This is a genomic window from Rhizobium sp. MHM7A, from assembly GCF_005862215.1.
GTDB lineage: Bacteria > Pseudomonadota > Alphaproteobacteria > Rhizobiales > Rhizobiaceae > Rhizobium > Rhizobium bangladeshense.
Genome location: NZ_VCHT01000012.1, coordinates 168,654 through 221,567 on the forward strand (window position 1 = coordinate 168,654; position 52,914 = coordinate 221,567).

At 60.8% G+C, this 52,914-nt stretch carries 52 protein-coding genes and 1 pseudogene (1 of these 53 cut by a window edge); 32 read left to right on the top strand and 21 right to left on the bottom strand.

Going from position 1 to position 52,914, the window contains the following annotated elements:
• The 5 genes from FFR93_RS30305 to FFR93_RS41070 form a co-directional block, all read right to left on the bottom strand.
• A protein-coding gene (locus tag FFR93_RS30305) for an ABC transporter permease (RefSeq protein ID WP_138395884.1) crosses the window boundary here: on the bottom strand, window positions 1-254 show its 5' end (the start). It extends 748 nt beyond the left edge of the window; the window shows 254 of its 1,002 coding nt (coding positions 1-254); it begins with the start codon at window positions 252-254; the stop codon falls past the left edge of the window.
• 2 nt (window positions 255-256) lie between these two features.
• The gene (locus FFR93_RS30310) at window positions 257-1,276 is read right to left on the bottom strand and encodes an ABC transporter permease (RefSeq protein ID WP_138395885.1); all 1,020 of its coding nucleotides are present in this window, start codon (window positions 1,274-1,276) and stop codon (window positions 257-259) included.
• Window positions 1,266-2,816, bottom strand: a complete 1,551-nt coding sequence (locus FFR93_RS30315) for a sugar ABC transporter ATP-binding protein (RefSeq protein ID WP_138395886.1) — start codon at window positions 2,814-2,816, stop codon at window positions 1,266-1,268. The genes FFR93_RS30310 and FFR93_RS30315 overlap by 11 nt, the downstream gene beginning before the upstream one ends.
• Before the next feature lie 67 nt (window positions 2,817-2,883).
• Window positions 2,884-3,894 (bottom strand): sugar ABC transporter substrate-binding protein, encoded by a 1,011-nt coding sequence (locus FFR93_RS30320; RefSeq protein ID WP_138395887.1) that lies wholly within the window; start codon window positions 3,892-3,894, stop codon window positions 2,884-2,886.
• 200 nt (window positions 3,895-4,094) lie between these two features.
• Window positions 4,095-4,271: a hypothetical protein gene (locus FFR93_RS41070; RefSeq protein ID WP_171049278.1), complete on the bottom strand. Its 177-nt coding sequence runs from the start codon at window positions 4,269-4,271 to the stop codon at window positions 4,095-4,097.
• A 43-nt stretch (window positions 4,272-4,314) separates the two neighbouring features.
• Here FFR93_RS41070 and FFR93_RS30325 point away from each other — a divergent pair, with 43 nt between their 5' ends.
• From FFR93_RS30325 to FFR93_RS30355, 7 genes are all read left to right on the top strand, one after another.
• Window positions 4,315-5,178 carry an AraC family transcriptional regulator gene (locus FFR93_RS30325; protein WP_138395888.1) on the top strand — a complete coding sequence of 288 codons (864 nt, stop codon included), beginning with the start codon at window positions 4,315-4,317 and terminating at the stop codon, window positions 5,176-5,178.
• Between the two features lie 107 nt (window positions 5,179-5,285).
• Window positions 5,286-5,723, top strand: a complete 438-nt coding sequence (locus tag FFR93_RS30330; RefSeq protein ID WP_138395889.1) for a VOC family protein — start codon at window positions 5,286-5,288, stop codon at window positions 5,721-5,723.
• 55 nt (window positions 5,724-5,778) lie between these two features.
• Entirely contained in the window at window positions 5,779-6,825 is a 1,047-nt protein-coding gene (locus FFR93_RS30335; protein ID WP_138395890.1) for an ABC transporter substrate-binding protein, read from the top strand.
• An 8-nt stretch (window positions 6,826-6,833) separates the two neighbouring features.
• Window positions 6,834-7,622, top strand: a complete 789-nt coding sequence (locus tag FFR93_RS30340; RefSeq protein WP_138395891.1) for an ABC transporter ATP-binding protein — start codon at window positions 6,834-6,836, stop codon at window positions 7,620-7,622.
• Window positions 7,619-8,389: an ABC transporter permease gene (locus tag FFR93_RS30345; protein ID WP_138395892.1), complete on the top strand. Its 771-nt coding sequence runs from the start codon at window positions 7,619-7,621 to the stop codon at window positions 8,387-8,389. Before FFR93_RS30340 ends, FFR93_RS30345 begins: the two co-directional genes overlap by 4 nt.
• 158 nt (window positions 8,390-8,547) lie before the next feature.
• Window positions 8,548-8,979 carry an antitoxin Xre-like helix-turn-helix domain-containing protein gene (locus FFR93_RS30350; RefSeq protein WP_138395934.1) on the top strand — a complete coding sequence of 144 codons (432 nt, stop codon included), beginning with the start codon at window positions 8,548-8,550 and terminating at the stop codon, window positions 8,977-8,979.
• On the top strand, window positions 8,976-9,458 hold the full coding sequence (locus tag FFR93_RS30355) for an RES family NAD+ phosphorylase (protein WP_138395893.1): 483 nt from the start codon (window positions 8,976-8,978) through the stop codon (window positions 9,456-9,458). Before FFR93_RS30350 ends, FFR93_RS30355 begins: the two co-directional genes overlap by 4 nt.
• Before the next feature lie 46 nt (window positions 9,459-9,504).
• Here the strand turns inward: FFR93_RS30355 and pdxA are convergent, their stop codons facing one another.
• From pdxA to FFR93_RS30375, 4 genes are all read right to left on the bottom strand, one after another.
• Window positions 9,505-10,491 carry a 4-hydroxythreonine-4-phosphate dehydrogenase PdxA gene (pdxA, locus tag FFR93_RS30360; protein ID WP_138395894.1) on the bottom strand — a complete coding sequence of 329 codons (987 nt, stop codon included), beginning with the start codon at window positions 10,489-10,491 and terminating at the stop codon, window positions 9,505-9,507.
• A 27-nt stretch (window positions 10,492-10,518) separates the two neighbouring features.
• Window positions 10,519-11,652, bottom strand: coding sequence for an iron-containing alcohol dehydrogenase (locus FFR93_RS30365; RefSeq protein ID WP_138395895.1), 1,134 nt, complete (start codon window positions 11,650-11,652; stop codon window positions 10,519-10,521).
• 243 nt (window positions 11,653-11,895) lie between these two features.
• Entirely contained in the window at window positions 11,896-13,080 is a 1,185-nt protein-coding gene (locus FFR93_RS30370) for an exo-alpha-sialidase (RefSeq protein WP_138395896.1), read from the bottom strand.
• A gap of 9 nt (window positions 13,081-13,089) precedes the next feature.
• A complete protein-coding gene (locus FFR93_RS30375; protein WP_138395897.1) occupies window positions 13,090-13,995 on the bottom strand; it encodes a dihydrodipicolinate synthase family protein in 906 nt (301 codons plus the stop codon).
• A 276-nt stretch (window positions 13,996-14,271) separates the two neighbouring features.
• Here FFR93_RS30375 and FFR93_RS30380 point away from each other — a divergent pair, with 276 nt between their 5' ends.
• The 7 genes from FFR93_RS30380 (at window position 14,272) to FFR93_RS30410 (ending at window position 21,803) form a co-directional block, all read left to right on the top strand.
• On the top strand, window positions 14,272-15,906 hold the full coding sequence (locus FFR93_RS30380; RefSeq protein WP_138395898.1) for an ABC transporter substrate-binding protein: 1,635 nt from the start codon (window positions 14,272-14,274) through the stop codon (window positions 15,904-15,906).
• A 135-nt stretch (window positions 15,907-16,041) separates the two neighbouring features.
• Entirely contained in the window at window positions 16,042-16,998 is a 957-nt protein-coding gene (locus tag FFR93_RS30385; protein WP_138395899.1) for an ABC transporter permease, read from the top strand.
• Between the two features lie 2 nt (window positions 16,999-17,000).
• The gene (locus FFR93_RS30390; RefSeq protein WP_138395900.1) at window positions 17,001-17,960 is read left to right on the top strand and encodes an ABC transporter permease; all 960 of its coding nucleotides are present in this window, start codon (window positions 17,001-17,003) and stop codon (window positions 17,958-17,960) included.
• The gene (locus FFR93_RS30395) at window positions 17,957-18,964 is read left to right on the top strand and encodes an ABC transporter ATP-binding protein (protein ID WP_171049279.1); all 1,008 of its coding nucleotides are present in this window, start codon (window positions 17,957-17,959) and stop codon (window positions 18,962-18,964) included. Before FFR93_RS30390 ends, FFR93_RS30395 begins: the two co-directional genes overlap by 4 nt.
• Entirely contained in the window at window positions 18,964-19,956 is a 993-nt protein-coding gene (locus FFR93_RS30400; RefSeq protein WP_138395902.1) for an oligopeptide/dipeptide ABC transporter ATP-binding protein, read from the top strand. Before FFR93_RS30395 ends, FFR93_RS30400 begins: the two co-directional genes overlap by 1 nt.
• Entirely contained in the window at window positions 19,953-21,017 is a 1,065-nt protein-coding gene (locus FFR93_RS30405; RefSeq protein WP_064709974.1) for a four-carbon acid sugar kinase family protein, read from the top strand. Before FFR93_RS30400 ends, FFR93_RS30405 begins: the two co-directional genes overlap by 4 nt.
• A gap of 21 nt (window positions 21,018-21,038) precedes the next feature.
• The gene (locus tag FFR93_RS30410) at window positions 21,039-21,803 is read left to right on the top strand and encodes a FadR/GntR family transcriptional regulator (RefSeq protein WP_064709973.1); all 765 of its coding nucleotides are present in this window, start codon (window positions 21,039-21,041) and stop codon (window positions 21,801-21,803) included.
• A 52-nt stretch (window positions 21,804-21,855) separates the two neighbouring features.
• Here the strand turns inward: FFR93_RS30410 and FFR93_RS30415 are convergent, their stop codons facing one another.
• From FFR93_RS30415 to FFR93_RS30430, 4 genes are all read right to left on the bottom strand, one after another.
• A complete protein-coding gene (locus FFR93_RS30415) occupies window positions 21,856-23,640 on the bottom strand; it encodes a thiamine pyrophosphate-requiring protein (RefSeq protein WP_138395903.1) in 1,785 nt (594 codons plus the stop codon).
• Window positions 23,641-23,734: 94 nt separating this feature from the next.
• Window positions 23,735-24,142: a DUF2934 domain-containing protein gene (locus FFR93_RS30420; protein ID WP_138395904.1), complete on the bottom strand. Its 408-nt coding sequence runs from the start codon at window positions 24,140-24,142 to the stop codon at window positions 23,735-23,737.
• 51 nt (window positions 24,143-24,193) lie between these two features.
• A complete protein-coding gene (locus tag FFR93_RS30425; protein WP_138395905.1) occupies window positions 24,194-24,721 on the bottom strand; it encodes a DUF4142 domain-containing protein in 528 nt (175 codons plus the stop codon).
• A 97-nt stretch (window positions 24,722-24,818) separates the two neighbouring features.
• The gene (locus FFR93_RS30430; RefSeq protein WP_138395906.1) at window positions 24,819-26,801 is read right to left on the bottom strand and encodes a protein-L-isoaspartate(D-aspartate) O-methyltransferase; all 1,983 of its coding nucleotides are present in this window, start codon (window positions 26,799-26,801) and stop codon (window positions 24,819-24,821) included.
• Between the two features lie 522 nt (window positions 26,802-27,323).
• On the opposite strand from FFR93_RS30430, the gene FFR93_RS30440 reads away from it, so the two are divergent.
• Together FFR93_RS30440 and FFR93_RS30445 are read left to right on the top strand one after the other, a co-directional pair.
• A complete protein-coding gene (locus FFR93_RS30440) occupies window positions 27,324-27,569 on the top strand; it encodes a hypothetical protein (protein ID WP_064709969.1) in 246 nt (81 codons plus the stop codon).
• Between the two features lie 32 nt (window positions 27,570-27,601).
• Complete coding sequence (locus FFR93_RS30445) at window positions 27,602-27,865, top strand: hypothetical protein (RefSeq protein WP_064712032.1); 264 nt, start codon at window positions 27,602-27,604, stop codon at window positions 27,863-27,865.
• A gap of 70 nt (window positions 27,866-27,935) precedes the next feature.
• Here FFR93_RS30445 and FFR93_RS30450 read toward each other — a convergent pair whose 3' ends face one another.
• Window positions 27,936-28,736, bottom strand: a complete 801-nt coding sequence (locus FFR93_RS30450; protein WP_138395907.1) for an SDR family NAD(P)-dependent oxidoreductase — start codon at window positions 28,734-28,736, stop codon at window positions 27,936-27,938.
• Window positions 28,737-28,747: 11 nt separating this feature from the next.
• Window positions 28,748-29,917 carry a zinc-dependent alcohol dehydrogenase gene (locus FFR93_RS30455; RefSeq protein WP_138395908.1) on the bottom strand — a complete coding sequence of 390 codons (1,170 nt, stop codon included), beginning with the start codon at window positions 29,915-29,917 and terminating at the stop codon, window positions 28,748-28,750.
• A gap of 257 nt (window positions 29,918-30,174) precedes the next feature.
• Here FFR93_RS30455 and FFR93_RS30460 point away from each other — a divergent pair, with 257 nt between their 5' ends.
• Window positions 30,175-30,381 (top strand): hypothetical protein, encoded by a 207-nt coding sequence (locus tag FFR93_RS30460; RefSeq protein ID WP_138395909.1) that lies wholly within the window; start codon window positions 30,175-30,177, stop codon window positions 30,379-30,381.
• Between the two features lie 17 nt (window positions 30,382-30,398).
• On the opposite strand, the gene FFR93_RS30465 is transcribed toward FFR93_RS30460, so the two are convergent.
• Window positions 30,399-31,121 carry a metallophosphoesterase gene (locus FFR93_RS30465; RefSeq protein WP_064709964.1) on the bottom strand — a complete coding sequence of 241 codons (723 nt, stop codon included), beginning with the start codon at window positions 31,119-31,121 and terminating at the stop codon, window positions 30,399-30,401.
• A gap of 10 nt (window positions 31,122-31,131) precedes the next feature.
• On the bottom strand, window positions 31,132-31,938 hold the full coding sequence (locus FFR93_RS30470) for a nucleotidyltransferase family protein (RefSeq protein WP_064709963.1): 807 nt from the start codon (window positions 31,936-31,938) through the stop codon (window positions 31,132-31,134).
• Window positions 31,939-32,135: 197 nt separating this feature from the next.
• Here FFR93_RS30470 and FFR93_RS30475 point away from each other — a divergent pair, with 197 nt between their 5' ends.
• Genes FFR93_RS30475 through FFR93_RS41075 form a run of 3 tightly spaced genes read left to right on the top strand, consistent with a single transcriptional unit; the run spans window position 32,136 to window position 32,718 of the window.
• A complete protein-coding gene (locus tag FFR93_RS30475; protein ID WP_138395910.1) occupies window positions 32,136-32,357 on the top strand; it encodes a hypothetical protein in 222 nt (73 codons plus the stop codon).
• On the top strand, window positions 32,354-32,551 hold the full coding sequence (locus FFR93_RS30480; RefSeq protein WP_138395911.1) for a hypothetical protein: 198 nt from the start codon (window positions 32,354-32,356) through the stop codon (window positions 32,549-32,551). The genes FFR93_RS30475 and FFR93_RS30480 overlap by 4 nt, the downstream gene beginning before the upstream one ends.
• Window positions 32,548-32,718: a hypothetical protein gene (locus tag FFR93_RS41075; protein WP_167358982.1), complete on the top strand. Its 171-nt coding sequence runs from the start codon at window positions 32,548-32,550 to the stop codon at window positions 32,716-32,718. The genes FFR93_RS30480 and FFR93_RS41075 overlap by 4 nt, the downstream gene beginning before the upstream one ends.
• A 4-nt stretch (window positions 32,719-32,722) precedes the next feature.
• On the opposite strand, the gene FFR93_RS30485 is transcribed toward FFR93_RS41075, so the two are convergent.
• Both FFR93_RS30485 and FFR93_RS30490 read right to left on the bottom strand, forming a co-directional pair.
• Complete coding sequence (locus FFR93_RS30485; protein WP_138395912.1) at window positions 32,723-33,748, bottom strand: Gfo/Idh/MocA family oxidoreductase; 1,026 nt, start codon at window positions 33,746-33,748, stop codon at window positions 32,723-32,725.
• The gene (locus FFR93_RS30490; protein ID WP_138395913.1) at window positions 33,745-34,734 is read right to left on the bottom strand and encodes a zinc-binding dehydrogenase; all 990 of its coding nucleotides are present in this window, start codon (window positions 34,732-34,734) and stop codon (window positions 33,745-33,747) included. The genes FFR93_RS30485 and FFR93_RS30490 overlap by 4 nt, the downstream gene beginning before the upstream one ends.
• 179 nt (window positions 34,735-34,913) lie before the next feature.
• Here FFR93_RS30490 and FFR93_RS30495 point away from each other — a divergent pair, with 179 nt between their 5' ends.
• The 12 genes and pseudogenes from FFR93_RS30495 (at window position 34,914) to FFR93_RS30550 (ending at window position 51,506) form a co-directional block, all read left to right on the top strand.
• Window positions 34,914-36,017 (top strand): SDR family NAD(P)-dependent oxidoreductase, encoded by a 1,104-nt coding sequence (locus tag FFR93_RS30495; RefSeq protein ID WP_171049280.1) that lies wholly within the window; start codon window positions 34,914-34,916, stop codon window positions 36,015-36,017.
• Window positions 36,014-38,056 carry an NAD-dependent epimerase/dehydratase family protein gene (locus FFR93_RS30500; protein WP_138395915.1) on the top strand — a complete coding sequence of 681 codons (2,043 nt, stop codon included), beginning with the start codon at window positions 36,014-36,016 and terminating at the stop codon, window positions 38,054-38,056. Before FFR93_RS30495 ends, FFR93_RS30500 begins: the two co-directional genes overlap by 4 nt.
• Complete coding sequence (locus FFR93_RS30505; protein WP_246661380.1) at window positions 38,053-39,165, top strand: glycosyltransferase family 4 protein; 1,113 nt, start codon at window positions 38,053-38,055, stop codon at window positions 39,163-39,165. The genes FFR93_RS30500 and FFR93_RS30505 overlap by 4 nt, the downstream gene beginning before the upstream one ends.
• Before the next feature lie 2 nt (window positions 39,166-39,167).
• Window positions 39,168-40,298 carry a glycosyltransferase gene (locus tag FFR93_RS30510; protein WP_138395916.1) on the top strand — a complete coding sequence of 377 codons (1,131 nt, stop codon included), beginning with the start codon at window positions 39,168-39,170 and terminating at the stop codon, window positions 40,296-40,298.
• Entirely contained in the window at window positions 40,295-41,383 is a 1,089-nt protein-coding gene (locus FFR93_RS30515; RefSeq protein ID WP_138395917.1) for a glycosyltransferase, read from the top strand. Before FFR93_RS30510 ends, FFR93_RS30515 begins: the two co-directional genes overlap by 4 nt.
• Entirely contained in the window at window positions 41,380-42,480 is a 1,101-nt protein-coding gene (locus tag FFR93_RS30520; protein ID WP_138395918.1) for a glycosyltransferase, read from the top strand. The genes FFR93_RS30515 and FFR93_RS30520 overlap by 4 nt, the downstream gene beginning before the upstream one ends.
• Before the next feature lie 12 nt (window positions 42,481-42,492).
• Window positions 42,493-43,539, top strand: coding sequence for a UDP-glucuronic acid decarboxylase family protein (locus tag FFR93_RS30525; RefSeq protein WP_138395919.1), 1,047 nt, complete (start codon window positions 42,493-42,495; stop codon window positions 43,537-43,539).
• 20 nt (window positions 43,540-43,559) lie between these two features.
• A complete protein-coding gene (locus FFR93_RS30530) occupies window positions 43,560-44,294 on the top strand; it encodes a TIGR04290 family methyltransferase (protein WP_138395920.1) in 735 nt (244 codons plus the stop codon).
• Window positions 44,295-44,634: 340 nt separating this feature from the next.
• Window positions 44,635-45,798 carry a helix-turn-helix domain-containing protein gene (locus FFR93_RS30535; RefSeq protein ID WP_138395921.1) on the top strand — a complete coding sequence of 388 codons (1,164 nt, stop codon included), beginning with the start codon at window positions 44,635-44,637 and terminating at the stop codon, window positions 45,796-45,798.
• Window positions 45,799-45,872: 74 nt separating this feature from the next.
• Window positions 45,873-46,267 (top strand): annotated as a pseudogene (locus FFR93_RS30540) (response regulator).
• A 150-nt stretch (window positions 46,268-46,417) separates the two neighbouring features.
• Window positions 46,418-47,440, top strand: coding sequence for a chemotaxis protein CheB (locus tag FFR93_RS30545; protein WP_138395922.1), 1,023 nt, complete (start codon window positions 46,418-46,420; stop codon window positions 47,438-47,440).
• 64 nt (window positions 47,441-47,504) lie between these two features.
• Entirely contained in the window at window positions 47,505-51,506 is a 4,002-nt protein-coding gene (locus FFR93_RS30550; protein ID WP_138395923.1) for a CheR family methyltransferase, read from the top strand.
• Window positions 51,507-51,652: 146 nt separating this feature from the next.
• Here FFR93_RS30550 and FFR93_RS30555 read toward each other — a convergent pair whose 3' ends face one another.
• Window positions 51,653-51,916, bottom strand: a complete 264-nt coding sequence (locus FFR93_RS30555; protein ID WP_064710100.1) for a hypothetical protein — start codon at window positions 51,914-51,916, stop codon at window positions 51,653-51,655.
• 337 nt (window positions 51,917-52,253) lie between these two features.
• Window positions 52,254-52,451 (bottom strand): hypothetical protein, encoded by a 198-nt coding sequence (locus tag FFR93_RS30560; RefSeq protein WP_246661381.1) that lies wholly within the window; start codon window positions 52,449-52,451, stop codon window positions 52,254-52,256.
• Window positions 52,452-52,914: the final 463 nt, after the last annotated feature.

Sequence of the window (52,914 nt, forward strand, 5' to 3'; positions counted from 1 at the left end):
ATTGCCGTTCCCACAGAGAGATCGATGCCGCCCGAGGAGACGGCGAAGGTCATGGCGATGGATACGATGGCAAGCAGCGTAAAATTGTTGACCAGGATGCTCTGAAGGTTGGCGAGCGTCAGAAATGTCGGCGTTGCCGCGGAGAAGATGGCGGACACCGCCACGAGCGCCAGAATGAGCCCGTAACGCACCACGCCGGCAGCGATGAGCCGCGGCAAGTCGGTGAAGGCTGATGTTGAAGTCAGCAGCGACATGATCAAGCCTCCTGCCGGCGCAACAGGGTGGTCGCTGAGACCACGATGAGAATGAGCGCGCCCTGGACGCCACTGACCAGCGTGCTCGAAATGTTGAGCAGCTGGAAGCCATTTGTGAGGAAACCGACCAGCAGGGCCGAGAGGAAAGTGCCGGTGATCGTGGGAACCAGCCGGCGCGAAAAGACCGAGCCGAGCAGAGCGGTGACGACGACGGGCAACAGCATCTCCCCGGAGCCGGTCGTGCTGCCGCTCAGATAAGAGACGCTCAAGGTACCGGCGATCCCGCCGGACACGCCGCTGGCGACAAATGCGCTTGATAGTAGCCGGCGAAGCGGCAGGCCGGCGGCGCGCGCCGCATCGGGGAACTCGCCGACGGCATAAAGGCGCAGGCCAACCGGCGTGTATTGGACGATAGCCGTTGCAAGTGCCGTGAAACCGAGAAGCACGTAGGCAAGAACGGGCAGGCCTAAGGGACCGGACGCCGAAAGCGCCGAGAGGAAGGGCGTTGAGGCCGGCAGCACGGTATTCTGGGTCAGCACCAGTTCGAGGCCGGCGACGACGTTCATCACGGCAAGTGTAGCAAGCAACGGCACGATGCCGGCATAGACGACGGCAATGGCATTGACGGTGCCGATCAGCGCCCCTGTCCCAATTGCCGCCGAGATCGCCGCCGCGTCGCCGTAGCCGAGTTGGGTCAAGGTGGCGTAGACGGCGGCGCTGAGACCCATATTGGCCGCGAGCGAGAGATCGATGCCGCCGGTGACGACATTGGAGCCACCGGCAATCAAAACAACCGTCAGCCCGATGGCGAGCACGCCTGAAATCGCGGATTGACCAAGCACATTGCCGATATTGCCGACACTGAGGAAATAAGGGGCTGTGAGCGAGAAGACGATGAGAATGGCTGCAAAAGCGATCAATGATCCGAAGCGCAGCGCCGCAGCCGCGATGGTGCCGGTCGGCCGCAGAGGCGGTTCTATTGCCGATAAGCCGGCAGGTGCGAATTCCACTTCAGCCGACATGGCGCTGTCCCTCCGACGATCCGGTCGATTCCGCCAGCACGGCATCCGCAGAGGTCTCCGACGAGATGAATTCCCGCACCACGCGACCGCGGAAGAGCACGAGGATGCGATCCGTGATGCCGATGAGTTCTGGCAGATCCGAAGACAGTACGATGACGCCGGCGCCCCGCGCCGCGAGTTCGCCGATCAGCGTGTAGATCTCAACTTTAGAGCCGATATCGACGCCGACCGTCGGCTCGTCGAGGAGATAGATCTCCGAGTGCCGGCTGAGCCACTTGGCGATCGCCACCTTCTGCTGGTTGCCGCCCGAGAGTGTACGCAAAAGCGCGTTCCGCCCGCTGGTCTTCACCTGAAGCCGCGTGATCAGGGCATCGACTTCGCGCCGTTCGCGCTTGCGGTCGAGAAAGCCGAAACGCGAGAGGCGGCCGAGGCTTGAAAGGCTGGTATTTTCCGCGACACTGAGATCGAGCGCAACGCCGTGGCGGCGGCGATCCTCTGGCACCAGCGCGACCTCATGGCCGGCCGCCTGCGTTGGATTGGTAAGACGGGCCGGTTTGCCGTTTATTTCGACGCGGCCGGAAGATGGCGTCTCCAGACCGAAGAGAGCTCGCACCAACTCTTTTGCGCCGGAGCCGAGCAGGCCGGTGAGGCCGAGCACCTCGCCACGGCGAAGCGAGAAACTGATGTCGCTGTATTTTCCCGGCGCCGACAGCTGCTCGACCTTGAACATCTCTTCGCCGGGCCTAACCTCAGGCTTCGGAAACATCTCCTTGATATCCCGCTCGACCATCAGCCGGGCGATCGCTGCGGCCGAAGTCTCGCCGATCGGCGCCGAAGCGACATCAAGTCCGTTGCGCAGCACCGTGACGTGGTCGCAGAGCTCCTCGATTTCGTTCAGGTAGTGCGAGATGTAGATTATGGTCACGCCTTCATCGCGCAGTCGGCGGATCAACCGGAAGAGGATGTCGGCCTCGCGGCGCACCAGGGCCGCCGTCGGCTCATCGAAGACGAGCACCTTCGGCTGGTTGAGCAGGGCGCGGGTGATCTGCACGATCTGCTTTTCGGCGGTCGACAATTCGCCGATCAGGGCAGCGTTTGGCAAGCGGACGCCGAAATAGTCGTTGAGGATCTCGGAGGCGTGGCGCTGCATCAGCCGCCGGTCGAGGAAAGGCGTGCCCGATATGTGCGGTTCTCGGCCGAGAAACAGCGCTTCGCCGACGGTGAAGGTCGGCACTAGCAACCGGTCCTGGTGAATGAAGTGAATGCCGAGCTCTACGGCAAGATGCGGCGTCAGCCTTTCGAACGTCTGTCCTTCGATCTCGATCCGCCCGTCATCCGGCTGATGGACGCCGGCAAGGAGCTTGATCAGCGTCGACTTACCGGCGCCATTCTGCCCGACGAGACCATGGATGGTCCCGCGCCTGACGATCAGCGACGCTCCTGCCAACGCCTGTGCGCCGCCAAAACGTTTGACGATGCCTTCGAAGCGGATGATGTCGTCTCGCGCCGTCACCGGCTGCTTCAAGGAAATGGCAGTCATGCAATCCATCCCGACGTGGTGCCAATAGTGAGCGGTCCGGCACGGCCGGACCGTCCATCAGACTGCGTCAGCCAATGCCGAGTTTCTTGGTGACTTCGCCGACATTCAGCTTATTGGCCAGAAGTGCGGGAACGTAGGTCTCGCGCGGCAGCGTTTGGCCGGCGAGTAGCTTGACGACGTTGCGGATGGCGGTGCGGCCGATTTCAGCTGGCTGCTGCGCGACATCGGCGCCAGCAGGCGAATTCGGATCTGCGATGAGCTGCAGCACTTCGGGGCTGCCATCGACGCCATAGGTGCGGATTTCGGTCCGCCCTGCTGCCGTCAGCGCCTGAGTCGCGCCGAGCTGGGGAATGTCCCAGGCCGACCAAATTGCCTTGATTGATCCCTTTTCCGGATATTTGTTGAGGATCGCCGTGATCTGGGTGAAAGCGTCCTGTACCGTATTCGGGATGACGTCGCGCAGTTCCGGCTGGAGGATCTTCACCTTGGGGAAATATTTGACGACGTTGACCAGCTGGTCGTAGCGGATTGCGCAGGGGGTCACGCCATAGAAGCCGTTGAAGACCACGATATTTCCTTCGCCGCCGATATCGGAGACGAGCTGCAGCGCTAGGTCTTTGCCGATGCCCCAATTGTCTGATGTGGTATTGTTGATCGAATTGGTTGAGCCGACGTCGACGGTCAGAACCGGGATGCCGGCATCACGCGCCTTCTTCAGCCAGGGATCGATGACGCTCAGCGTGCCGAGGATCTGAACGATCGCATCTGGCTTCTGAGCGATCAGCGTCTGGAGCTGCGAGACCAGCTTGCCGTCGTTGCGCCCGGCATCGACGGCGATCGGCTCGCCGCCGAGGCGCTTCACCTCTTCTATCTGGGCATTGTAGGCCTGCAGGTCGAAGAAGTGATCGGTCCCGGTGGCGCTGATGGCAATGCGCTTGCCTTTCAGCGACAGCTCTTCGGCCGCAAAAACCGGCTTCTGCCCGATGAGCGAAGCACCGGCGAAGGCAACCCCGGCCGCGGCGGACAGTTTCAACAGGTCTCGTCTTCCGAGACTGCTTCCGGATTTTTCGATGGTCATTCCCACTCTCCAAATTGATGTTGTCTATAAATTAAGTGTACTAATAGGAATGGGGAGAAACGAATTTCCAAAAAGACCATCTCCGAGAAAAAGAGTGGATGGAGCAAAAGCGCATACCTGGCTGCGGTTTGCCGTGGCCGGGAATGATTTCGGATGCCGCGCGCTGTTGAGAGCGATCCGATGGGTCTGCAGCCACCCGATCAGGAAGAAGCATGCATTGCATAATTCTTGCGCATGCGACCAAATTTGCTGATGATGAACGCCTGCCAGGTCGTGGTGCCGTGTGGCATGACAGCGGGCAGAAAATCACGATTTAAATGGGCACGGTCGGGTTTTATCCCACGACGTCGATATCCAGCGCGACGCTTGGCTTCCATTTGGCGCGCAACTTGCCTCTTCCCTGCCAGGGAGAATGAAACAATGCCCGATATCGACCCGCAGATTTTTTCAATTAGCCGGCCATCCCTTGGAGGCTACAAGGCCTTCGTCCAACGCGACATGATTGTTGAGACCTATCGCAGCGCTGCGGGACAGATGGTTTCCAAGGGCTCGCTTCACAGAATCTCGATCAACCGTACGGCGCACGGAAAATATGCCTATCGGCTTGGAAGCGGGGCGTTCCGCAAAGTTGAAAGGCCGCCGTTCACCCTGGGATTTCAACCGGCTGCCACGGTCCTTGAAGTCGAGGGCGATGCGGCGGATTACATCTCGATCTTCCAGTCGCCTGCGCTCTACAGCAGCCTCGGGGGCTCTCGCTTCGATCCGGAGCATTGGGATAGTGATGCACTGAGCGCGACGACTGATCCGACAACGCTGCAGGTTGCACTTTCTCTTGCATTTGCAGTCGAGAAGACCGGGCGCGACGATCTGCTTTTGATGCAGCATCTGGGAATGGCACTTGCCTGTTGCGTTGTAAAACTGCTGGGCGCCAGACCTGAGGCCGGCGATCGTCCGCTGACATCGGAAAATCTCCGGCGCGTGATCGATTACATCGAGAACCTGCTTGGCAAATCCGATCTGAGTGTGGAGGAGCTGGCCGGTGTGGCCCATATGAGCCCCTTTCACTTCAGCCGGGAATTCAAACGGGCGGCGGGCGTGGCGCCGCATCGCTTCGTCCTCGAACGCAGGATCGAGCGGGCGCGACTTTATCTCGCCGATGGCAAGGAGACGCTTGCAAGCATCGCTTACGCTACAGGCTTTTCCAGCCAAGCGCATTTCTCCAGCGTCTTTCGCCGCCTGATGGGGGCGACACCGAAGGAATACCGGCGTTCGGTCCGTCTTTGAGTCGGCGCCCGCGGACGGCGAATCAGCAATTTTGCGAAAGATAATCGCACGAATTTGAAATCCCTTGAGACTGTTGTCTGCGAGGCTTTTCCCATCAGGAGGCCTGTATGACCGCTTTTGCCCAAATCAATCCGATTACCGACATCTGTTTTTTGGTCGAGGATATCGAAAGAGCGTCTGCCTTCTATGTCGAGCGGCTTGGCTTCAGACCGCGCCGCCGCGCTCTCGGCTTTGCCGATTTCAAAGGCGCGGGTGTGACGCTGGCGCTCTGGGAGATCGCGCATATCGCCGAGAATACCGGTGTCTCAAGCCGCCGGGCTCCTCCGGGCGTGCACAAGGCCTGCGCGGCCATCGAGCTTGCCTCGCCAGAGCAGGTCGATGCTGCCTATGCGGAGCTGAAAGCCGCCGGCGTGCTCTTCCACGCGCCGCCGCAGAATTACGTCTGGAATGCGCGATGCTGCTATTTCGCCGACCCGGACGACAATCTCTGGGAGATCTATGCGTGGTCGGAAGGCGGCCCGGTCGGCGACATCGACTCGCGATAACCAGCATAGCGGCCCAGCCAGCCGTTCGGCAAACCAACTAGGGGAAGGTAAGCAAATGAACGGGTATGACAAACAAATCATGGTCGGCAGGCGTAGCGTCCTGAAGGGTGGAGCCTTCGCCCTCGCCGCGGCGACGGCGGGGATCAGCGTGTTCGTACCGCGTCATTCGAACGCCGCCGCATCCAAAGTCGTCATCAAATACGATTGGTTGATGAGCAATGGACAGATCGGCGATATCGTTGCCGCCAAGCAAGGCCTGTTTGAGGCCGAGGGTCTCGACGTCGAGTTCTCCCCTGGCGGTCCCAATTCGGCAACGGTGCCGCCTGTGATCACGGGTGATGCGCAGCTCGGTCAATTCTCGGATTCGGCGCAGCTTCTTCTTGCCCGGTCATCCGGCGTGCCGATCAAGATCTTCGCCTGCGGTTTCCGCACGGCGCCTTTCGCCTTCTATTCGCTGCCCAAGGCGCCGATCCGCACCGTCAAGGATATGGTCGGCAAGCGTATCGGCATCCAGCCGACGGCCCGTTACGTGCTCGATGCCATCCTCCTGAAGAACAATATCGATCCCTCGAGCCTGGCCATTTCCAATATTGGGTTCGACATGACGCCGCTGCTGACCGGCCAGGTCGATGCGGTCACCGGATGGATCACCAACACGCAGGCCCTTTCCGTCATCGGCCCCGACCGCATCGATCTGATGATGAAGCACACGGGCCTGCCATCCTACGCCAATGTCTATTTCGCCACCGACGATGCCGTGAACGGCCACGCCGAGACGCTGGCAAAGGTGCTGCGTGCCGTCGCCAAGGGTTGGGCCTGGACGCATGAACATCCCGAGGAGGCGGTGAAATTGACGGTGGCGGCCTATCCGCAGCTCGATCTTGCCGCAGAACTGAAGACGGTGCCGCGCATATTGTCGCTGAGCTTCGACGCAGAGACCGGCAGGGACGGCTGGGGCAGCTTCGATCCAGCCGCTCTCGCCGAGCAGATTTCCGTCTACGACAAGATCGGCCAGTTCAAGAGCGGCGCGCCGAAGCTGGAGGATTGCTATACGACTGAGATATTGGATATGACCGCGGGTGACCGCCCAAAGATTGCGTGAGAGCGGATTTGCCTGAAGCAGTGGCCATCGAAACCAAGAATCTGGCGGTCGGCTATGCCGGCGCCGTCGAGACGACCCGCATTCTTTCCGGCGTCGACCTCAGCGTCGGCAGGGGCGAGTTTCTGACCATTCTCGGCCCTTCCGGTTGCGGCAAGTCGACCTTCTTGCGTGCGGTGGCAGATCTTCTTCCGCCCCTTGACGGGCGGTTGTCGGTGCTCGGCAGGACTGCCTCGGAGGCGCGCCGGGGGCGCGAGGTCGCCTTCGTCTTTCAGGACGCAACGCTGTTACCCTGGCGGACCGTGCGGGAGAATGTCGCGCTGCCGCTGCAGGTGGGTAAGAAGAGCATCTCGCGATCGGTCGATCCGCGGCCCGACCATTGGATCGAGCTGGTCGGCCTGTCGCATCTGGCCGACCGCTATCCGCATCAATTGTCCGGCGGACAACGCCAGCGCGTCGCCATAGCGCGCGCGCTTCAATGCGAGCCGGATATCCTGCTCATGGACGAACCCTTCGGTGCGCTCGACGAAATCACCCGCGAACGACTGAACGATGAGCTTCTTGACGTCTGGCGCCGGACCGGCACGACCATCCTGTTCGTGACCCACAGCGTCGTCGAGGCGATCTATCTCGGCGGACGCGTGCTGGTCCTGGCCGCCAATCCGGGCCGCGTCCAGGCGCTGATCGACCTAAAACCGCTGAAAGACGAGCGCGGCCTCTGTCGGCGCGAGAGCCTCGATGTCCAGGAGACCGCCGCCCATCTGCGGGGATTGCTGCAGGAGGGGAGTGCGGCTGCATGACGCACCGTCCGTTGTCCCTCACAGAGGCAATCGGCCTTCCCGTTATCGGCGCCTTTTCGCTGCTCCTAGCCTGGCAATGGCTGGTACCGGCGCTCGGTGTTCCCAGTTATATCGTTCCAACGCCGCTGGCGATCATGCGTACTCTTGGCATCGAATGGCGCTTCATGCTGTCGAACGCCGTCCCCACGTGGGGCGAGGCGGGCCTCGGCTTCCTCCTGGGCAATAGTCTCGCCGTGATACTGGCGGTTGCCTTTGTCTATAATCCGCGGTTCCAGGCCGCCTATTTTCCCGTTGTCCTGCTCTTCAACACGATTCCGGTGCTGGCGCTCGCGCCGATCATCATTCTCATCTTTGGCCTCGGCATGCTCCCCAAGGTCATTATCGCCGCTCTCATATGCTTCTTCCCAACCCTGGTGAATACCGCCCGGGGCCTCAATCTGGCTACTGTAAGCGAGCTTGAGCTGATGCATGTTCTTTCGGCGAGTGGGTGGGAAACGTTCTGGCGCCTGCGCGCGCCACGGTCCGCCCCATTGCTGTTTGCGTCGCTGCGCATTTCAGCAACCACCTGTGTGATCGGCGCGATCGTCGGGGAGTGGATCGGCTCTAACCAGGGGCTGGGCGCTGTCATCATTCAGTCGACGTTCAACTATCAGGCGGAAAGGCTCTTTGCCGCCGTCGTGCTCGCTTCTCTCTCCGGCATCGTCTTTTTTGCCGTTGTTGCCCAGATCGAGCGGATTTTCCGTTGGCTGCATCAGGGGCAAAGCTGAGGCCCCGGCACGAGCGAACGCCGCCTGGGCAAACGGGAGCCGGCCGGAACGGCGGCGGCGCGGCAATCCGCCGCTATCGAAGATAAGCCGGATCGGCGCTATTGAACATTGGCTCACTTGAGACCAAATATAACCTCAAGTGAAAAGGACCCATGATTATGGTGGGATTTGCTGTCGTGGCCGATGTTCTGGGACTGCCCGCCCGGGAGCCGGCATCACGTTCGGCCTTCGGCCTGCTCTCCAGTATCGAGGAAGGATTGCCGGTCAAGGCGCTCGATCGCATGGCCCTGCTTCTGGCGCCTGATGATATCCAGTTCAAATACCGCCTCGTTCCGAAGGCCACCTACGAGCGGCGCAAGTCCAAGCATCGGCTCTCCTCCGACGAGGGCATAAAGCTCGCCCGTGTCGCGCGAGTCTGGAGCCTGGCGTTGGACGTCTGGCAGACCGAAGACGAGGCGCGTAATTTTCTATTTCGGCCGCATGCGATGCTGGAGGACAGGCGGCCGATCGACCTCGTTATCCAGAGCGAAATCGGCGGCGAACTCGTTCTCGATATCCTCGGAAGCCTGAAATACGGCAGCGCTGCGTGAGCGCGCAACGCCTGGACCGCACGCTGACATCCGTCCGCATCGGTGATCCTGACGGAACCTATCCGATCTTCGACGCCACTGGCTCGACCATTGCGCCGGGGCGGTGGAATACGGCAGGCAGCCCGATCATCTATACGAGCGAACACTATTCGACGGCGCTTCTCGAAAAGCTCGTCCATGGCAGCGGGCGGCTGCCGCCCAACCAGCACTATGTTACCATCACCATACCGCGCGGGGTCGGCTACGAGGTTTTCTCCGAGCCCGCGCTGCCGGGCTGGGACAGCATGCCGGCAGCCGTCAGCCAGGAATTCGGTGAAGGCTGGTGTCAGGAGAAGCGTAGCGCCATCCTGCTGGTGCCGAGCGTCGTCGCCCGCGTCGACCGCAACGTTCTGATCAATCCGGCGCATCCGGAATTCGCCTCGATCACGGCGAGTCTACACGAGCCTGTCTTCTGGGATCGTCGTCTGTTCGGGATTTAACGCGGCAACCGCGAATGTTTCCCGCGGGTGCCTCCGTGAGTCCGGATCAGGTCCTTTGGCGCGGCGAGCGCGCCATCAGCCGGGCATAGGCAATAGCCGACAGCATGTTGACGTGATTTGCTTTGCCGGTGCCGGCGATATCGAAGGCGGTGCCGTGATCGACCGAGACGCGGTCGATCGGCAGGCCGAGCGAGACGTTGACGGCCGTCTCGAAGGCGACCAGCTTGATCGGGATATGGCCCTGATCGTGATACTGGGCGATGACCAGGTCGAAGGCGCCGTTATAGGCGCGTGCGAAGACTGTGTCGGCGGAGATCGGGCCGACAACGTCAATGCCCTTTGCCTGCGCTTGCTCGACGGCCGGCGCCAGGAATTCCATGTCCTCGGTGCCGAACAGGCCATTCTCGCCGCAATGCGGATTGAGGCCGGCGACGGCAATGCGCGCTTTCTTGCCGAGGCGGAGCAAATGTCTGTGGCCGGCTTCGATGGTCGCCAGCACGCGCTCTGTCTTGGCGCGTTCGATCGCGCCCTTCAGCGAGATATGGGTCGAGACGTGAATGGTATTCAGCCGTTCGGAGGCGAGCAGCATGAACGAGCTCTTTGAGCCTGTGAGGTGCGCGAGAAGCCCGGTATGGCCGTCATGGTGATGGCCGGCAAGGTTCATCGCTTCCTTGTTGATCGGGGCGGTGACGATGACATCGGCTTGTCCCGACATGGCGAGGTCTACGGCGCGGGTGATGTAGCGCACCGAGGCATCGCCGGCGACGGGGCTGACTTTGCCGATTTCGGGTAGAGCGGCGCCGAGCGGAACTTCGTCGACTGCGATCGTATTTCCGTCCTCAGAGGCGGAGGGGCCGAAACCCAGGCCGACGCCGGTCGCGCGTGCTGCCCGTTCCAGTGCTTCGCCATTGCCGACGATGACGAAGTCGCGTCGCTCATCTGTTGGCAATGCCGCCAGTGCCTTCACGATCACCTCCGGGCCAACGCCAGCTGGATCGCCGAGGGTTACTGCAACTTTTGCATTTCTGTCCATCGGTCAGTTCCTCTTGAAAGCGCGGCCTCAATAGGCTGCTTCGTAGATCGAGCGTATGTCAGTGCGCGTCAACTCGCGCGGATTATTATCCAGGAGCCTGCGGATGGCGAAAGCGTCGTCGGCCATGGCGTCGAGATCGTTTTTAGCCACGCCGAGGCCGGACAAGGTCATCTCGATGCCGAGCTCGGCGCAGAACGCGTAGGCCGCATCGAAAACCGATTTTACGGTTTCGGACGTGTCGTAACCGAGCGCCTCCATGATCGCCTTCGTCTTTTCCGGCACGGCCGGCGTGTTGAAAGCAAGAACATGTGGGAAGATCAGCGCATTTGCGGCTCCATGCGCGACATGCCACCGGGTGCCAAGCGGGTAGGCGAGGGCATGGCCGCCCGCCGTATTGACCGGACCGAGGCAGAAACCGCCATAGAGGGATGCAAGCGAAAGGCCGGCGCGGGCTTCGGCATCCGAGCCGTCGCGGACGGCTCGCGGAAGATATTTGCCGACAAGCCGCGTTCCTTCGATCGCGTACATGTCAATCATTGGATGCGCCTTTCGATTGGTGAAGGCCTCAACGCAGTGTGCCATCGCATCGACGCCGGTTGCGGCAGTGGTGCGGGCCGGGACGGAAAAAGTCAGCGACGGATCGATGACGGCGATATCGGCGAGCATATGAAGGCTCTCGACCGCAAGTTTCGCCTTAGTTTCGGGATCGGTGACCAGCGCGCGAATGCCGGCCTCGCTGCCCGTGCCCGATGTCGTCGGCACTTGGGCGAGCGCTGCTTTTCTCGATCCCTGAACCTTGTTCGGGCCAACAACTTCGCGAAGTGTCTGCTCAGAGCCGGCAAGCACGGCAGCGAGCTTGGCAAGATCCATGGCGCTGCCGCCGCCGAAGCCGACGATCAGATCTGCTTGCGCAGCTTCGGCCGCTGCAAGCACCTTGTCGAGATTCGCAATATCCGGCTCGGGCGTCACATCCGAAAAAATCGAAACCTCGCCATCCAGCCGCAAGACATCTATGCGTGCGGCATTGAAGGCGTCCGAGATAACCAGCGTTCTGGAATAGCCCTTGCTGGTGGCCCAGGCCCCGAGCCGCCCGGCGGCCCCAACACCGAATTCAATCAGATGTGGCCGAACAACGGTAACAGGTGAATCCAAGCTGACCATATTAGGTCCTCCGAGCGTGACGGTCAGGGCCGCCAACGATTTACATTTGTTACGCCGCCGATAGCGAGACCCAGCCTTGGTCTTTCCTGCTTGACGAACAGGTCCGTCGCAACGTACCGGTGCTTTCGCAAACTGCTCGGCGCGCTTACCAACCCACCTTGCGAAGGGTTCGTCCGAGGTCCGCACGGAAGCGCCGATTTCGCAGACCGCCGCTTGCCACACTTCTCCCTATTGCACTGCGCTCTATGCAATGGACCCCAATGGAAGACGGACATATTTGATGGCGCGCCGGTAATAGGTATAGGCGACGTGAAGCGCGCCGTCCGGCCCTTGGGTGATTGAGGGATAGGAGAATTCGCGGTTCAGCAGGTCTTTCGAGTTGTTGCTCAAACAGTATCCGTCGCCTGTGTCCAGGTCGAGCTTACGCTCGAAGTGCGCACCTTCATCGATGGACACTGCGAGGCTTAACGGCGCGCGCGGAACACCCCATACCGCTTTTCTGGCGGTTGCAACGGAAGTCTCCGAAACAGGCGCACCGGTAGCTTCCACCTCGTCATAAAGTGATTGGCGTCGGGCGTCATGGGAAGCAGCGCTGCTGTGGTTGTAAACCATCGCGATCCTTCGGTCTCGGAGATTTATGGCCTGGATCGAGGAATTGTTGTTGGGCAAATCGATCGGCTTTGGCGTGCTCCAGGTTTCGCCCTGATTTGTAGACAAAGAAGAGTGGATATTCTCCGCATAGCGATCACGGAAGAAGGCGACCATCCTGTCGTCTTCGAGCGGCACGATATTCATGTGAACCGCGCCCAGACTGTTGTCTATCTCTTTAGTCTGCCAAGTTTTTCCTCCATCGCCTGAGATCATAACGCCTGCCGTGTCCGCGTCGCCACTCCAGCGCCGACCGGGCAGGCTGCCGCAGCGAAAGATAGGAAGCAGCCATTCACCCTTACCATTGACCACAATCTGCTGGCGTACGAAGGTGCCAGGCAGGTCGCAAAGGATTGAGGGCGGAGCAAAACTCTTTCCGCCATCCTGCGAGACCCGGCATTTGACAACTGCGCCGTCCTGATCGCCAGATGTCTGGGAAGTATAGAGCAACCAGACCCGACCATCCGGCGCATTGAAAATCAAGGGATTCTGCTCGGACTTTGCCGGATCGTCAGACATCTTCTCCGGTTCGGTCCAGCGCTCTGCATCGGGTGCCAGCCGCGACATGTAAATCGAGATGTCGCCCATGCCTTCCATTGTACCGCCGAACCAGACGCACGTAAGCGTGCCATCGGCCAGAAAAGCGAGATTGGCAGCGTGGTTCTGAACGCAGGGGGAGGGTAGATAAGCATCAAAGCGGCCGGTCTGCGCGATATTTGCCCTAAGGACACCGTCCATCAGCGACGGAACTTCTTCGGGTTTTAGGCCTGTCGATTGCATGTTACCTCCTTAAGGCAGTTTTGCGTAACGGTCGGCGAGCGCCGCATATTCAGCATCATTGAGTGGTACGAGCGGCGGGCGTGTGCGCCGCCAACCGACGTTGCCGGTCTTCAGGCCGATCATGGCCTTGATCGTCGGGATTTGGACATAAGAGTTCGACAGGGTACGGAAGGCATTGATGCGTGCCTGCGCGGTCTCGACTTCTACGCTCCTTGTCGCGTCATGAACGTTGTCGTAAACGGTGCGCAGCGAATCGGCGACGAGGTTCGAGGTGGCGGTAACGCAACCGGCGCCGCCCGCCTTCAGCAGCGGCAGCAGCAGCGGATCTGCGCCGCAGAGTACAGAGAAGCCGGGGCAGGCTGCTACGATCGCCTGCATATTGTTGAAATCGCCTGCAGAATCCTTGATGCCGACGACTGTTTCCGGGAATGCTTCGACCAGCCGGCTGATAAGCGAAATGGAAAGTGGAACGCCCGAAACCTGCGGAATATGATAGAGTATCACCTGAAGCCTGCTATCGCCGATCTTCTCCAGAATCTGCGCATAGGCGGCGAAAAGCCCTTCGTCGGACACGCCCTTGTAGTAGGAGGGCGGTAGCATAACCACTCTGGAAACGCCGAGCGAAAGCGCATGCTTCGTCAGTTCGACTGTCTCGGGAATGGCGACGACGCCGGTGCCCGGCAAGAGCTTATCGGCGGAAATGCCGGCTTCAAGAGCCGCTTCGAGGATTGTGCGGCGTTCGGTGAGAGAGAAGGAGTTGGCTTCGCCTGTCGTTCCGAGCAGTGCCACTCCGTGGCATCCTTCTTCGATCAGCCGCTGGCAATGTTCAGTAAAGATTGCGAGATCGGGGCTGCCATCGGCGTTGAGAGGGGTGGCTGCGGCGCTGTAGACGCCTGTAATCTTGTAATTGTTCAAGACATCCTCCTCGTCGAACTGGGCCTTCCTGGCATGTTCCTCGCCCTTGTATTCATCTGAGTGTTGCCTGGTTGTCAATCTGACAAATTTTGCTTTTGCTTTGTTTATGCAGCAAGTGCCTGAATACAATAGATAAAAATTTTCGTTTCGTCGATATGTCGGCTTTATACAAGATTTTTCATTGACATGTTTACATTATGAAGTGATTGTCTGAACTCTGCCGCGCAGCTTCGGGGAGGTCTTTCGAAAGGGCGCGCTATTTGCCAGGAGGAGCAAATGACATTTGGTAATGAGCAAGATTTTTCGCAGATTTCCCGTCGTAACGCGCTCAAGCTCGGGCTTGCGGCCGGCGTCGGCTTCTCGCTCTTCGGTGCGAGCGCTCGCATCGTCATGGCGCAGGACGGTCAGGTCCTGAAGGCTATCAACCCAGCCTTCGACCAGGATTGGTCGCCATTGCGCGGCGGCGGCAGAACCTTCCGTTGGAACTCGTTCTGGTGGGCGTCGCCAATGTATTTCGACGCCGAGGGCAAAATCCAACCCTACGTCTTCACGAGCTGGGACTCGCCGGACAAGAAGGTGTGGACGTTCAAAATCAACCCGAAGGCAGTTTTTTCCGATGGCAGCAAAATCACCTCGGCCGATGTCAAAGGCTCGTGGGAGGTTTGCACCATGCCCAGCACCAAAAACCAGCGCGTCGATCAGGTGTTGAGCAAGGTTGCCGGTTATAAGGAAGTCTCCGCCGGCTCCGCAAACGAGTTGACCGGCGTTTCGACGCCTGATGAATCCACTGTCGTCTGCACGCTGGCGGAAGCCGACCCCATCTTCTTCATGCGCCTTGCCAACCACATTGTGCCGATCACCAAAGCTGCCCAGTCGCGCGGCAACGATGGTGAGGAAGTGGCCGACTGGTACAAGGCTGACAATGGTGCCGTCTATTCCGGACCCTTTAAGCTGACCGCGCTCGATATCGACGCCGGCACGGTGACTTTCGAGCCCAACGAGAATTTCTTCGGGCCGAAGCCGAAGCTCGCCCGTGTTGAGATCAGCTCGATCGAAGACAATGTCACCGCGACCTCACTTATCGCATCCGGCGAATACAACGTTCATACCGAGCTCGTCACTTCGACGATCATTCAGGATCTCGGTCCGGAATTTTCTGCCGGTCCGATCATCCCAACCAGCCAGCATTTCTGGTTCAATACTTCTCGCGCACCGATGGACGATCCCAAGGTTCGCCAGGCCCTGATCATGGCGGTCGATCGCGAGGGCCTGTTCAAGGCGTCTTATCCGGATGGTCCACACAAGAAGGCCGACCAGATCCTGAACTCGGTTCCGGGTGCCGACAATTCCGGCTTCGAGCCCTATCCTTATGACCCGGCGGCGGCCAAGAAGCTGCTTGCTGAATCAAGCTATGGCGGACCGGATCGTCTTCCCAAGCTTATGTTTGTCGGGATTTCGGGGCCGGCCATCCAGGCTGCTGCGCAGTTCATCGCCGAACAATGGCGACAGAACCTTGGCATAACGTCTGTCGACATGAAGCCACAGCAGGATGGCGGACCGAACCAGAACGCGGTGCAGATTTTGCGAGATGACGTCGGCACACGCGTTCCCGATGCCGCCTCCTATCTCACCGGCTGCATCGCCTCGACCTCGTCCCACGCCCAGAACAAACTCGGCAACTACAAGAACGATAAGGTAGACAGCCTGCTTGCAGAAGCTGCAACCAAGGCTGTCGACGATCCGGATCGCGTGAGGCTCGCGCAGGAAGCCCAGAAGGCGTTCCGCGACGATTGGGTGTTTATTCCGTGGTATTCTCAGGCCATGTCCCGCTGGGCGAGCAAGGAGGTCAAGGCCATGGAGAAGAACCTCGACTGGCAGGTCGTCGCTCCCTGGGACGTATCGATCGGCTGATTGGGAGTCTTAGCCAATTCTCGATAGCTCAAGCAACCGCGCGAAGGCCGCGAGGTCTTCGCGCAAGTTCAAGAAGGGTAAGCGCGATCCGCACAGCTTGCGGAAAACGCTCCTGATAAAAGGTGGGAGGTGGTCTTGCTACGTTATGTGCTCACGCGGTTTGCCATCTGGATTCCGTCCGTTCTGGTCGTGATGATGGCCGTTTACGCGATGGCTTTCTACGGTGCGGGCGATCCGATCAAGCTGATCTTTCTTCGTGCGCCGGGCGACGTCGCTTATAATCCGGAGCGTATCGAAGCGATCCGAGAAAGTGCTGGCCTCAACGATCCTTTCATCGAGCAGTTCGGCTACTACGTCTGGAACTTGCTGCACGGTCAGTTCGGCAACTCGCTGATGTCGGGCCGTTCCGTCTGGGCAATGGTTTCGGCCGCGGCACCCGTTTCCTTCAAGCTGGCGCTCTGTTCCATCATCCTGACGACTGTCGTTGCGATCCCGCTCGGCATGGTCGCTGCCCTGAACCAGAACAACCGCGTCGACTACACGATCACCGGTACCGCGCTTTTCCTCTGGGCGATCCCGGCCTATGTAGCTGGTCCGCTGCTGATGGTCGGTCTCATCGTGCTGCTGCCGATGATCAGGGTGCCCTATGGCTGGGGCGGCGTCTTTGACGTGCGTATCATTCTGCCACTGGTCGTGCTTTCCTTCCAGCCGATCGCGCTCATCGTGCGCCAGACGCGCGCCGCAGTCATCGAGGTGCTTTCGGAGGACTTCGTGCGGACGGCGCGGGCCAAGGGCGTTCCTGAGATAGTCGTGGCCTTGCGCCACATCCTGCGCCCGGTGCTGACGCCCGTTGTGACCCAGCTGGGTCTGATCATGATCGCCATTGTCAACGGGGCGATCTTCGTGGAGCTTGTTTTCGGTCTTCCAGGTCTCGGGCGCCTGACGGTGCAGGCACTCACCAATTCCGATTATCCTGTCATCCTGGCGATTACCCTGATCGGGTCGTTCCTTGTCATGGCATCGAACCTCCTGGTCGATGTGCTCTATCCGCTGCTTGATCCGCGCGCTAACGATGCAAGAAGGAGCCGCTGACCATGTCCGCCATCCCCCTCTCTCCCGTCGCACCTCAGGAAGAAGCGCCCGTCAGCCTGTGGCGTGACGCGTGGTACCGCCTGAAGCGCAACAAGCTTGCGATCTTCGGCCTGATCGTTGTTGCCATCCTGGCCTTAACCGCGATCTTCGGTCCTTACCTGACGCCCTACGACTATCTAACGCAGGATCTGCAGGCGAGAAACGCTGCTCCTTCGCTGCACCACCCGTTCGGCACCGACGATCTCGGCCGCGACGTCTTCAGTCGCATCGTCTTCGGTACGCGCACGGCCTTCCTCGTCGCAGTCATCGTCACCGTCATCGCGGTCTTCATCGGCACGGTGCTCGGCGCCGTCGCCGGCTTTTTCGGCAATCCTTTCGACCAGGTCATCATGTGGCTGACGGATGTGACGATGTCGGTTCCGAATCTACTTCTCGTCGTCGTCATCAATGCATCGCTGAAGACGCCCATCACTAGGTGGATGGAGGCGCAGTATCTTGCGACGCTCAACCCCTTCTACCGACAGACGATCTGGGTGGATTTCATCCTGGTCTTCGGATCGATGGCGCTGATCTCCTGGCCGCCCTATGCACGCCTCGTGCGCGCTCAGGTGCTGTCGATCCGCAGCCGTCCTTATATCACGGCCGCCCAGGCGCTCGGCCTATCGAACTGGATCATCATCAAGCGCTACGTCGTGCCGAATGCGATTGGACCTCTGATCGTCTCGGTCAGCGCCGGCCTCGGCACAGCGATGGTGCTGGAAAGCGCCTTCAGCTTCCTCGGTGTGGGCGTCAATCCCCCGACGCCAAGCTGGGGCAACATGATCTCGGACGGCCTGCGCGTCTGGCAGCATTATCCGCATCTTCTTGCCGCTCCGGCGGCGGTGCTCGGCCTCGCTTCGGTTGCCTTCAGCTTCCTCGGCGATGGCCTTAATGACGCACTCAATCCGCGAGGCGGCAAATGATGAACGCGACAAGCAATGAACGTCTGCTGGACGTGAAGGATCTTACCATCGAGATCGATTCGCGCCGCGGCCCCGCCGTCGTCGTCGATGGCATAGATCTCTACGTCAACAAGGGTGAAACGCTCGGCGTTGTCGGTGAATCCGGCTGCGGCAAGAGCCTGACCATGCTCAGTCTGATGCGGCTGCTGCCAAACAAGATCAAGGTGACCAGGGGCTCGGCCAAGTTTGATGGACGCGACTTGCGGAATATGTCGAACAGCGAGCTGCGCAAGGTGCGCGGCGGCGATATCGGTTTCGTCTTCCAGGACCCGATGACCTCGCTCAATCCGGTCATGCGTGTCGGCGACCAGATCTGCGAGCCGCTGATCTATCATCGCAAGATGAAAAAGGCCGAGGCCCGAGTCCGCGCTGTCGAACTCCTGCGGCTCGTCGGCATTCCCGGGCCCGAAGAGCGCCTACAGGCGTTTCCGCACGAGCTTTCCGGCGGAATGCGCCAGCGCGTGATGATCGCGATCGGCCTTGCCTGCAATCCCAAACTCCTCATCGCCGACGAGCCGACGACGGCGCTCGACGTTACCATTCAGGCCCAGATCGTCGATCTCGTGAAGGATCTGCGCGCCAAACTCGGCATGTCGGTCGTCTGGATCACCCATGATCTGGCGCTGATCGCCGGCCTCGTCGACCGCGTCGCCGTGCTCTATGCCGGTACGGTCGTCGAGGACGCGCCCGTCGACGAACTCTACGCCCGCCCGAGCCATCCCTATACGCGGGGTCTGCTGTCCTCGATCCCGAAATTGTCGGATCCGCCGGCAAGCCGGCTGAGCTCGATCGGCGGCACGCCGCCGGAGCCCGGCCGCCGGCCGAAGGGCTGCCCCTTTGCGCCGCGCTGCCCGCTCGCTGAGACGATCTGTCACGAGAACGTGCCGCGGCTCGAACCTTTGAGCGGCAGCAGCAAACATCGCGCCGCCTGTTTCGTCGTCCAGAGAATGCAGGAGGCCGCGTGATGACTGCTCAACCGCTGCTCAGGGTCGAAAACCTGGTCAAGCATTTCCACGTCAAGCTCGGTGCTTTCGGCGAACGCTCGGCGACTGTCTATGCGCTCGACAACGTCGATCTCGACATCATGGAAGGCGAGACGCTGAGCCTCGTCGGAGAATCCGGCTGCGGCAAATCGACGACAGGCTTCACCATTCTCAACCTCTACAAGGCGACCAGCGGCAAGGTCGTCTACAAGGGCCAGGATCTGGCAAGCCTCGACGAGAAGCAGATGCGGCCCTTCCGCCGCGACCTGCAGATCGTCTTCCAGGATCCCTATTCGACCCTCAATCCACGCATGACGGTGGGCGAAGCGATCGGCGAGCCGATGCTCTTTCATAAGCTCTGCACCAAGGCCGAGCTGAAGGAGAGGGTGGCGGCTCTGCTCACCGATGTCGGCCTGCCCACACGCTTTGCCCAGCGTTACCCGCATGAGCTTTCCGGCGGCCAGCGCCAGCGCGTCGTCATCGCTCGGGCGCTGGCCTGCCAGCCGAAATTCATCGTCTGCGACGAGGCGATCTCCGCGCTCGACGTGTCGATCCAGGCGCAGATCATCAACCTCCTGCTCGATCTGCAGGAAAAATACGGGCTGACCTACCTCTTCATCGCCCATGATCTGGCGGTCGTGCGCCATATCAGCACCCGAGTCGGCGTCATGTACCTCGGGCGGCTTGCCGAACTCGCGACCCGCGAGGAGCTCTTCGACAATCCGCTGCATCCCTACACCAAGGCGCTGCTGTCGGCCGTTCCGGAGACCGATCCGGAACTCGAGCGCACCCGTCAGCGCCAGATCCTGCAGGGCGACGTGCCGAGCCCACTGAACCCGCCGTCGGGCTGCCGTTTCCACACCCGCTGCCCGATCGCCATGGATGTCTGCAGCAAGGTCATTCCCGCCTGGAAGAAAGCCCGGCCCGGCCACCTCGTCGCCTGCCACGCCGTCAACCCGGGCCAGATCGCATGACACTGCAGGCCGCGATCATCGCCGACGATCTGACGGGCGCGCTGGATACCGGCACGCCCTTCGTCGCGGCCGGCCTTTCGGTCGCTGTCGCCGTCGATGTCGGGGCAGCGCAGGATGCGGTCGCCACCGGCTGTGAGGTCGTCGTCATCAACACCGCCTCTCGTGCCCTTGGTGCGCGCCAAGCCGCCGAAAGGGTGCGATCGGTGGCCAAGGTGTTTCGCGACATGAAGCCGGCAGTCGTCATGAAGAAGATCGACTCCCGGCTGAAGGGCAATGTCGCGGCGGAAAGCCTGGCGCTCGCGGATGTGTTCGGTCTGAAGAATATCCTTGTGGCGCCCGCCATTCCCGATCAGGAGCGCCTGACCTACCGGGGCTGTGTCGTTGGCCGAGGGATCAACAAGCCGCTGCCAGTTGCCGATCTGTTCGAGGGCCTCGCGGACAATGTCGTCGTTGCCGATGCCGAGGACGATGCTGATCTCGATCAGATCGTCGAGGGTCATGTCTGGCTGACGACGCTCGGCGTCGGTGCGCGCGGCCTCGGTGCGGCATTCGCCCGCCAGCTCGGCGGAAGCGGGCGACGGCCGACAAGGGAATTTACCGCCACTCCGCGCACGCTGTTCGCCTTCGGCTCGCGCGATCCGATCACGGCCGTCCAGATGAACCGGCTCGAAGCCTCGGGCGCCTTGCGCATGGTAGTGGATGCGCCGATGGGGCAGATCGAATGCGGGGAGGGCTTGGCGCTGCCGGTGCTGTTGCGCTGCACCGGCAATATGACGGCGGATGCGGCACTTGTTGCCCGTGACTTTGCGGCGGGCGTCAAAACGCTGATCGACGATACGAGGCCCGAGATGCTGATGCTTGGCGGCGGCGATACGGCGCTTGCAGTTTTCCAGGCGCTTGATGTGAGGGTGCTCACGCCACAGGGCGAGATCGAGGCCGGCATTCCGTGGTTCGATGTCATGGCCGCCGATGGGCGGCATTTTCGGTGTGCCGTCAAGTCGGGGGGCTTCGGCAAGCCCGATAGTTTGTTAAAACTGGTTCTTCGGAATCAGGCGGCATGAGATACCGTCGGGGAGAATGACGTGGTTGAAGCGAATGGCGAATCTTTGAACGCGGAAGCCGGCCCGCCGGGCAAGCCCGAGCGCGGCAAGGCCGTCAAGCTGGTCGATCGTGTCTTCGACCAGCTGCTCGAGCGGATCCGCGGCGGAAACTATCCGCCGGATTCACGTCTTCCCGGCGAACATGAACTTGCCTCGATGCTCGGAGTTTCCCGACCGATCGTGCGCGATGCGCTGGGGCGCCTGCGCGATCAGGGCATCGTCTACGCCCGGCAGGGGGCCGGCACCTTCGTCAGCGCCCATGGATCGCCGACAGCACAGCTTGCCTATTCGCCTGTTAAAACCATTGCCGATATTCAGCGCTGCTACGAATTCCGCCTGACCATCGAACCGGCGGCCGCTTATTTCGCTGCAAAGCGCCGCAATGAGCAGGCGATCCAGAAGATCGCCAGCGCCCTTGCCGACCTGCGCGAGGCGACCAGCCATCAGCTGCACCGCACCGACGCCGACTTCATCTTCCATCGCGCCGTGACCGAGGCTGCCAACAACCACTATTACACAGCCTCCATCGATGCGCTGAAGGCGCATATCGCCGTCGGCATGCATCTCCATGGTCTTTCCCTGCTCGGCCCGCGCCAAGGGTTGGAACAGGTCTATGAAGAGCATAACGCCATCTACAAGGCGATCGCCGATGGCCGGGCTGATGATGCACAACGGCTGATGAAGGCACATCTCGAAGGCTCCCGCGACCGTCTGTTCGAGGGCAGGGTGCTGGATCTTTCCTTCTGAGACGCCTTCGGGGCTGACTTAACAATTCGTACCGGTGAGACAATCTCGCCAGCTACCGCCGCGAGAGGATGCCGGCAAAGAGCTGGCGGAAGGTACCGGCAATGACGCCCCCCGCATGCGTGTCCCCCGTCATCAAGGCCGAGGTGAGGTTCCGCATCTGCTCGAAGGTGATGTGCGGCGGCAGCGGCGGCACTTCGGGGTCGGTCTTCACCTCGAGGATGACGGGGCATTCGGCCGTCAGGGCTTCTTCCCACGCGGCGCCGAGCCTATCCGGATGGTCGACGAAAATGCCGCGCAACCCGATGAGCTCGGCAAACTTGTGGTAGGCTACGTCGGGAATGGACTGCGACGCCTGGAATTTCGGATCGCCCTCCATCACCCGCTGCTCCCACGTCACCTGGTTCAGATCCTGATTGTTGAAGACGCAAATGACGAAAGTCGGATTGGCCCAGTCCTTCCAGTATTTGGCAACGGTGATCATCTCGGCGAGATTGTTCATCTGCATGGCCCCGTCGCCGACCAGGCCGACAACGGGGCGATCGGGATGAGCGAATTTCGCTGCGATCGCATAGGGGACGGCAGCTCCCATCGATGCGAGTCCGCCGGAGAGCGATGCCTTCACGCCGCGGCGCATCTTCAGGTCCCGGGCATACCAATTCGCGCAGGAGCCGGAATCGCAGGTGACGACGGCGTTTGTCGGCAGCCGCGGCGAAAGTTCGCTGACCACACGCTGCGGATTGATCGGGTTGGCGTCGACGTTGGCGCGCTCGTCCAGGGTCTTCCACCAGGCGGCGACGTCTTTCTGGATCGTTTGCCGCCAGCTGCGGTCCGGATTTTCCTGCAACAGGGGCAGCAGCGCCCGCAGCGTTTCGGCCGCATCGCCGGTCAGGTTGAGTTCCATGGGATAGCGCAGCGACAGCATATCGGGATTGATGTCGATCTGCACGCCGCGCGCCCGGCCTTCCTCCGGCAGGAATTCGGAATAGGGAAAACCGGAGCCGATCATCAGCAGGGTGTCGCAGTCCCGCATGAGGTTCCATGACGGTTCTGTCCCGAGAAGGCCAATCGAACCCGTCACCCACGGCAGGTCGTCCGGCAGCGCGGCCTTGCCGAGCAGGGCTTTAGCAGCGCCCGCCTGGAGGCGGTCTGCAACGGCAATGACCTCGTCCGTGGCGTTGAGCGCGCCGGCACCGACAAGGATCGCCACTTTCTTTCCGGCGTTCAGAATATCGGCCGCAGCCTGAAGATCGTCTCCGTGCGGAAAAACCCTTGGCGGCCGGTAACCTGGGCCTGAATGCACGGTGCCGTGCTTTCGCGCAGGCTCCTCATAGGGCATTTCCTGCAGGTCATTCGGCAGAATGATCGCTGTCACCGTCCGGTTCGCGAGTGCGATGCGAACCGCGCGGTCGATCAGATGGCGCACCTGCGCCGGAGCCGAAGCCTGCTGCACGAAATCGCTCGCGACATCCTTGAAAAGGGCGGCAAGATCGAGCTCCTGCTGGTAATGTCCGCCGAGCGCACGGCGCGCCTGCTGGCCGACGATGGCGAGAACAGGCTGATGGTCCATTCGAGCGTCGTAGAGACCGGTGATCAGATGGGTGGCGCCAGGTCCCGACGTTGCGATGCAGACGCCGAGTTCGCCTGAGAACTTCGCATAGGCGGCTGCCATGAAAGCCGCCATTTCCTCGTGTCGTGCCTGGATGAACTCCATCTTGTCGGATGCGCGATGGAGCGCCCCGAAGACGCCGTTGATGCCGTCTCCGGGATAGCCGAACATACGCCGCACACCCCATTCGCCAAGCCGTGCCACAAGGAAATCGCCGACAGTTCTCGCCATGGATCAGTTCTCCTGGGACGTGTGGGATCAGCTGAAGCAGATCTGATCAAGCCGCAGTTTCGGTGCCGGACCTATCGATGCGGCCCGGTCTGCTTCAGCTGGGTGTTTGATACCTGAGGCGACCCCAGGAAGGATCCCATTCGACGTCCTCGACAAGTTCGACGAAGACCGGCCGGCCGCTGTTGCCTCTATGGGATTCTGCCAGCTTGAATGCCGCTTCGGGTTCCATTTCTTCGCCGGGGAATACCGTGTCGTCCACGTCGGTTTCCGCGACCTTGCGGACATATCCCCGGATCTGGTCGCCCGATCGATAGAGTTTGATGATCAGCGACCCCGCGGGCGCGGTGTCTGGGGAATATCGGCTGTATTCCCGACCGCCTTGCGCCGGGTCGATCGTGTCGTCACCCGCTCGATACCAATGTGCAAGGTCCTGACCTTCCGGGCGTCCCTCGCTTTCCCAAATACGGTAGGCGCGGATCCTTCTTGTCTCGTCATCGATCATGCTTGCCTCCCGGCGGGCCTCATGATCACCTTGACCATGCGGTCTGGCCGTTCACTTGTTGAGCTCTTCGGCCATCTGGAGATGATGTTCCAGAGCGGGGCGCGTGCTTGCAGCCCATGCCTTCAATTCGGGATTGTCCCCTTCGTCGCCATAGCGCTTGAAGAGATCGACCGCGTCCTCATGGGCAGATTCCTGGTCGGAGCGATATTGCTTGTTGAAATCGGCTCCTTGCAGGCTGTTCAGCTTGTCGAGCATACTCTGCTGATCCGACGTCATGGCGCTCGGAAGCGCTGCCTTGACCTTGCCGCCGGAAACCAATGCCTTCAGTTCCTCGCTGGTCTTCTGATGGTCGGTTAGCATCTGCTGCGCAAAGGCCTTCGTCGCATCGTCGCCACGCTCGATCGCAAGCTTGCTGGAGGCGATTTCGAACATGTCGCTTGCGGCTGCTTCCTTGACGAAATCTTCCGTTTTCGGCGGCACGCCGATCAGGGAATTGACCCCTGTCTTTTCGGCAGCCGATTGCGCGAAGGCCGGGACGGCAAGCGCGAGTGCGAGCGAGGCGATAACAAAGCGTTTCATAAGGATCTCCTGGGTTGATGATCGCTAAACTTGCGGACCGGCGCAGAGTTCCCGCCTTATCGCGTCGATGGTGATCGCGGCTCGATCGGCGAAGGCTCTACAACCCGAAGGGAAAAGTTTCCTGATCCGATGTTCCGGGCTCCGGCGCCGTGAGCGGTGAAAGCGGCCGGGTTTCATCAAACCAGAGAAATGCATCATATTGCCGCGACAGCGATGTCGACATGTAATGGCTCATCCGTTCCGTCTCCGGCCGGTAGATGACGCCGATGAACCGCTGAAGCCGCTGTTCGACCAGGCTTGCATGCAATTCCTCATCGGCCGCGAGGTCGAGGAGAAATCGCGGCTTTCCGGAATCGTGACAGAGACGCTCGTAGCTCTGCGGCAGTGATGGATTGACTTGCTTCTTCTCGGCCTGTCCGTCCCAGTCGCTTGCCGCAATCACCTCGCCGGAATGGGTTCCCAGTCCGATAAGGCTGGTCAGTCCATCGAAACGCTGCCGGCACAGCTGGCCAAGGTTCAGCTCGTCGCGGGCGGTTGCCATATCGGTGTAGCGGGCATCGCCAATATGCGAGTTATGCGCCCAAATGATGCCCTTCGCAGTCGGACCGTGAAAGTCGAGGAGATGCTCGACTGTACCCGCCATGTAGGTGTCGCGCAGATCCCACGCATGAAAACCGCCGTAATACATGACCCGGTAATACCGCTCGGCTGCGGCAAGCAACCGTGCCGACTGGGCGGCGTCCAGGAAATCGTGACCATCCGAGGCGGCGTCGTCCAGGGATCGCGAAAGCAGCTCCGTGCATTGCTTCAGCACCGCCTCCTCGCATGATCGATAGGCATCGGTAAGCACGGCCCGGCCGTAGGTCGCAGGATCGCTCTGCCAGGGGCTGAGGCAGCCATAGCGCTCCCTGGCAATCCTGGCGGTTTCCGGGCTGACATTTTCGAGATAGTTGAGAACCGAGCGGATCGATCCCGACATGTTGTAGAGATCCAGGCCGTAGAACCGGATCGGGTCGTCGCGCAAAGCCTTGCGACGTTCGTTATCCCCCTTCAGCCAGCCGAGGAATTGCGAAAATTCTCGGTTCCTCCACATCCACCTGGGAAAGCGGCTGAACGGCTGATCGCCTTTTGACGCCTGGCCATTTATCCAGCGGTCGACCGCCGCGGCGTCCGGCCAATCCGCTTCGACCGCCACCATGTTGAACCCATGATGTTCGATCAGGTAACGGCTGATGGCTGCGCGTGCCTCGTAGAATTCGGCCGTGCCATGGGTGGATTCACCAAGCAGAACGATGCGGCTTTCGCCAAACCGATCGAAAAGGGCGGCAAAGCTCCGGTCGTCGACGGAGGGAAATTCTTCCGCCACGGCCGCGATGAGTTTGTAAGGTGTTTCCTCCATACGCGATGAGGGGGCCGTCGCCGTATACATCGGATGTGCGGCAGTCCAGGCATCTTCGCCGATCAGAGGGACGAAAAAGACGCCGCCGAGATCTTCCTCCTCGAAGGTGGTCGCCCCGGTGCGCGTGATGCGTTTCAGGCGTTGCTCGTCACCGCGGCCCACCGGGATGATAAGCCGCCCGCCGAGATCCAGCTGCTCCTTCAAGGCGACCGGGACCTCGGGTGCGCCCGCCGAAACGACGATGGCATCGAAAGGAGCGGCTTTGGCCCAGCCCTTGCTGCCGTCGCCGACCCGGACGTCGATGTTGCGGTATCCGAGCTTCTCGAATCGCTCCCGGGCCTGAAGCGCCAGCCTTTCATGCCGTTCGATGGAATAGACGTGTCTTGCGATCCGGCTGATGAGGGCCGAGGCGTAGCCGGAGCCGGTTCCGACCTCCAGGACTTTGTCGCCCGCGTCCAGATCGGCCTTTTCGATCATCAGGGCGACGATGAAAGGCTGCGAGATTGTCTGACCCTCGCCAATCGATAGCGGCGCATCCTCGTAGGCGAATTCCTCGAAGCCGGGGTCGACGAATTTTTCGCGCGGCACCATCCTCATCGCCCTGGTGACGCTTCGATCGCGAATGCCGCGACGCACGACATGATGTTCCACCATGTGGTCTCGGATACGGGTCATATCCATGGGGTCACCTCCACTCACGAGGAGAACAGCTGAAAGCAGGTGGTTGTTCCCACGGCAATGGGGCGGTCGTCCGTTAGGGCTCACGCTGGTTTGCCGGCATTGGCTTGCTGGGCAACCGGACTGCCGAGCCCGTCAGCGCGGCATTGATTTCCTGCGCGCGTCTGAGATGATCGCGCACGGTTGGCGGCATCGACGCCGCCAGATTTGCATCTCGGCGTCTTCGCCGGGGGAGATTTCTCCCTCTCCTCCGCTCGCAGCCGGCATCCCAACCGTACGCAAGGTCAAATGTTCCGCACGAATTTCCTAATCGCGTTCTTTCTCGACCGGTATGTCTTACCGCCGATCCTCTCGGCTCAGGGGCAAATCTGGTCAAGCTCGGAGGGCCTCATCTGACGGGGGCGACGGTTCCCTGGCTATTATACCGGGAAGAGCAGGAGGCGGTGTGATCGCTCTTTTGCCCGGTCTGTCGGTGGAACTTAGTATGAGAAGCGAAGTTGGACAGGCATCAGCAAAGAGGCGCCAGTGTCCACCAACCCACTTATCAGCGAACCGGTCGAAGATTTCGTCTCCCGCCTTGAGGCGATGACTGACGACGAATTGTTCGTGATCATGAATGATCTGGAAAAAGCGAGCGAGACTGCCAAAGGCGGCGCAGCAGAGGAGATTCTTGCCCGGATCGCTTTGACCGAAAGCGAGATCGAGCGGCGTTATCCCGGCCGATTGCTCGCACCCTATCGCGACTGGAAGCAAAGACAACCGCTCCTGTAAGCGCTCGCGATATCATGTGAAAGGAAGCTTCGATGAGCAGTTCTGAGACAACGACGGATCACAAGAAAATCCGCAAATGGGCGGAGGAAAGGGACGGCAGGCCGGCGGCTATCCGGACCCGCGGCAAGGGCGGCGTTCTCCGGATCGACTTCGGAGAAAAGGAAGAGGAATTCGACGAGATCGACTGGGACGAATTCTTCAAGATCTTCGACGAAAACAAGCTCGCCTTTCTCTATCAGGACAAGACCAAGGACGGAAAGACGAGCCGCTTCAATAAATTCGTAGAGCGTGATTGAGCGCTCGACCTCATCTCCTCGACCGCTGCCGTAATCACGGCGGCGATCTTCCGTTTAGGGACACTCTTGTCTATTTTGTTCCTGAGCCGGGCTTTGCAATCTTTGCATGCTGGTGGGCGAGCACGCTTGCCGGCGTGACGTTGGCAACGGCTGCCTGCAGTTTGTTCTTCCAGCCGCTGACGACATCGCCTTCGCCATCCATCATCGCGTCATAGCCTATGCGCGCGACTTCGCCGGCGTCGTCCTTCTCCGCCTGGCCGATCGCCGTATCCACAAGACCGGCTCGTCTGAAGAATTCGGTTTCCGTCGCCCCCGGCATGAGGCAGCTGACGGTGACCCCGAAATCCTTCAGCTCTTCGCGCAAGGCGAAGGAGAAGCTGTTGATGAAGGCCTTGGTACCGTTATAGACGGCCTGGTAGGAGCCCGGCATGAATCCGGCGATCGAGCCTGTCAGCAGGATGCGGCCCGCGCCGCGGCTGCGCATCTGGTTGCCGATCTGATGGATCAGATAGATCGTTCCGGTGATGTTGGTATCGACGACTTTGCGTGCCTCGTTGAAATTACGGTCGAGGAAAGCTTCGCCGATGCCGCGGCCGGCATTGGCCATCAGCAGATCGACCGAACGGCCGCTGGCGGTGATGCGCTCGGTCAGACGATCGACACCTTCGAGCGTCGATAGGTCGGCTTCGACAGCATCGACGGAAGTGCCGAACTCCTTGAGATTCGCGGCTGCCTGATTGATGCGCTCCTCGTCGGCGGCAATGATGAGATCATAGCCGTCCTCGGCCGCGCACTTCGCCAGCTCGTAGCCGATGCCGGTGGAACCGCCGGTGACGACGGCCAGGCCCTTGCCTGGTTCATGATGAGCCATCATGTTTCTCCTTAAGGTTTGAGAACGACCTTGATGCATCCGTCCTGCTTGTCGCGAAATGTCTTGTAGAGAGCCGGACCGTCGTCCAGCGAGCCGCGATGGGTGATGACGAAGGAGGGGTCGATGTCGCCCTTTTCAATACGCTCCATCAGGATCGGCAAATAATGTTGAACCGGCGTCTGGGCCATCTTGAAAGTCAGGCCCCGGTTGATTGCCGAACCCATCGGGATCTTGTCGAGAAAACCGCCATAGACGCCGACGATCGAGACCGTGCCGAAGTTGCGGCAGCAGTGGATGGCCTGACGCAGCACATGCGGCCTGTCCGTTCCCATGAACATGGCGACCTTGATGCGGTCGAGGCGCGAATCCCAGCTGGCAGCCGCCTCGGCTTCGGTTCCGACGGCGTCGATGCAGGCATCCGCACCGCGACCGTCAGTCAGTTCCATGATCTGGTCGTAGACGTCCTTGTCCATGAAATCGAGGGTGATGGCGCCGGCCGCCTGCGCGAGCGCCATCCGTTCGGGCACCGCATCGATGGCGATCACCCGTTCGGCGCCAAGCAGGAAGGCCGAGCGTATCGCCATCTGGCCGACCGGGCCGCAGCCCCAGATCGCAATCGTATCGCCGGGCTGGATGTTGCAGAAATCGGCCGCCATATAGCCGGTCGGAAAAATATCGGAGAGGAAGAGCACCTGTTCGTCGGAAAGTCCGGCCGGCACCTTGATCGGCCCGACATCGGCATAGGGCACGCGCAGATATTCCGCCTGTCCGCCGGCATAGCCGCCGAGCAGATGCGAGTAGCCGAACAGGCCCGCAGGCGAATTGCCCCAGAGTTTCGCGACCTTCGCTCGATCGGGATTGGAACGCTCGCAGCCGGAATAGAAGCCGCGCTTGCAGAAGAAGCATTCGCCGCAGGAAATGGTGAAGGGCACGACGACCCGGTCGCCGACCTTGAGATTGGTATTGTCCTTGCCGACCTCCACCACTTCGCCCATGGTCTCATGACCCATGACGTCGCCGCTGTGCATCTCCGGCATGACGCCGTCATAGAGATGCAGATCCGATCCGCAGATCGCGCACGCCGTGACCTTTATGATGGCATCGCGCCCGTCCTCGATCTGCGGATCGGGAACGCTGTCACAGCGGATGTCATGCTTGCCGTGCCACGTCAGAGCTTTCACGATGGTTCTCCCTTGCCGGTCGCCAGCCCATCGGCCCGAAGAATCGGAATCGATTTTCGGTAAGCCCGATGCGCAGGTTCAAGATGTTAGATCGAACGCCCGAAAGGACGCGCAGCGCTCTAATGGCGCTTCAACCTCGGCTTCGGAGAAATGTTCCCAGCGATGCAGGGCTTTTCATCATGGCGGATTCTTCAGGGGAACCCGGGACTATGCAGTGAGTTCACTCAAAAGGGTCGCAACGTTTTAAGGAGAAAATCATGACCTCCCCCAAACATGCCAAGACCAGGAAGCCAAGCGATAGAGACCTTACCGACGACCCGGGCATCAGCCGTTCGCGTGGTATCGTTTCGCCGCCGGATGACGAAGCGATGCAGGCCGAAAACACCATCGAAGGCGATACAGCCAACGATGCGACGCCCCAAGGCGGCGTGGATCCACGTCACCGGGGACGCACCAATAAATAGTCGTGACACTCGGCCTATCAGAGTTCGAGCAACGCGTAAGTTTTGCCGGTGGGCTTCTCTATATGGGCCGCGACATTGTAGACAGGGGCGCCGCCCGGCGTCCGGCCCTGATAGGATCCCCGATGGGCATGACCATGTACGACCGCACTCACGCGGAAGCGGTCGATTGTTTCCGCCAGCCGTGAAGAGCCGAGAAACGGGTAAATTTCCAGGGGCTCGCCGGCCACTGTTTCGGCGATCGGCGCGTAGTGCAGCACGACGAGGGAGCGATCGGATCGGACCTGGCGCATCGCGTTTTCCAGGCGCATCGACTCCTCGACGCTTTCTGCGACCATCGCCTTGATCGCCGGCTCGCCGAAGGAGCCGAGCATATGGCGCCCGAAGCCGCCGGCAAAGCCCTTGACGCCGACGAAGCCGACGCCGGCGACCTCGGCCGCCTGGCCGTTGAGCAACTTCACACCGGCATCCGTCAGGACCCGGCAGACGTCATCGACCTGCCCGCTCTCGTGATCATGGTTTCCGAGGACGGCGACTGTCGGTACCGTGCAATGGCGCAGATCGCTCGCAAGCAGTTCGGCTTCCCTGGGTTTGCCGAGATCGGTGAGGTCGCCAGCGATGACGAGAACGTCGGCCACGGAGGAAACCTCCGCGAACAGATCCTTGTAGGACTTGGCGCCGTCCTCCGTCACATGAAGATCGGCCACCGCCGCAACTCTCACGCTCTTTCGCTGGTCATCCATTGAGCTTCTCCTAATCTCCTCGCAGTTCACCTTCGCCGCCGACATCGGCAAAACCCCATTCCTTCACGTCGATTTCGAAATCGACACGGGAATACATCCGGCCGCGGCATATTTTCATTTGCGGAAGCGGCAACTCCTGCTGCGCTTTGAGCCGGTCCAGAAGCTCTTCGAGCAGCCACTGCGGAATCTTGTCTCGCTCGGTCGGGTAGATCCACCTGAAATTGAGGAGATGGATAAGAAGGACCTCCCAGTGAACTTCGAGATAACCCAGCAACTTCCGCCAATCGATGGAGTCATGTGCCTTCAGAATGATGTGTGCGATATCGGCGCCGTCATAGCGGTGGCGCAGTTGGACAAAGCATTTCGACCAGACCAGCTCGGTTGGGCTGACGATCCTGACCGTGTGGCCGCACATCTTGACCCTGCGCGCATCCTCGAACCAGTCGTCCCCGACCGGCATCGTTCCGTTGGAAGAGGCAAAGATGACATCGAAGAAATGGTTGCCCTTCAAGACCTTTCCGAGCCAGCGCTCGTCTTCGACTTCGACCGTGTAACCCTTCGATTTGAAATGGCCGAGGATGCGCGCGTAGTCGCCCGCTTTGCAAAAAATGTCGAAATCCTTCGTCTGGCGGGAAATGCCTGTATACGCGCAGACAGCGTAGGTGCCGGCGACCAGGAACGGGATCTGCGATCCGACGAGTTCTCGGACGACTTGGGTCACGAACGGCTCGGCGTCTGGATCGATGAGCTCCGGAACCGCCTTCACTTTCATGAGCGTATTGTTGTTCTTATGTCTTTCGGCACTTTCAGCGGTCATCGTCGATCCCAGTAATTGATACGCAAAGCAACACCTGGATGGCTTCTATGTTCCGCCGCGCCCGTCCGAGCGATGAACCTGGGTAATCGCAGGGGCCGACGAAAGCTCCCGAATCATCCGGAACTTCGCTACCGGCGCGTCGTTTGGACCATGACAAGCATCGCAGAAACGTTCTCAAGATCTGAACGGAGGATGTCATGGACAAGCGAGCGAAAATATCGACTGGCACCAACGCCAGGCCCAAAAACGAGACCATTGCTGGAAGCGGCCCCGGCATTCCCGATGATTGCGGTCGGATGGTTGAGGTGCCGGATGCGGAAGCAAGACGTCTGAAAGCGTCTCTGCTACGCGATCGGCTCGATGAGCTCAGGGAGAAGCTCGATGAGGAGATCGAGCTTCCGCAAAGGGGTGCGCCATGAGCGAAGTCCGGAAAGGCGGACCCATTCCGTCGGGAATGAGCCACGATAACTCCAAACCGCCGCGGCGCATGATGATATTCGTCATCACCATCTTCCTGATCGCCTGCCTTGTCGCACTCGCATTCACGTGGATGAGGCATCCCGGCGAACCGGACGAGAAATCACCGACTGCGACGACGGAGCAGACACGATGAGCGAGGGGAATAAGGATCCTGTCCAGCGGCAATCGTCGTCTTCCGTGGGCAAGCGCACGAGGCTGAATGCCGGCAGAATAGCGCTGATCCTGGTCGGCACGGTCGCCGTCGTCGCATTCACCCTTTATGCGACAATTGTTCTCTACGGGCTCGTCAAGGGCTCGTGACCGATCATCCGCCGGCGCCGTAGATGCCGTCGATCGCCTCCGCGACTGCGATGAAGTTTTCGCAGGCGGAGTCGTAGCGCTGGCCTCCCGCGAGCTTTCTCGCCCAATCCACGGCTGCCCGTCCGCCCCAATCATCGGGGGGTAGGGCTAGAGTTTCGCTCGAAGTGCCGGACATCCGGACGGCCGTAAAATCGTAGAAGGAGCCTTCGACGTTCCTGAAGGAGGCGCCTCCATCGGTTCCGAAGAAATCAGCGCCGATCTCGGCGTCGCAGCCGGCGTTGAGCCGCCAGGAACATGTCAGCCGGATGATTTCGCCGCCGGAGAGCGTCAGCGTCGCGGCCGCAAAATCTTCGACCTGGCCCTTGGTTTCAAGCCTTTTCCCACCCGCTCTCAATGCGCTCGTTACATTGGTGACGGAGGGAAAATCGAGGCACCACAAAGCCAGATCGATGAGGTGGACCCCGAGATCGATAACGCAACCGCCGCCGGACTGGTTCTTGTCGTAAAACCAGGGCTTGTCAGGGCCATAGGCGTTGTGGAAGGTCAGATCGGCCGCAAAGATCTTGCCAAGAGCGTTAGAGCGAACGAGCTGACGGATCCGCTGCATGCCCTGCGTGTGCCGATAGGAAAGGTCGACGCCAAGCAGCCGGTCGGCTGTTCTGGAAGCGTCGACGACGGCCCTGACCTCGGACGCGGTCCGGCCAAGCGGCTTTTGGCAGAAGACGGCTAAGCCTGCCCCGAGGGAGCGGATGGACTGTTCGGCATGTGTCGCGCTCGGTGTCGCGATCACAATTCCGTCGAGTTCCTGGTCGAACAATCCCTCCAGATCGGCCACGATCCTGGCATCGGGGGCCAGCGCCAGGGCCTCTCGCGCCATGTCTGTGGAAGGGTCGGCGATGGCGACGGCTTCGGCAAGGCCGCTGTCGAGGATCGCTTTCATCCGATGCCGGCCGATCCACCCCACGCCGAGAAAGCCGAGCTTCAGCGGTTTGGCGGTCGCCGCTTTTTCTTCGGAAACCAACCCGTTCATGAATATTGCACCAGAGCCTTGAGAAAACCATCCGGCCGGTCGCGCGTCGAGTTGAGGGCGTCGTCCAGCCTTTCCAGCGGATAGATGTGCGTGTAAAGCGGCTGCGGATCGATCCTGCCCTGGCGCACGGCTTCTATGGCGTCGCGAATACCCTTGATATAGATGGCTGGGTCGCGCTCGTGAGCGTTGATCACGTCGAGCCCGCGCCAGTTCCAAAGCTGCATGTTGATCTGGCGGGGGCCATCCTGGTGATAACCGGCTATAATCAGTCGCCCACGTTCCTTTGTCAGCTCGCCCGCCAGGTCGAGCGGCCATTGTTTGCCGACGGCCTCGATGACGCGGTCGCAGAATTTGCCGCCGGTGAGTGTTTTGACGCGTTCGATGATGCGCCAATGATCGTCCATGGGAATCGTCTCGGCCGCTCCCATTTCTCTGGCTACCTCGAGGGAATACGGCCGGCGCGAGATGGCAATCACCCTGGCGCCCGCAGCCGCGGCAAGCCTGGTGAGGAGGGCGCCTAAGAACCCGATGCCGATGATGGCGACTGTCTGGCCGCTTTCGATGTTGCTGCGGCTGAAGATGTTCATCGCGCATCCGAGCGGTTCGCCGGGAAAGGGCTTGCCGTCCAGCTCCTTCGGCAGCGCTGCGACCATCGAAGCATCGGCGATGTCGTGCGTGGCGTAGGCGTGATAGGAAAGAGCGGCAACCCGCTCTCCCACCCGAAGCCCCGTGACATCGGCGCCTATGGCGTCGACAATGCCCCAGCCCTCGTGACCTAATCCACCCGCCTCGGTTGGGAACGTCATCCAGTCCGGTCCGGCCCAGGGTGTGAGGTTGGAGGCGCAGACGCCGCATCCTTCCAGTTTCACCCGGACCTGGCCCGGACCGGGTTCCGGTATGGGACGGGTCTCGACCGAGATATGTCCGGGCCCGGTGACGATAGCAGCCCGCATGAGCCCGGTCTTCTGGCTCGCCGCAATGTCCATGAGATGTCCTCCAATGTGGCAATCCTAGAACAACCGGCCTCCCGAAGAGTTCCGATAGCGGTCAAAGAAGTCATAGATGATGAAGTCAATAAAGATGTCATTGAAGAAGGAACTTTTCCATCCGCGTTCGGTTCGACGCCTATCTCCGAAGCAAATTATTCAACCGGACGGATCTCATAATGACGATTTTGATAACTGGCGGATGCGGCTTCATTGGTCGCCACGTTGCTGAAGAACTTCTGAAAAATGGCTATGGCGTGCGCATTCTCGATGCGCTGATCGATCAGGTGCATGCCGATGCCGAAGTCAGTGTGCCGGATGGAGCCGAAATTATCCAAGGCGATGTCAGAGACAAGGATGCAGTGCGCGCGGCGCTTGCCGGTGTGAGCGGCGTCATCCATCTCGCCGCCGAAGTCGGCGTCGGACAGTCGATGTATGAAATCGCCCGCTATGTCGGCTGCAACGATCTCGGCACGGCGGTGCTTCTGGAAGCGATGATCGGCCTTCCCGTCAAGAAGATCGTCGTCGCCTCGTCGATGAGCGTCTACGGAGAAGGGCTCTATCTGACGGCGGACGGAAAGCGGCTCGGTTATGTCAGGCGGCGCATGCAAAATGTCAAGCAGGGCCAGTGGGATCCGCTCGATGAGGACGGTCAGCCGCTGACGCCGGTCGCCACCGACGAGGAGAAACCGGTCGATCTTGCATCCATCTACGCGCTGACGAAATTCGCCCAGGAGAGGCAGGTCCTTATTTTCGGCGAAGCCTACGGCCTGGACGCCGTCGCCTTGCGCCTCTTCAACGTTTTCGGCGCGGGCCAGGCGCTTTCCAATCCCTACACCGGGGTCCTTGCCAACTTCGGTTCGCGCCTCGCCAATGGGCAGCCGCCGATGATCTTCGAGGATGGCAGGCAGCGGCGCGATTTCGTCCACGTCCGCGATGTTGCGACAGCCTTTCGCCTGGCCCTCGAAAAGCCCGCGGCATCCGGCCACGTTATCAATATCGGCAGCGGCCAGGCCTATTCGATCGCCGATGTCGCGACGCTTCTTGCCGATGCCATGGGCGTGCCCGAGATCGGCCCTGACATCATGAACAAGGCGCGTTCGGGAGACATCCGCAATTGCTTCGCCGACATTTCCAAGGCGCGCGAACTGCTCGGCTTCGAACCGAAATATCGCCTTGAGAATGCACTCGCTCCCTTCGCCGAATGGGTGCGGCAGACCGGGGCGGTCGACCGTGGCGCCGAAATGAAGCGGCAGCTGGAAGAGCGGGGGCTGGTTTCATGAACAAGGCCGGTTCTCGAGCATCCGGTCAGCAGGAGGCGAGGCGGTTCGGTTTCGTCGAATGGTTCCGACCCGGAGAATATGAGCGGACGGAGCTGGTGCTGCCGGATATCCTGAAAAGCGGCGCCAGTTATCTGCGCACGCATCTTTCCTGGGCCGAATATCTGGCGCCCGGCGGCGAGCAATGGTTCGACTGGCTGATCCCGCGTGTCGGCAGCCAAATCGATCTTCTGCCCTGCATACACTACACGCCGCCTTCCCTGTCCCGGACGGGCAGGTCTTCTGGCGCGCCGGTCGATCTCAAATCCTATGCCGACTTTGTCGATCACATCCTGACTCGCTATGGCCGCTATTTCCGTCATATCGAGCTCTGGAACGAGCCGAATAATCTGCTTGACTGGGATTGGCGTCACGACAGCGATTTTCTGCTTTTCTGCGAAATGGTCGGAGGCGCGGCCTACTGGGCGAAGCAAAGGGGTTACAAACCGGTTTTGGGCGGCCCGTGCCCCTTCGACCCATACTGGCTCAACCTGATGGGCACGCGCGGCGTGCTCGGAGTCATCGACGCTGTCGGCTTCCATGGCTTTCCCGGAACCTGGGATAGCGAGGAGGCAACCTGGGGCGGCTGGGACATGCATCTCGGAGAGATGCGCGGGATTATCGACCGCTATAATGCCGATGCGGAAATATGGATCACCGAAGCCGGGTACTCCACCTGGCGCAATGACGAGATCGAACAGGCGCGGCGCTTCATCAAGGCGCTGAACGTGCCGGCCGATCGCATGTATTGGTATTCCTGGCGTGACGTGCCACCCGATGTTCCGGTTCAGGAAGGCCTGTGGTTCGATCCGCGGCATTATCACCTCGGCGCTGTCAGCCACGACAACAAGCCGAAGCTTCTTGCCCGCCTTCTCATGGAAGGAGGCGTCAAGAGACTGGAGGATGTCGCGGCCCTTGCGGCTCCCCAAATCGCCTCGGGTGCCGCGCCGATCGTTGTTACCGGCGGCAGCGGGTTTGTCGGCTGCAATCTCGCCGACAGCCTGCTCAGCGACGGCGAGGACGTCATCATCCTCGACAATCTGGCACGATCGGGGGTCGATCAGAATCTGACCTGGCTGATTGAGCGGCATGGCGGGCGGGTTCACCCGGTCCTTGCCGACGTTCGTGATCTGATGGGCATCGAAGCAGCCTTCAGGGACGCCAAGGCAGTCTTCCACTATGCCGCGCAGACGGCGGTGACCACCAGCCTCGTCGATCCGCTCGAAGATTTCGAGACGAATGCTCGCGGCACGCTCAACGTGCTGGAATCGGTGCGCAGGGCGGGCAGACGCGCTCCGGTCATCTTCGCGAGCACCAACAAGGTTTATGGCGCTCTCGACGATCTCGGCGTGATCGAACTCGACGATCGCTATCTTCCCGAAGACGAGACCGTCAGGAAACAAGGGGTCGGCGAGGATCGGCCACTCGATTTCTGCACGCCTTACGGATGTTCGAAAGGTGTGGCCGATCAATACATCCTCGACTACGCGAAATCCTACGGCATTCCTGCCGCCGTCCTGCGGATGAGCTGCATCTATGGACCGCGCCAGTTCGGCACCGAGGACCAGGGGTGGGTGGCGCATTTCCTGATCCGCGCGCTCGGCGGCGAACCCATTTCCATCTACGGCGACGGCAAGCAGGTGCGGGATATTCTGCATGTCGATGATGCCGTCGCTGCTTATCGGATGCTACTTTCCAATATCGAACGGGTCAGCGGCAAAGCCTTCAACCTCGGTGGGGGGCCGCGTAACGCCGTCAGCGTGCTCTCAGTGTTGCGCGAGATCGAATTGCTCGCAGGCCGTGCTGTCGACACCAGCTTTGGCCCATGGCGCGCCGGCGACCAGTTCTATTTCGTGGCCGACACAACGAAACTTGAACGGGAAACCGGCTGGCAAGCCGAAATCGGATGGCGTGATGGTTTGCGGCACCTCGCCGAATGGCTGATCGCCCATCGTTTCGGCGGGCGGCAGTTCCGCAGGGAAAAGCGGAAGGTATCAGCATGAGCGGAGATGAACGGAGCAACGGACACCGTCGCGTGCTGATGACGGTTGACGCCATCGGCGGCGTCTGGCGTTACGCCATGGACCTGGCAGCAGCACTGAAACCGAACAACATCGACGTTGTCTTTGCCGGGCTGGGGCCCACACCGACAGACGACAAAGTCGCAGAGGCGGGCCGGATCGGCAAGCTCGTCTGGCTGGACGCGCCACTCGATTGGACGGTCGAGGGTGAAGAGGCAGTTGCCGAGGTCCCGCGGCTGATCGCCGATCTCGCACGCCGGGAAGAGGCGGATCTTCTGCATCTTAATCTGCCGTCGCAAGCGGCGGGCATCGAAACGGACCTGCCGGTTGCGGTGGTTTGCCATTCCTGTGTTGTCACATGGTTTGCCGCCGTCCGCGGCAGTGAAGTCCCGCCGGACTGGCGATGGCACTATCGGCTGAACCAGGCGGGCTTCACGCGTGCGGACGCGGTGATCGCGCCAAGCCGCAGCCATGCGAGAGCGATGGAAGCGGCCTATGGACCGATCGGCGGTCTCCACGTCGTTCACAACGCCAGCTCCCTTGGGGCTTCCGACGAGCCCAAGCAGGAGTTTGTCCTTGCGGCCGGGCGCTGGTGGGACGACGGCAAAAACGGCGCCGTGCTGGACAAGGCTGCAGCAATGACCCGATGGACGGTGGCGGCGGCCGGCGCGACGACCGGCCCGAACGGCCAGACCATGCGATTTCGCCATGCCGATCACCGAGGCGAGCTTTCGCACGAGCGGATGAGCGCCTTGACGCGGCAGGCGGCCGTCGTGGCCTCGCCTTCGCTCTACGAGCCGTTCGGTCTTGCCGCTCTCGAAGCAGCGCGGGCGGGCGCGGCCTTGGTGCTTTCCGATATCCCAACCTATCGCGAGATATGGGACGGCGCTGCTCTGTTCGCCGAGCCGCATCGCCCCGATGTCTTCGCCGATGCCTTCAATACTCTTGCCGACGATCCGCAGCTGCGGGCTGCATTCGGACGAAAAGCACGTGCCCGGTCTGCCGGCTTCAGCGTCAAGGCTCAGGCAGAGGCGATGTGCTCGGTCTATTCCGGCATGTCCGCCCGCGGTTTTTCAACAGCAGCGGAGTGATCATGAAGTTCGTTTTCTACACCCATTCGCTGGTCTCCGACTGGAATCACGGCAATGCCCATTTTCTTCGCGGCGTCATGCGCGATCTCCAACGGCGCGGCCATGAAACGCTGGCGCTGGAGCCGCAGGATGCCTGGAGCCGGGCCAATCTGGTGAAGGATCAGGGGCCGGCTGCGGTTGAGGCATTTCACCGGGCATTTCCGCAGCACCGTTCGCAGATCTACGGCGAGGGATTCGACCACGAAGCAGCGCTTGCCGATGCCGATATCGTCATCGTCCACGAGTGGACGGAACCGCGATTGGTCGAGAGGCTCGGCCGCATCCGACGCAATGGCGCGACCTTCACCCTGCTGTTCCACGATACGCATCATCGGGCGGTATCTGCCGAAGACGATATCGCAGGACTGGCGCTCGACGACTATGATGGCGTGCTGGCCTTCGGGCAGACCTTGCGTGAACGCTATCTCAGAGCCGGTTGGGGAAAGTCGGTATTTGCCTGGCACGAGGCGGCGGACGACACGCTGTTCAGACCGTTGCCGGACATCGAGAAAACCGGAGACCTCATCTGGATCGGCAACTGGGGTGACGATGAGCGGTCCGCCGAAATCGGCGAATTCCTGATTCGTCCCGCGAAGGAGCTGAAGCTCGACACGGTCGTTCGTGGCGTGCGCTATCCCGACCATGCATTGAACGAACTTCGCAAGTCCGGCATCGCCTATGGCGGCTGGATCGCCAATGCCGATGTTCCCGAGGCCTTCGCCCGCCACAGGGCCACCGTTCACATTCCGCGGCGACCCTATGTCCAGCATCTGCCGGGTATTCCGACTATCCGCGTCTTTGAGGCGCTCGCTTGCGGCATACCCCTGATCTCGGCGCCCTGGAGCGACGCCGAACATCTCTTCGAGCCTGGCAGGGACTATTTGGTCGTCGGCGATGGCGAGGAGATGAAGAAAAGCCTGCGCGACGTCCTCTCCGATACCGATCTGGCTGCGGGCCTTGCCGCCGCCGGCCTTGAAACGATCAAGACCCGTCACACCTGCCGCCACCGCGTCGACGAGCTTTTCGCCATTCTGGAGCGCTGCGGCACGCACAGGGTCGTTGAAAACCTGCAATCCAGGGAGGCTGCCGAATGAAGATCGCCTTTTATGGTTCGAGCCTCGTCTCCGCCTATTGGAACGGCGCCGCCACCTATTATCGCGGCTTGCTGCGGGCGCTGGCGGAGAAAGGCTACAACATCACCTTCTATGAACCCGACGTCTATGACCGGCAGAAGAACCGCGACATGGATCCGCCGGACTGGTGCAGGGTCGTCGTCTACGAAGGGACAGTCGACGCACTCAAGGCCGTCACAAGCGAGGCGGCCGAGGCTGATATCGTCGTCAAGGCAAGCGGCGTCGGTTTCGAGGACGACCGATTGCTGGAAGAGGTGCTGCGCAATGCCCGACCCCACGCGTTGAAAATCTTCTGGGACGTGGACGCGCCGGCAACGCTTGCCGAACTCAGGGCCGACCCCGACCATCCGTTGCGCCGCGCGCTTTCCGCGCTTGATCTTGTGATGACCTATGGCGGCGGCGATCCTGTCGTGAGCGCATACCGCTCCGTGGGAGCGGCCGAATGCGTGCCGATCTACAATGCGCTGGACCCGCAAACGCATCATCCGGTGCCGAAGGACCACCGCTTTGCCGCCGACCTCGGTTTCCTCGGCAACCGCCTGCCGGACCGGGAGGCGAGGGTTGAGCATTTCTTCCTGGAGCCGGCGTCGCGTCTGCCGAACCGAACATTCCTGCTTGGCGGTTCCGGCTGGCACGACAAGCCGATCTCTTCGAACGTCCGCTATATCGGCCATGTCCCGACGCGCGATCATAATGCCTTTAACGTAACACCGATGGCGGTCCTCAACATATCGCGTGCCAGCATGGCGGAGAATGGTTTTTCCCCTGCGACGCGGGTCTTCGAGGCGGCTGGCGCCGGGGCTTGCCTCATTACCGACTATTGGGAAGGCATCGATGTCTTTCTGAAGTCGGGCGAGGAGGTGCTGGTCGCGCGCGACGGACAGGACGTGGCTGCCTTGCTTAGCGGCTTGTCCCGGCAAGCCGCACGGGAAATCGGAGAAAGAGCGCGCCGGCGGGTTTTGGCCGAACATACCTATGTCAATCGCGCCGAAGCGGTAGACAGGATTTTTCGCGCACGTCTTGGTGGGCGGGAGGCTGCCGAATGACGAGATCGCTCGACATCGTCTTCCTCGGCCTCTCCCTTTCCTCATCCTGGGGAAACGGTCATGCCACGACCTATCGCGCCTTGATCAAGGGCCTTCGGCACGCCGGCCATCGGATCTTTTTCCTGGAGGGGGACGTGCCGTGGTATGCCAGCCACCGGGCCCTGCCTTCGCCTGCCTTCTGCGAGCTCGCTTATTATTCTGACCCCGCCACAATGATCGAGCGTCACGGTGAGAGGCTCGGCAACGCCGATGCGGTCATCGTCGGATCCTACGTTCCCGATGGTGTGCCGCTCATCGACGGGCTCGAGGCGTTGCAGCCGAAACGCCTTTGCTTCTATGACATTGACACGCCCGTCACCCTCGCCAAGCTCGACCGTGGTGACGAGGAATATCTGGCGCTGAGGCAGATTCCCTTGTTTGACGCCTATTTCTCCTTCTCCGGCGGAAGGGTGTTGACCTGGCTAGAACAGAGATATGGCGCGCGCAGAGCCATCGCGCTCTATTGTTCGGTTGACGAGGGCCGCTATGCCAATACCGGCGAGTCCAATTGCTGGGATCTTGGTTATCTCGGAACCTATAGCCCTGACCGGCAGCCGACACTGGAGCGCCTCCTCCTGGAGCCGGCGCGCCGCCTGCCGTCGATGCGCTTCGTCGTCGCCGGCCCGCAATATCCCGCCGAGATCGAATGGCCGGCCAATGTCGAGCGCATCGAGCATCTGCCGCCTGCCGATCACGCAAGCTTCTATAGCCGTCAGAGGTTCACATTGAACGTGACCCGCAGCGATATGATCGCCGCCGGCTGGTCGCCCAGCGTGCGGCTGTTCGAGGCTGCCGCCTGCGGAGCGCCCATTATCAGCGACTTCTGGCAGGGTCTTGATGAGCTGCTGCCGGACACTGAGGCTTTGTTCATTGCGCGCGCGCCGGAGGATGTCGTGGCGCTGCTGACGGAGCTTTCTGACAGCGACCGTCTGGCGGCCGCCGCCGCAGCGAGAAAGCGCGTCATGAGCAGTCATACCGGGTACGCCCGTGCCGGCGATCTCGCTGGGGCTCTTTCGAACCTGCCAGCCAATCCAGCTTTCGAGCGTATCTCAGCGTGAAGGAGAGTATCGATGCTTCAAGTCAATCGTCGCGGAAAAGGCAAGACTGTTCTGGTGGCAGGAGGCGCCGGCTTTGTCGGCTCGCATCTCTGCGATGCTCTGCTCGGCCGTGGCGACAGCGTCATTTGCGTCGACAGCTATATCACCGGCTCGCGGGACAATGTCCGACCGTTGGTGAACCACCCCGGCTTCCGGCTGATTGAACAGGACATCTGCAACTTCCTCGAAATCGACGAGCCTATTGACCAGATTTACAACCTGGCCTGCGCCGCCTCGCCGCCGCAGTACCAGGCGGATCCCGTTCACACCATGATGACCTGCGTCGCCGGCACGGGCAATCTGCTGGCGCTCGCCGAGCGGCACCGCGCCTCCTTCCTCCAGGCTTCGACCAGCGAGGTCTATGGCGATCCGGCGGAACATCCGCAGACAGAGGACTATCGCGGCAATGTCAGCTGCACCGGACCGCGCGCCTGCTATGACGAGGGAAAGCGCGCCGCTGAGGCCCTTTGCTTCGACATGCTGCGTGCCGGCCGCGTCGACGCGCGGGTGGCCCGCATCTTCAATACCTATGGACCGCGAATGCAGGCGAATGACGGCCGGATCGTCTCCAATCTGATCGTGCAGGCCCTCTCGGGCAAACCTCTGACCATCTACGGAAGCGGCATGCAGACGCGGTCCTTCTGCTATGTCAGCGATCTCGTGGGCGGCCTCACGGCCCTGATGGACGTGCGCCCAAACCCCGGCGCGCCCGTCAACCTCGGCAATCCCGGCGAATTCACCATCAACGAGCTCGCGCAGATGATCCGCGCGATGGTGCCGGTACGCACGGTGGTTGCTTACAGGCCTTTGCCGAAGGACGATCCTCAGCGCCGCCGCCCCGATATAACCCGCGCCACCGAACTTCTCGACTGGCAGCCGACGGTGCCCCTCGCCGAGGGACTCAGATATACGATCGATTGGTTTGCCGCCAATTTGGACGATCGTCCGCGCAAACGCGTCGCCGCGCCTCGCCGTCACCGACGTGCAGCTGCCTCGCAGGCTGCTCCCTTGGACAACTAACCGAGAAGCGGAGGCAAGCGATGATGAACCTGGCTTTGAAACAGCGCATCAGCGAACTCGGCCCCTGGTTTCAGAATATGCGGCTCGGAGAGATCGAAACCGCGCCGGATCATTTTCTCGGCGACTATCCGGCGTTCAAATGGGAGGGCTTCAAGCATGTCGTGCCCACGGATCTGGAAGGGCGCAGCGTTCTCGATATCGGCTGCAATGCCGGCTTTTATGCGCTCGAAATGAAGCGCCGCAATGCCGGACGGGTGCTGGGAATTGACAGCGATCCACGTTATCTCGAGCAGGCCCGTTTCGCCGCCGATCATTTCGGCCTCGATGTCGAGTTCAGGCAGATGTCGGTTTACGAAGTATCGAAACTCGCGGAGCGTTTCGATCTCGTGCTCTTCATGGGCGTTCTCTACCACTTGCGCCATCCGTTGCTGGCACTGGATCTGCTCTACGAACACGTAGTCGCAGATCTCATGCTGTTCCAATGCCTGCAGCGTGGCGACGAGCATATCGCCACGCTGGAGGAAGACTACGACTTTTCGGAGTGGAAGGTTTTCGACCGGCCGGATTTTCCTAAGCTGTTCTTTGTCGAAGAGCGCTATTCTGCCGATCCCACCAACTGGTTCATTCCCAACAAGGCGGCGGTCGAAGCGTTGCTGCGCAGCTCCGGCTTTGTCCTAGAGGCCAATCCGGAGCGAGAGGTTTATCTCTGCCGCCGAGGCCGGCGGCCATACATGGTCGAGCCGCCGCCCGGTTGAGGCGATTGGACACCTTAGGGAAACAGTTCATACTTCATGGAATTGATCTAGCGGGTCCAGAATGTTTTGAGGCCCGACTGTTTTCCACCGCTGTCGCTGCGGTCTCCTAGCCTTTTTGACCATCGCCTGATTGGTGAAGTCGCTGCCGCCGCAACCGACACGGAATCCGTGCATGTCCGCGCAAGTCACCGCAGAGCTAGGCGGAAACACCCGTCGTTATAAGAAGGCGGGGACGCGGCCGACGTTCGAAGCTATCATCTGCCAAATGCCGCCGATTGGGAACAGGCCATCGGCGCGAGCGTTTTTGTCCAAACGGGTTTGATGCCGGGAGCAGATCGCAGTGAACACGGTCTTTGACAAACTTGCGCGAAAGGCGGTTTTGATCGTCGAGGACGATTACACCCTTGCCAGCGAGCTCGCGTCCAAACTGACCCAAACGGGAATCGGTGTCGTCGGGCCAGCACCCAACGTTGAGCAAGCGCTGAAATACATCGAAGATTCCAAGATAGAAGCGGCTATTTTGGACATCAATCTCGGTGGAACGATGGTGTTTCCAGTCGCCGATGTGCTGTCGAAGCGCAATATCCCGTTTTTCTTCGCAACCGGCTACAGCCGGGACGTCGTCCCTCCGCGGTTTGCCGATCGAATATTCGTGGAAAAGCCGTTGGACACGGGCGCGATTTATAGTGCCCTTTCCAGTTGTGGAAGCCCGACGGCGACGGCAGCAGGCGGCCAAAAGAACCTCATTCTTTCTGCGCTTTCTCCCCGCGAAAATGACCTTGTCCGTCCGCTGCTTAACCCTGTCCACCTGGTTCAAGGCGAGATTCTTGAGCAACAGTTTGGGGAGATAACGACGGTTTTCTTCATCGAAAGCGGGACGGTTTCGGTTGTGGCCTCGTCGCCCAATGGTTCGCAGGTGGAGGTCGGTCTCATCGGGCGTGAAGGCCTGACCGGCACTGGACTGTTGGAGGGTGATTGGCGCACGCCCTACAATATGGTGGTGCTGACCGAAGGAAGCGCCCAGCGCATCGATACCGACGGTTTCCTCCGTCTGGTGCAGAGGGCGCCACAGCTACGCTCTCTTTCGTCGTCCTTCTCAAGGACGCTCGCAATTCAGATCGGGTACACGGCCCTCGCCAACAGCCGCTATTCGATCGAGCAGAGACTGGCCCGCTTGCTGCTCATGCTCAATGATCGGTCGGAAGACAAGATGCTGCTTCTGACGCACGAACACATGTCTTCCATGCTCGGCGTCCGACGTTCCGGAGTCACGGGCGCGCTTCCGGTTCTGGAGGGGGAAAAGCTCATCAGGTCGGTACGGGGAAAGGTGATCATCATCGACCGGGAGGGCCTTATCCTTAAGGCCAATGGCTCTTACGGCATCCCTGAGGCGGAGTACGAGCGCTTGATGGGGTTTTCACTGAGAGGCACGGGGAACGCCAAAAAGGCTTTCGGGCAACCCGGTCCCCACTTTTACGGCCCACATTCCGGCGAGAAATGGTAACCGTAAGTCGCCCGGCTGCGGACCGAACTTTTGTCATCGGCAACTTACAGAACCTGCGTGTGGAAAGGTGCCCGGTGGAAAAGAACAATCAGACCAGACTTTTCTCCGGAAAGCGCATCCTGGTCGTCGAAGACGAATATTTTCTCGCCGACGAGACCCGACGGAGGTTGGAAGATCTTGGTGCAACCGTCGTCGGGCCAGCGGCAAACATTCGTAGCGCGCTCGAGCTAATCGCTGTCGAGCAGGTCGATGCAGCCGTCCTTGACGTCCATCTTGGCGATGATTTGGTGTTTGACGTCGCCGACGAACTGGAGAGACGAGAAATCAACTTCGTCTTTGCCACGGGATATGACCCATCCTTTATCCACAGAAATACGAAGGCTTTGCGCTTTGCGAAAAGCCGGCCGAACTCGAAAAGATTGCAGTCGCGCTCTTTGGCCCAGCCGACGGTTTGAAACGACTGAATTAATCGTCTCGCGGGTGAACTCTTCGGAGATATTGACGCCCGCTGGAGCAAGCAGGGCGCCCCCAGCGCCTTGCCGATATGCGGCTATGGTTCAATCGCGCGGAACCATGAGCGGCATCGGGTGTTGGGAGGTGAAGCCGAAAGGGTAAGATAATGACTTCCAGCGCTACCAAGGATATCATCGCTATCGGCGGTTCGGCGGGAAGTGGTGCGGTTCTCAAGACCCTTGTTGCCGACCTACCTGCCAACCTGCCGGCAAGCATATTTGTCACGACTCATGTTCCGGCGAACTATTGGGGCTACCTGCCTGAGATCCTGGCGGCACGCTCGAAGCTTCCAGTGACGCAGGCGGTTGACGGCCAGCCGATCGAGCGAAGTCACATTTACGTTGCCGCGCCCGATCGTCACCTTCTCCTCGCCGGTGAAACGATCAAGTTGGGCGGGGGCCCCAAGGAAAACATGGTGCGACCGTCGATTGATCCGATGTTTCGCTCTGCGGCCCTGTCGTTCGGCCCACGAGCTGTGGGGCTGATCCTGACCGGGATGCTCAATGACGGAGCCGCGGGACTGCAAGCGATCAAATCCCATGGCGGGACCGCGATCGTGCAGCATCCGCTCGATGCCGAGGCGGATCAGATGCCGCTCGCGGCGCTTGAGGCGGTGGAGGTCGATCATGTTGCCTCGGCAGCTGAGCTCGGCGGGCTGCTTGCCAGCATCGCCGGAAGCGAGGCAGGGCCGACAGTCGCTCCGCCGTCAGACGATCTGCGGCTGGAGGTCGGGATCGCCGCCGGCGCCCGGCTTGGCAGCGCGGAACTTCGGAAGATCGGATCTCCAACAGCCCTGACCTGTCCGGATTGCCACGGGGTGCTTTCCGAGGTTCGCGGTTCGCGGCCGCTGCGATTTCGGTGTCAGATCGGACACGCCTTTACCGCCGACGTCCTCGCCTCGCATATTGATGAGCTTGACGAGGCGATCAGGGTCGCCATGCGGATCATGGAAGAGCGTCTGACGCTCGTGGAACGGATGGCGCGGGACGCCCGCGACACCGGCCGCACTGCCGTCGCCGAGCTTTATGAAGCGAGGGCGTCCGAATATCGGCGGTATTCCGAGACCCTTCGGGACGCCGCTCTCACCTCCCTGCGCCTCGGCCGCGCGTTACGTTTCCAGGACCTGTGATAAAGTGGTATCTTTCTGCCGTGCGGACGGTTTAGATCCGTCGCGGCAGAGACATGGATAGACGATGGCTTACGACGAACGGGAAGACACGGAGCAACAGGCGGGCGCCTTCGAGCAGGATCAGCACGAACAGCCTCTCGTGATCGTCGGCATTGCGGTGTGTGCCCGCTCGCTTGCGTCGCTGGAACGGATATTCTCAGACATCGGCGTTGGCCTCGGCGCGTCCTACCTCGTGGCGGTAAGCCAGCAGGAGGGGCTCCGGCTCCATACGACGACCGTTCTCGAAATGCTGCGGCGGCAAGGCCGGTTGGCGGTGAAGGTCGCGGTCGATGGAGAGCCCATCCTTCAGAACCATATCTACATCGGCGGGTCCGACGATACGATGACCCTTGAAGATGGGCATATCCGCATTCGGGCGGCCTCGGAACCCATCGGCCATCGCGGCACCGTCGACACCATGTTGATCTCGCTGGCAGAGCATGCTCACGAACGCGCCATTGCGGTGGTCCTGGCCGGGCTCGAGAACGACGGCACCGCCGGTGTGGCGGCAACCAAGAAATTTGGTGGTCTCTCGATCGCGGAGATAGACGAGAGCGAAGACAGATCTCCCGAGGAAGCGGGAGGAGCGCTGGCGATCGCCGACCTCAGATTGCCGGCGCCGGGCATTGCAGGACAAATCGCGCTTTATGCCGGCAATGTCGCCGAGGAGGAAGATGTCGGCCTGGATGATGAGCCGGGGAGCGCCATGGAGGCGCAGATCACGCAGATCGCGACGATTCTGCGCAATGTCACCAGCCACGACTTCCACGGCTACAAGCGCGGGACGTTCACCCGGCGCGTTCAGCGGCGCATGCAGGTTCTGCAGATCGGCAATACCGACAGCTATATCGAGCGGCTGCGCGCCAGCCGTGACGAAGCGCAAAACCTGTTTCAGGACCTCCTGATCGGCGTGACCCAGTTTTTCAGGGACCCGGCGGAGTTCGAAGCTCTCGAGCGTGAAATTCCAAGGCTGTTCGAAGGCAAGGAGGCGGGCGACCAGTTGCGGGTCTGGGTGCTTGGCTGCGCTACCGGGGAGGAGGCCTATTCGATCGCAATGCTGCTGCGCGAGCATATGGCGACCATGGATTACCCCCCTGATGTGCAGATCTTCGCGACGGACCTCGATGCGCGTGCGCTGGGGATCGCGCGCGCCGGACGCTATTCCGCAACCATCACCTCGCAGGTCCAGCCCGACCGGCTTGCCCGGTGGTTCGTGCGTGAGGGCGACACCTATTGTGTCGCCAAGGAATTGCGGGAGATGTGCATCTTCTCGCCGCACAACATCGTCAAGGATGCCCCGTTCTCCCGCATCGATATTCTGTCCTGCCGGAACTTGCTGATCTACCTCGACAGCGAGCTCCAAAACAGGGTGATCCCGATCTTCCATTTTGCGCTCAGGCCGAGCGGCATTCTGTTTTTAGGGTCGTCGGAAAATGTGACCCGTCACGCCAAGCTTTTTGCGCCCGTCGACCGCAAGAATCGCCTGTTTCGGAGGCTCGAGACAGCCACCCGCATCATTCCGGACTTTCCCCTCAGCCCACGGCCGCGCAGCCCGGACCATCCGCTTTCGGCGCCGGCTCCCACCTTGCAAACGGGGCGGCTGTCGGCGACGATCAGCCGCCAGGCAGAGGTGGTCGCCGAGCGCTTCGCGCCAGCCTATGTCGTCGTCGATTCCCATTATGACGTGCTGCACTTTTCAGGGCGCACGGGCCGCTATCTCGAGCCGATGTCGGGGACCGCGACGCTCAATCTCCTGAGCCTGGCTCACCGCGATCTGCGGCTCGACATGCGCTCCGCCCTCCAGCGTGCCACGACGGAAGCCGTCAAGGTGGAAGTCCCCAGGGTGCTGCTGCGCCAGGACGACCGCACCTACGCCGTCAACATCATTGTCGAACCGCTCGGCAGCGGCGACGTCACCTCGCTGATCGTTCTGTTTCAAGATGCCGGGCAGGTGGCCGAGGGCACGGCTCCTGACGGAGGCAGGCTGACCAGCGAAGAGCATGTTCAGCGTCTGGAGACCGATCTTCGCGTCACCCGGGACCGGCTTCAGGCGACGATCGAGGAATTGGAATCGACAAATGAGGAACTGAAGTCTTCCAACGAAGAGTATCAGTCCATCAATGAAGAGCTGCAGTCGGCCAACGAGGAGATGGAAACCTCGAAGGAGGAATTGCAGTCGGTCAACGAGGAGCTGCAGACCGTCAACGGCGAGCTTGCCCATCGCGTGACCGAATTGGACCGCACCAATTCCGACTTGAAGAACCTTCTCGAGGCGACGCAGATCGCCACCGTCTTCCTTGATAATGATCTGCGGGTCAGGAGTTTCACGCCGGCGGCGACGGAAATATTCCATCTCCTCGACACGGATGTCGGTCGGCCGCTGGACCACGTCGTCTCGCGGGTCGTATATCCGGAACTGCTCGACGATGTCCGCCTGGTTCTCAGAACGCTGGTGCCTGTCGACCGAAAGGTCAGCGACCCCGCCAACAACCGCCATTACGCCGCCCGTGTCCTGCCCTACCGCAGTGTCGACAACTATATCAGCGGGGCTGTCGTGACTTTCACCGACCTGACCGCGACTTACGAGGCGGAGGTGGCGCTTCGCCGCAGCGAGGAGCGCCTGCAGCGCGTTTTGGAGACGGATGCAGTCGGCGTGGTCTTCATCAATCAGGACGGCGTCATCTGTGATGCCAACGAAGTGTTCCTGAAGATGACGGGCTACACGCGCTCGCAGATGGAGCGCTCCGAACTGCACTGGCGGCGGCTCACGCCGGCGGAGCACCTCGCCGAGAGTGAAGCGCAGATGGCTGCGGTGAAGGAAACCGGCAAGCTCGGGCCCTATGAAAAGGAATATGTCCTCGCCGATGGGACGCGTCGCTGGATGCTGTTTGCCGGGCGCGATCTTGGCGACGGCACGATTGCCGAGTTCTGCATCGACATCTCGGCGCGCAAACAGGCGCAGGCCGCCCTGCGGCAGGGGGAGGAGCAGTTCCGCCTGTTCGGCGAGGCCTCTTCCGACGTGTTGTGGATCCGGGATGCGGAGACGCTGCAATGGATCTACCTGACGCCGGCGTTCGAGACCATTTACGGTGTCGATCGCGAGCAGGCCATGACGGGCAATAATTTCCGCAGCTGGGCCGAGCTGATCATCCCCGAGGACCGGGAACAGGCTCTTTCCGAGATCCGGCGGGTGCGAAACGGCGAACGCGTGGAGTTCGAATACCGCATCAGGCGTGCTTCGGACCATGAAATCCGCTGGTTGCGCAACGCCGACTTCCCGATTTTCGGAGAGGAAGGGAACGTTCAGCAGATCGGCGGCATCGGCCGCGATATCACCGATGAAAAAGCCTCTGCCGACCGGATGAAAGTGCTGGTCGCCGAGCTTCAGCACCGCACGCGCAATCTCATGGCGGTGGTCAGGTCGATGGCTGATAAGACCTTGCGGACAAGCGCCGACTTGCCTGATTTCTACCAGAGATTCTGCGACCGCCTGGATGTGCTGGCCCGTGTGCAGGGGCTTCTGTCACGGCTGCAGGAGGGGGAGCGCATTTCCTTCGATCAGCTCATTCGATCCGAATTGGCCGCCCATGGCGTACTGGATGGACAGATGGAACGGATCACGCTCGACGGCGTGGAGGGGGTACGGCTTCGCACGACCACTGTACAGACAATGGCCTTGGCAATGCATGAGCTCGCTACCAACGCGGTCAAGTACGGGGCATTCAGTCAACCCCAGGCGCATGTGACCATCGCCTGGCGTGTCGAGCAATCAGGCGAAGGCGGCAAGCCGTGGCTGCATGTCGACTGGCGGGAGAGCGGGGTGAAGATGCCGCCCGCTGATGCCGGGCCGCAAGGGGGCGGCCAGGGGCGGGAATTGATAGAGCGCGCGCTGCCCTACCAGCTGGATGCGAAGACCTCGTTCACGATGGGAGAGGACGGCATCCACTGCACAATTGCAATTCCTATTTCCCTAACCAACCTCGCCGAGGATGAGGTGACGACTGAGGGGAGGGTGTTGATCCAGTGAGTCCGTGTCGACGGCCTTCAGCAGGAGCTGGCTGAATTGAAGCCTCCGGGAGGCCGTCTCTGGTCCTCGGGTCCTGCCGCAAGGTCTTCGCTGTCACTCTGGCGGGCAAGCGCTCTGGCTCGCGGCAAGACGTGACCTCTCGATCATCAAGAGGTCGAAGCACCTGCGGGGCCGCTTGCCTGATGTTTCTCGTCCCATTCAGACAGCTCTCCCTGAAGCCTATCCAGGTGAGCCAGATGCATGGCCTGCGACTCTTCAAAATTCGCAAGAAGTCGTATCGCTTCCGCCAGGTCGGCGCCACGGGTCGTCAATTCAGCCACGATCTCGCGCTGCCGAGCGACGTGCTGCCTTCCCAAGGCGACATGCTCTCGCGCCTGCTGCAAATGCTTCTCCACAATCGCGCGGTCCATGCCGCTCTCCTTCTCCAAAGTGCGCCGCATCAATTCGATTATGCGGCGCGCTTTGATTCTTGCTTTGATGCACGTCATTGTCCCGGAGCGACGGGCACTTCCGGGCGATATGCAATGGGAGCGATCATGCGCTTATTATTCAGATTTGGAAACTGCCTCGCCGCATCGTAGAGACTGCCGTTGACCTTGCCGCAGGTGCCCGCGATGCCCGGAATCCTGTGGGATCGCGCGCGTACTTATCGGCGAGGATCCCCGCAGATATTTCGCGACCCGAGGTCTCTGAGATGCAAAAGGCGAGCGAGATTCTTGGGGCCGCCTCAGGCGCGTCGCATACCCCTCAGAGCTGCGTCGGAGCGTCGGTCTCCACCTCGGCATAAAGCTGACCGCACAGCGTCAGCGATCGCCGCATCGCAGCGACGCGATCTTCGGCGTCTTTGGGCGAATAGGCCCAGATGTCGGTCGCCCAGCTCTTGCCGTCCATTTCGTACTGCAGGGCGAACCTATAGAGCCGTCGCTCATCCGCGTCGGTGCTCACGAAAGTGCGGTCGGGCTCACCGCGGCACTCTCTCACGCGGGGGAAACTCACAACATTCAAAACGTGTGCTCCTTGGGTTTACCTCGTCGCCAGGGCTCGAAAGGCCACCTTCCTTTGACTAACCTGATCGCCTTGATTTCGTTCCCGGCTTCTGGCGCGAGCAGTCCCATTCGCGGTCCAGCTCTTCAGGCAAGTTACATCGCTGTGCCAAATCCATCATGTACATACAGGTGATGTACATCGGCGAGGTTATGGAAAGGAGGATGTCATTCATTGGAGGAAGGTATTCAAAAGCGGCAACTCCCAGGTCATCAAACGCGGGGAGACTGACATTCCAACTTTGCAGAAACAGGAAACTTCAACTTTGCGGCTACAGCGCTAATCTGGCATAAGCTGAATTGTGGAACAAACCCTAACGCGAGAAACGAATGTTAGGGGGTTCTAATGAACATCAAGAGCATGA

What these genes read in the sequence shown, in the direction of transcription:
- FFR93_RS30310 (WP_138395885.1), bottom strand. Translation starts at nt 1,276, where the DNA reads ATGTCGGCTGAAGTGGAATTCGCACCTGCCGGCTTATCGGCAATAGAA.
- FFR93_RS30315 (WP_138395886.1), bottom strand. Translation starts at nt 2,816, where the DNA reads ATGACTGCCATTTCCTTGAAGCAGCCGGTGACGGCGCGAGACGACATC.
- FFR93_RS30320 (WP_138395887.1), bottom strand. Translation starts at nt 3,894, where the DNA reads ATGACCATCGAAAAATCCGGAAGCAGTCTCGGAAGACGAGACCTGTTG.
- FFR93_RS41070 (WP_171049278.1), bottom strand. Translation starts at nt 4,271, where the DNA reads ATGGAAGCCAAGCGTCGCGCTGGATATCGACGTCGTGGGATAAAACCC.
- FFR93_RS30325 (WP_138395888.1), top strand. Translation starts at nt 4,315, where the DNA reads ATGCCCGATATCGACCCGCAGATTTTTTCAATTAGCCGGCCATCCCTT.
- FFR93_RS30330 (WP_138395889.1), top strand. Translation starts at nt 5,286, where the DNA reads ATGACCGCTTTTGCCCAAATCAATCCGATTACCGACATCTGTTTTTTG.
- FFR93_RS30335 (WP_138395890.1), top strand. Translation starts at nt 5,779, where the DNA reads ATGAACGGGTATGACAAACAAATCATGGTCGGCAGGCGTAGCGTCCTG.
- FFR93_RS30345 (WP_138395892.1), top strand. Translation starts at nt 7,619, where the DNA reads ATGACGCACCGTCCGTTGTCCCTCACAGAGGCAATCGGCCTTCCCGTT.
- FFR93_RS30350 (WP_138395934.1), top strand. Translation starts at nt 8,548, where the DNA reads ATGGTGGGATTTGCTGTCGTGGCCGATGTTCTGGGACTGCCCGCCCGG.
- pdxA (WP_138395894.1), bottom strand. Translation starts at nt 10,491, where the DNA reads ATGGACAGAAATGCAAAAGTTGCAGTAACCCTCGGCGATCCAGCTGGC.
- FFR93_RS30365 (WP_138395895.1), bottom strand. Translation starts at nt 11,652, where the DNA reads ATGGTCAGCTTGGATTCACCTGTTACCGTTGTTCGGCCACATCTGATT.
- FFR93_RS30370 (WP_138395896.1), bottom strand. Translation starts at nt 13,080, where the DNA reads ATGCAATCGACAGGCCTAAAACCCGAAGAAGTTCCGTCGCTGATGGAC.
- FFR93_RS30380 (WP_138395898.1), top strand. Translation starts at nt 14,272, where the DNA reads ATGACATTTGGTAATGAGCAAGATTTTTCGCAGATTTCCCGTCGTAAC.
- FFR93_RS30390 (WP_138395900.1), top strand. Translation starts at nt 17,001, where the DNA reads ATGTCCGCCATCCCCCTCTCTCCCGTCGCACCTCAGGAAGAAGCGCCC.
- FFR93_RS30395 (WP_171049279.1), top strand. Translation starts at nt 17,957, where the DNA reads ATGATGAACGCGACAAGCAATGAACGTCTGCTGGACGTGAAGGATCTT.
- FFR93_RS30400 (WP_138395902.1), top strand. Translation starts at nt 18,964, where the DNA reads ATGACTGCTCAACCGCTGCTCAGGGTCGAAAACCTGGTCAAGCATTTC.
- FFR93_RS30405 (WP_064709974.1), top strand. Translation starts at nt 19,953, where the DNA reads ATGACACTGCAGGCCGCGATCATCGCCGACGATCTGACGGGCGCGCTG.
- FFR93_RS30415 (WP_138395903.1), bottom strand. Translation starts at nt 23,640, where the DNA reads ATGGCGAGAACTGTCGGCGATTTCCTTGTGGCACGGCTTGGCGAATGG.
- FFR93_RS30420 (WP_138395904.1), bottom strand. Translation starts at nt 24,142, where the DNA reads ATGATCGATGACGAGACAAGAAGGATCCGCGCCTACCGTATTTGGGAA.
- FFR93_RS30425 (WP_138395905.1), bottom strand. Translation starts at nt 24,721, where the DNA reads ATGAAACGCTTTGTTATCGCCTCGCTCGCACTCGCGCTTGCCGTCCCG.
- FFR93_RS30430 (WP_138395906.1), bottom strand. Translation starts at nt 26,801, where the DNA reads ATGGATATGACCCGTATCCGAGACCACATGGTGGAACATCATGTCGTG.
- FFR93_RS30445 (WP_064712032.1), top strand. Translation starts at nt 27,602, where the DNA reads ATGAGCAGTTCTGAGACAACGACGGATCACAAGAAAATCCGCAAATGG.
- FFR93_RS30450 (WP_138395907.1), bottom strand. Translation starts at nt 28,736, where the DNA reads ATGGCTCATCATGAACCAGGCAAGGGCCTGGCCGTCGTCACCGGCGGT.
- FFR93_RS30460 (WP_138395909.1), top strand. Translation starts at nt 30,175, where the DNA reads ATGACCTCCCCCAAACATGCCAAGACCAGGAAGCCAAGCGATAGAGAC.
- FFR93_RS30465 (WP_064709964.1), bottom strand. Translation starts at nt 31,121, where the DNA reads ATGGATGACCAGCGAAAGAGCGTGAGAGTTGCGGCGGTGGCCGATCTT.
- FFR93_RS30470 (WP_064709963.1), bottom strand. Translation starts at nt 31,938, where the DNA reads ATGACCGCTGAAAGTGCCGAAAGACATAAGAACAACAATACGCTCATG.
- FFR93_RS30475 (WP_138395910.1), top strand. Translation starts at nt 32,136, where the DNA reads ATGGACAAGCGAGCGAAAATATCGACTGGCACCAACGCCAGGCCCAAA.
- FFR93_RS30480 (WP_138395911.1), top strand. Translation starts at nt 32,354, where the DNA reads ATGAGCGAAGTCCGGAAAGGCGGACCCATTCCGTCGGGAATGAGCCAC.
- FFR93_RS41075 (WP_167358982.1), top strand. Translation starts at nt 32,548, where the DNA reads ATGAGCGAGGGGAATAAGGATCCTGTCCAGCGGCAATCGTCGTCTTCC.
- FFR93_RS30485 (WP_138395912.1), bottom strand. Translation starts at nt 33,748, where the DNA reads ATGAACGGGTTGGTTTCCGAAGAAAAAGCGGCGACCGCCAAACCGCTG.
- FFR93_RS30490 (WP_138395913.1), bottom strand. Translation starts at nt 34,734, where the DNA reads ATGGACATTGCGGCGAGCCAGAAGACCGGGCTCATGCGGGCTGCTATC.
- FFR93_RS30495 (WP_171049280.1), top strand. Translation starts at nt 34,914, where the DNA reads ATGACGATTTTGATAACTGGCGGATGCGGCTTCATTGGTCGCCACGTT.
- FFR93_RS30500 (WP_138395915.1), top strand. Translation starts at nt 36,014, where the DNA reads ATGAACAAGGCCGGTTCTCGAGCATCCGGTCAGCAGGAGGCGAGGCGG.
- FFR93_RS30505 (WP_246661380.1), top strand. Translation starts at nt 38,053, where the DNA reads ATGAGCGGAGATGAACGGAGCAACGGACACCGTCGCGTGCTGATGACG.
- FFR93_RS30510 (WP_138395916.1), top strand. Translation starts at nt 39,168, where the DNA reads ATGAAGTTCGTTTTCTACACCCATTCGCTGGTCTCCGACTGGAATCAC.
- FFR93_RS30515 (WP_138395917.1), top strand. Translation starts at nt 40,295, where the DNA reads ATGAAGATCGCCTTTTATGGTTCGAGCCTCGTCTCCGCCTATTGGAAC.
- FFR93_RS30520 (WP_138395918.1), top strand. Translation starts at nt 41,380, where the DNA reads ATGACGAGATCGCTCGACATCGTCTTCCTCGGCCTCTCCCTTTCCTCA.
- FFR93_RS30525 (WP_138395919.1), top strand. Translation starts at nt 42,493, where the DNA reads ATGCTTCAAGTCAATCGTCGCGGAAAAGGCAAGACTGTTCTGGTGGCA.
- FFR93_RS30530 (WP_138395920.1), top strand. Translation starts at nt 43,560, where the DNA reads ATGATGAACCTGGCTTTGAAACAGCGCATCAGCGAACTCGGCCCCTGG.
- FFR93_RS30545 (WP_138395922.1), top strand. Translation starts at nt 46,418, where the DNA reads ATGACTTCCAGCGCTACCAAGGATATCATCGCTATCGGCGGTTCGGCG.
- FFR93_RS30550 (WP_138395923.1), top strand. Translation starts at nt 47,505, where the DNA reads ATGGCTTACGACGAACGGGAAGACACGGAGCAACAGGCGGGCGCCTTC.
- FFR93_RS30555 (WP_064710100.1), bottom strand. Translation starts at nt 51,916, where the DNA reads ATGGACCGCGCGATTGTGGAGAAGCATTTGCAGCAGGCGCGAGAGCAT.